Consider the following 57,671-nt stretch of genomic DNA (forward strand, 5'->3'; position numbering starts at 1 on the left):
CAGAGAAAGGAAAAACCTATTATAAACCTAATAATAAGGTAACTCGTGGACAAGTTGCCAAAATGGTTGTAATTGCATCAGGCAATAAACCACTAACTGTAAAAAAATCGAGCTTTTCTGATGTAACTGTTGGTACGGAGCTTTCGGGTTATGTGGAACGTGCTATACAGCTAGGTTACTTCGCAACAAATACGAAGGATCGATTCTCACCAAATAAACCCCTAACTCGTGATGAAATGAGTTATGTATTATCAAAGGCATTTAAGCTTGATACAAGTCAATATGAAAAAATTGATTCTCCTTTTGTTGATGTAAAAACAACTCACCCTTACAATCAATATATTAATACTATTTATTATAATGGTATTACGAAGGGAAGCGGTCAAAAATATAATCCGAATGACCAGGTATCGCGTGCACAGTTTGCGTTATTTGTAGCGCGTGCCAAAAATGATAAGTATCGTTTAGATTTGCCGATAAAAGAAGTAGTTGTTCCTGATAATTCAGCAATTATAGGGACTATCCAAGTTACAACTGATGGCTTAAATATTCGTAAGTCAAAAGATTCTTCAACTATAGATAATATTGTTGGGAAAGTGAATAAAGGTAGTAAATTAGCAGTCTATGCAATAGAAGGGGACTGGTTAAAAGTTTCATCTAATGGTGGCTATGCTTATGTTTATAAAACATATGCTCAGTTTTTAGATATGGATGGCAAAACATTAGGAAATGCTAAAAAACAGGTTACTACGACACAAAATATAAATCTTTACCTAGAACCAACATCTACTTCAAACGTTATTTCAACTATTAATAGTAAAGTGAAATTACCTGTTTATAACACTGTAAGCGGCTACTACTTAACTGTAGTAAACGGTTTACCAGGCTATATCGTAGCAGATAGTACAGAGGATGTTGTAGTAGAAAAGCCTTCTATACCAGATCCAAAGCCAACACCCGATCCTACACCAACACCCGATCCGACCCCACCATCAGTTTCAGGTGATATATTAGGTCGAGTAACGGTGGATAATTTAAATATCCGAAAAGAGGCAAACTCTACTTCTACAATCGTAGATAAGGTGAAAAAGGGTGAATATGTTCAAGTAAATAGTGTAAATGGTTATTGGGCACAGGTAACCTATAAAGGTCAAAATGGGTATGTCCATAAATCCTATATAAAGCTATTAAATCAAAATGGTAATCCATTAAAAGATCGAATTATCATAATTGATCCAGGTCATGGTGGCAATGACCCTGGAACTGTAGTTGGTACTATTGCAGAAAAAAATGTTGTATTAAAGGTCAGCACTCTTGTTACGCAAAAGCTTGAGGCAGCAGGTGCGAATGTTCTAATGACTCGTACAGGGGATACATATCCTACAAGAGAAGGTCGAGTTGACTTTACGCATACTAATTATGGTGAGATCTTCGTAAGTATCCATGCTAATTACGCAGATAATACTGCTGCACAAGGTACTGAAACCTACTACGCTAAGACTCCAGGTGATGTGTATGAGGAAGACATTGATCTTGCGACATTTGTAAACAATCAAATTGTTAAAAATGTAAATATGAAAGATCGTAGGGTCAGAGAAATGAAATATATTGTAATTGCTAAAACGAATATTCCAGCTATTCTTGTCGAGTTAGGCTTCCTATCAAATAGTGAAGATCGCGCTAAATTGACAGATGATCAATATGTTGAGCTATTTGCTGAATCTATCTACAAGGGTATTGTGGAATATTACTCAAAACAATAATTATAGAGGGCTACATTGTTTACGGACGATGTAGCTCTTTTGATTTCAGAGATTTTGAGAATTCCGATAAGAAAATTTTCCTATAATAATAAAAAAACTTCTAGCTATTATAAATGTAGTGATGTTAATAAAGCAGATTATTTGATATGAACTTTGCATTATACGAGTTAATTTCATAACTTAATCCTTTAAGTATTAAGGGTTCTAAAAAGGCACCTCCTCAAATTTAGTTGATATTGAAGGGTTCCCACGATTAAAGATAGTTTGGTGCATAGTTCTGTATGGATTACAGTTTTCTTGTTTTGGATATGTCCTCTGAAGTGTTTTAACGTATGACTGTATCTCGTTATTTTAAGGATTTTACAACTCTATTACATAGAAATGCTAAGCTAATGATGAGGTGATTCGGGTGGCAACTATTTTAATTGTTGAAGATGAAATTCCAATCAATGAGCTAATCAAAAGAAATCTTCAATCAGTTGGACATAGATGTATTTCTGCTTTTGATGGAATGGAGGCGATGGATGAGTTTGCACAGCAAGAAATAGATCTTGTATTGTTGGATATTATGCTTCCAGAGATTGATGGATTTGAAGTATTTCAACAGATTCAGGGAACGCCTACTATTTTTTTGACAGCTCGAAGTAGTTTGTCAGATAAGGTAAAGGGGCTGACTCTCGGAGCAGACGATTATCTTGTGAAGCCATTTGAGATGCTGGAGCTGTTGGCGCGAGTCGAAGCATTATTAAGACGCACGAACAAAGAAAAAAGAAATTTTGAATTAGATGGTGTGGAAATCGATTTTAAAAGCAGACAAGTATTCCTTCATAAAAATCTAGTTGAATGTACGCCGAGGGAGTTCGATTTGCTGGAGGTATTGGTAAATAATCGTAATATTGCATTATCACGAGACAAGTTGCTTGAGCTTGCTTGGGGCTATGATTATATGGGAGATACAAGAACAGTAGATGTTCATATTCAAAAGCTAAGAAAGAAACTAAAACTAGAATCTAGAATTAAAACTGTCTATAAAATGGGATACCGTTTGGAAGTGTAAAATATGAAAATAAAGACTTTTTTATTCACACTTATGCTATTTCTCTTATTTTTTTACAGTGGAATTATACTCATTTCAGCAATGACGCTTATAAGCAATCTGGAAAGTTCTAAAGATCGCAGTTTAAGAGAGCATTATTTTATCGCATCGTCATATGCAAAGGATTTAAATGCATTAGAAAATAGAGGTCTTTCTATCGATAATGGAGTGGAATCTCTGTATCACTCTTATTTTAATTTTTATAGCAAACAAAAAGTGATATTGACTATTTCAAAGGAGAACAAGCAACTTTATGCAGACTTAATAGAAGAGTTATATGAACTACCTGAAATCCCTAAAAATATTCAAACAAGTGAAAGGCTTGTTTCGATTGAAAAGCTTGCAGATAAGGAGTACATCAGAGTGGTAGGCACTTTGCCAGCACCATATAATTCCTATACACTTGCCTATTATTATAATGTATCTGATGTTATTTCTTCATGGAACAAAATGACAGTTACGCTGTTTTTAATTGGGATGCTAATCTGTGGATTCCTAGCAGTTTCTTTATTATTTGTACTAAATCGTGTGTTTAAGCCATTGCAGCTTATTTCGTCTACTTCTAAAAGTATTGCAAACGGGCAATATGGAAAACGGATTGAGGTTAACGGAGATGATGAACTCGCGGAAATGGCACAAAGTTTCAATCATATGGCTGAAGAAATACAAAGTCAGATGCAACAGCTTGCTATTGCAGCGGAACAGAAGCAACAGTTTGTAGATAACTTAGCTCACGAACTTAGGACACCCTTAACATCGATTTATGGCTATGCGGAATATATTCAGAAGATCGTTCGTACTGAAGAGGATAGAATTTTTGCAACAAATTATATAATGTCTGAATGCCGTAGACTGCAAAATATTGCTAATCGATTACTGGAGATGGCAACTCTTCGCACAAGCGTAAGTGAACGGAAAAAAGTTGAAATGAGTGAGCTAATTCATGATGTTGAGCAATCTTTATCTATGAAAGCAAAGAAAAAACAAATCGAGATTTCCTATGAGTATTATTTTAATACACTGTTTTGTGACGCAGATCTCATGCATATTCTGCTAGTTAATTTAATCGATAATGCGCTTAAAGCTTGTAGTTCAGGTGGATTGATTACACTAAATGCCTATATAGAGAATGAACATAAGGTAATTGTTGTTCAAGATAATGGAAAAGGAATGTCCAAGGAACATCTTAATCATATAACAGAGGCATTTTACCGGGTAGATTCTTCTCGAAGTCGCTCTGCTGGAGGTGCAGGATTAGGTTTAACCCTCTGCAAGCAAATTGCGGTTAATCATGAAGCAGAGCTAAACTTTTCATCGGAAATTGGTAAAGGAACAACAGCTAAATTAATTTTTACAAGTTAATAATAAGTTCATGATAGTTTGATAACCCTCTGTTTATATACTCATAACTGTGATCACACCATACAAATGAGAAGGAGAATGAATGACATGAAAATGGCAAAAAAAAATGAAATGAAGAAGCTTGTACTTGGATCTGTAGGAGCAATAGCTGTGACTACAATGGTGTTTAGTGGCATTAATCAAACAATTAAGGCGGCGGAAATTGGTAAAACGCAGATGGTTCCTACTAGCTACAATGTTTCTTATGCGGAAATCGGAAGTAAAAGCGTACCACAGGATTATGTAAAAAAAGATTATAAAGTAAAGTTCGTTGGAGAAGACAAACCGACTGTAAACGACATGAAGATGGAAGAGGCAGCAGAGCTTGCGAGCCAAAATCTGTGGAAGGTTTTCAAACTTGATTTGAATGGTAAAACGGTAGAAATGACGTATAATCCAGTAAACAATGAGACACTGCAACGTGCTACATGGGAAGCAAATGTAAAAATTAATGATATGCTGTCATATGCTTTTCAATTAGATGCAGTAACAGGAGAAAATCATTTAATAGCAAAGTGGGTTTACCATAAGGCAAAAATTCATGCAGGCATGGATATGAGTCTATTGAAGAATAATGAGGAATTTCAAATTTTAGCGAAAGAGGCAGTAGAAAAATATCAATTATTATCTGGTAAAATAACATCTGTTGAGTATAGCGGACAAGGGTATTCAGAAGATAAGCAAGGGGGTAAAAATGCGGATATTTTCTTCCGTGTAAGGTCTGATAAAGGTGAGGCTGTGCAAATCATTTTCTCTAGACATAATAAAGAACTTCTTCAGGTGGGCTATGACAGCTGGATGAAGGAAACTGAGCGACATGAAAAGAAAATAGAGCAAGAATTAAAAGAACTGAATAATCGAGAAGTCATTTTTACAGAAGAGCAGCGAAAGAAATTTGAAGAAGAAGGGCCGATGCTGTTGGAAATAAAAGACTAAACAAGTTTAAATAAAGGAAAACGTTTTAAAGAAAAATAACAATAGTCGTGCTATCGTACTTTTTTATAAATACGATAGCACAACAAGATTTATGATTTTTACTAGAATGAACAGTAAAACAGAAGGGAAGAATTAAGAAATTGTATCTCAAAAGGATTAGTTTTATACTATGCATCTTATTTATTTCTATGTTTACTGTACATAGTGCACAAGCAAGTGGTGTTTTTGTAGATATTCCGAAACAAGATGAAGCATTTGAAGAGATTAATTATTTAGTGAATTTAGGTGTCATTAAAGGATATACGGAAAAAGGTAAAATGTATTATAAACCTAATAATAACGTAACGCGTGGACAAGCGGCAAAAATGGTTGTTGTAGCTTCAGGCAACAAACCGCTAGTTGTTCATACATCAAGCTTCTCAGATGTAAAAGCTGGCTCGGAGCTTTCAGGCTATGTAGAGCGTGCTGTACAGCTCGGCTTTTTTAAAACAAATACAAAAGGACAATTTTTACCGAATAAACCTTTAACTCGTGATGAAATGAGTTATGTATTAACGAAGGCGTTTAAGCTTGATACAAGTGAGTATGAAAATAGCGATTCTCCTTTTATGGACGTTAGTATTAACCATCCATACGTTACATATGTGAATACGATTTATTATAACGGAGTCACAAAGGGGAATAATAAAAAATATAATCCAGACGAACAGGTGACACGTAAACAATTTGCGCTATTTGTAGCGCGAGCGAAAAATGAAAAGTATCGCTTAGATGTACCTGTAAAAGGTGTGGCTGCTCCTGATACATCACAGGTTATTGGATTAGTTGCTGCAACAACCGATGGATTAAATATTCGTAAATCTAAAGACACTTCATCTGCTGCTAATATTATAGGTATAGTCCATAAAGGTAGTATACTAGCAGTCCATGCAGTTGAAGGAGACTGGTTAAAGGTTTCAAATAAAGGGTCCTTTGCTTATATTTATAAAACATATGCACAATTTTTAGATGCAGATGGTAATGCATTAGGAAATGTTCAAAAGCAGGTTACTACAACACAAAATATAAATCTTTATGTAAAACCAACAACTTCTTCGAAGGTAATTTCGACTGTAAATAGTAAAGTGACATTGCCAGTTTATAAGACGGTAGATGGCTACTATTTAACTGTAGTAAATGATTTACCTGGCTATATTGTGGTGAATAGTACAGAGGATGCTGTAGTAGAAAACCCTTCTAATCCAAATCCAACACCACCATCCGTTTCAGGTGACCTATTAGGCCGCGTAACAGTGGATAATTTAAATATCCGTAAAGAAGCAAACGCTACTTCTACGGTTGTAAGTAAGCTGAGAAAGGGCGAATATGTTCAAGTAAATAGGATTAATGGTTATTGGGCACAGGTTACTTATAAAGGGCAAGAAGGATATATTCATAAATCCTATATAAAGCTATTAAATCAAAGCGATCATCCCTTAAAAGATCGAGTCATCATTATTGATCCAGGACATGGTGGTACGGATTCAGGGAATACTTTTGGTACCATTTATGAAAAAGATGTTGTGTTAAAGGTTAGTAAATTGGTGGAGCGAAAATTAGCTGCAACAGGGGCCAATGTTTTAATGACACGTACTGATGATGTGTATCCTACATTACCAGACCGAGTAGATTTTACAAATGTGAACTATGGTGAAATTTTTATCAGCATCCATGCGAACTCTGTTTTAAATAATACTACTGCAAATGGCACTGAAACATTTTATGCGATGACATCAGGGGATAAGCAAGAGAGTATTGATCTTGCGACATTTGTGAACAATCAAATTGTTAATGATTTAAAGATGAGGAACCGAGGCGTCAAAAATGAACAATTCTATGTAATTCGCAACACAATTATTCCAGCTATTCTAGTTGAACTAGGCTTCCTAACAAATAGTGAAGATCGCGCTAAATTGACAGATGATCATTATGTTGAGCTATTTGCTGAATCTATCTACAAGGGTATTGTGGAATATTACTCAAAACAATGAGAAAAAGAGCTACAACGTGCTAGATAAACGTTGTAGCTTTTATTCGTTTTATTAAAAAGACTTACTTATCCTATTTTATTTCGAATTTGCATGAAGTGTTCTATTGATGAATTGAGCAAAGTTTTGACGTGTCACAGTACCATTTGGTTTAAATGTGTGATCCGCATAGCCCGTTGTGATGCCGAGTGCATAAAGTGCTTGTATCTCTTTAAAATAGGCGTGAGCATTAGGTACATCTGAAAAGGTGATTTCTACAATTCCCTGCAACTTGAAGCCGTTAACAAGTGCTCTTGCCATAGCAGCTCGAGTCATTGGCTGATGAGCATTTATTTTGCCATCCTCTAAAGTAATAATGCCATAGCGTGCGCCTGTTGCTAATACGGCATAGCCATAATCACCTGCTTTACTATCTTGGGCATTTAATGCAGCTGAGCTTGAAGTAGGAATATTTAGTGCTCGTAGTATCATTTCTGTTGCCTGTAAGCGTGTCAAAGTACCCTGTGGATTAAATTTCCCATTACTTCCTTTGACAATTCCTAATGCTTGTAAATTTTTAATATCATAGTAGGCTCCATTCGATTTGGCTACATCTTGGAAGAATGGTGCAGCCGCAATTGTTGCTTTATTGGAACCTTTTGCGCGTGTGAGCGTTTTAATTTCTGCAATCGTAGCATATTTTTCATCAGCATTTTTACGATCATCACGCCCTTCTATAAAGGATGTACGTATTGTATATGTTCCAGCAGCTAAATTACCAGGCATAAAAATTTGATATTTTTCTGTGTGAGAACTGATGTCTTTTTGATCAGCATTATTTGTTGTAGCATCTGCAGCTAGCCCGGGTATGTAGCGTTCATGCCCTTTGCCTACGACTTTATCGTTTGCATCTAAAATCTCTACTTGCAAGGTACCGCGTGCTGGCACATTGCCATTATTTTTAATCGTGACAGTAGAGTAGAAAACAAACTTTCCGGACGGAGCTACATAACCTTGAACACTATCAGAGTATAGTGACAGATTATAACGACGTGGAACAAAACCATTGTGATTTTCGGATACCCAATTTAAAGCATGCTTCATAAATACTTGGGCATCTTTGTCGCCATGTGTTGTTGAATAGGCAGCCCCATTTTCATTATCCTGCCAATCTGCTTTAGTATCTATATCAATATAATCATAGATTTTAAAGCCAATTTGAACGACTCGGCCTTTACCATATTCGATAGCATGTGCTGCACCAAATTCATTTTTTTTCATAGTCTTTGGTTTATCTGTACTATTATAATCTGAGAAATATAATATAGGTGTTGCTGACCCACCTTGCCAAGGTTTTATGATTTCCACCCAATCTTGATCTGTTTTTGTAAGACTAATCTTACTTTTGCCAAGCTCTTTTGTTGTATGTTGAATAATGGGATGAACGGTATTAACATTACTTATTGTTGAATTTCCAAGCATAATATCGTCAATAAAACGTGAATGGAAGACCTCCGTTAAATTATCCCACTCCATAACCCATGAATTTACATCATAAATTAAAGGAGAAAGATCCATTTGACCTGGCTTAGGAAATTTAGTAGATTCGTTCCGTGCTGTTTGGAATGCAAAGATGGCACCGCCACCATTTCTTATGTACATTTTTACATTTTCACGTTGCTGATGATTCATCATAACTGTATAAGCGAAGACGATTGCGTCATATTGACTTAAATTTTCTAGATTATTTAGGTCCTTCTCATAAATTTTTTCTACTTGAAAGCCCTGTTGCTGATAGAGGAGAAAAGCCTTTAATTCTTTATTATAAGTAGAGCTATAATCTACCTTGGGTGAAACAGCTTGTCCTTTATATGTACCACCTGGGTGTGTTGTATTCGCATATTTTTCACTGCTTTCTGAAAAAACAACACCGATTTTTTGTGCTGCTTTTGCTTCCGTAGGTGATAAGGAAGCAATCACTATAAAAGTACAAAGTAAGAAAAATGAAACGCATAATTTCTTCATTAAATCCACATCCTTTATTTGTATATTACATCAACGTGCATGACTATTACTCATCATACATCTAAATAATGGATGAATCATTAATATTTGGCTCTTTTCTAAAATTTTCATCTGCTATTTTTAAATTAAAGAAAGTATGGATATATTATAAAATGGTTTCTAATTCCCATTTGGACAAATAGAGAAATGATCGAATAATTTCATATAAAATACATTCATTCCTTTCTATAAGTCTACCTGTATTTATGATATAATAACCTTTGTTTTGTATAGAAAATGAAAGAATTACACAACGATGATTCACGATAGAGGAGGGCAATCACATCTACTGAGATGTATGACATTTATGAATAAACTGAAACAAACTTTTGAAAAGGTCAACAAGATTGATACGTTTTCACCGTACTTCTTTTTACCTTTTATATTAGTACTCTATTTCTTTACAAGTCTTTTTGATTTCCATCGATTTGAACTATTTAATGTACGTGTGTCAATTTGGCCAGCGGTACTTTTAGCGATTGCTTGCTATTATATTGGAGTCTTTATTATTGATAAATTGCAGTGGACAATCCCATCATTTGGTTTATCCTTCTTTGGGAAGTATGTTGTTCATTTCATTGTATTTTTAACATTACTTGGTCTAGCGTCATACTTTTTAATGATTTTTGGTGGAGGATTAGGGATTGCTGATGAATCCAACCGACGTAACCTCAATCCAAAGTTAAACTTCTTTGCCCAATTATTATGGTTTGGTGTGTTATTGCTATTATCCTATAAAATGATATTAGAAAAGCACATGTCATGGAAGAAAGTCTTGATATATGGTTCCATTTACGCTGGTGTTATGTTCTTATTCTTATTAATGGGATATCGTACACCACTTATTATCATGTTATTTACAGGTATTATTATTTTCCACTATGTTGTAAAGCGTGTGAAACTGACATGGTTCCTGACTGCATTGTTAGTGATTGGTGTAGCATTTTCAATGTTCGGCTTCCTGCGTGTTTTAACTGAGGATACAACGAAGGAATTTAATAGTCGTGAACAGCCAGATGTAGAATTAACCGAATCAGAAAAAGAAAAGCTGTTAACTGTAGAGCAAAAAGTTAATTTAACACCTAAATGGATTCGTTCATTAAATGGTGAGAGTGTGACTGGTCATATTGTTTTAAGTAAAATTATGGAGTATACACAGGAGGAAGGTTACCTAAATGGAGAAATTCATGGGGGTATCTTCAGTACGATTTTACCGGGTGAGCAAGTGTCACCACGTATGCGAGTAACCGAGGTTGTCAACTCCTTAAGTGTTGAGGAAGGTAAATATATCACACGTCCAACAAGAACAACTACACCGACATTTATCGGCCAATTATTCTTAGATGGTGGTTATTTGCTTGTGGCAATTGGCTTCTTCTTCTATGGGGTACTAATTTCACTTATTTATAATAAAGTGAAGCAAGGTGGTATCCGTAGCTTCCACTCAGTAGCCTATGCTTTTGTTATTACTTTATTTACAGTATCAATGCACACAGGCTTACTAGATTTAATCTTTATTTTAATGCTTGGCTTTGTGATATTAGCCTCAGCGATTATAAAAACGGAAAACAAAAAACTTCGCTATTAACATCTAAAGGTGTCTCAAATTTTTTGAGGCATCTTTTTTTATAGAAATTATTACCCAAGCAATATTTTTGAGGTTTATGGAAAATTATACCATTTAATCTTTATGAATAAAGGGGTTTTATTCAAAAGTTTTGGGTCGAATACATTTGGAAATCTTTGTTTTTGAGGGAGGGTTGCTGAATTGATGAGGAAAAGTGCATGATTGACTCGTAATTGTGCTAGATAGAAGGCTACTTGTGCTAAATAGACTAACAATCTTCAGAGCCCAATAGTTATTATATTCATAAGCTTATCTGTGGTGTGCTTCGTTTTGCCACAGAGTACTATATGTCATCGATATAATAGTTTTTCAACAAAACAAAAGTCGCCCTTGCATGAAGGACGACTTTTCTTTTATTTTACAGTGTTAATCACTTGTACGTAGTCTTTACTTATAAAAGCTGTTCCTGAATGAAGCTTATCAGAAAGGACTTCATACCAGCCATTTGTAGCAGAGCTTGTAATGATAACAGGCATACCACTTCTTGCATAAGTGAATAGTGGGCTATTGCTTGTCGATGCATCTGTACGAACATTTAAACCAGTAGTCGTTGTGATACCAACTATATATGGATTTTTGGCATCCTTAAAGCCTAAAGCCTTTTCAGCACGGTAATAATGACCTGCAATTTTCGCTCCCCAGAATGGATCAGAAGCATATTTTACATTAAAGCCAACAGCCTTTGAACCAACGACTGCACCATTAGCATAGTTTCTTCCAGGAGACCCCCCTGGAGTAATGTAGTTTGGCTGAAGGAATTTTTCAACAAGCTCACTGATATTTGCAGCAACACTATCAAATTTTTTGTTTAGTGGGTTTGTATCATATTCATATAAACCAAATAAATTATTTAAGTTTTGGGCGTTCTTACTCATACCATAAGCACTTTCATGCTGAGCAAGTGATAAAATAAGCAGCGCATTAATTTGTGAAATCTCTTCTACCTCTTTTAATGTTTGCCCTAAGCCAATAAGCTTACTTTTCGTTGTAGCATCTTTATAGAGAGTAATCCCTGTGCTTTCCACTTCCGCTAGTTTGTTCATAATATACGCATCAAGTTCCTCTGCTGTATATTGTGTTTTAGCGCGAGCCGGTAAAAATTGATAGTAATTATAGGCCTCACCCTTAGAGGAGCCATTTCCATTTGTGAAAAAGATACCATCCCAGCTATAGTATTTTTCGCCTGACTTCATAAAAGAAGGCGCTTTTCCGAAGACATAGCTAGATGAATACTTATTAGTTTTGTAATCGTAAAGCGTGTGCTTAATTTCACCATTTTCATTTGAATAGTAAGAACGACCTTTACTCATTGAAAATGGGATTAATGTCACATCTGCGTGCTTTAAATAGCCTACTTGTCCTGCTAGTCGAACCTTCACCTGTGTAGCATCACTGCTAAGGTATTCCATTTCAGTATCCCCAGCAACCCCAATTTGATCCTTAATTGTTTCTGAGTTTAAGACAACATAATTATTTGTCACAACATAGCCAGAGGACATTTTCATAATTTTATTATTTTGAACAATTACCTGCGTATTGTTTGTTATAGCCTTCTCGGCAGCATTAAAGGTAGTAAATTCTTGATTACCAACCAATGTGCCATTGGAGATTTCCTTCACAGCAAATTTAGAGGTATTTGATTCGCCTGGGCTTGGAGTACCACCGTTTGGATCACCATTGTTAGGGTCACCAGGGTTTGAATTTCCACCATCTTCTTTACCAGTATTTGCATCAGCAAGTGTCATTAATCGATGGATAAATGTAGCCGCTTGACCGATTGTTGCATTTTTTTCTGGCATAAAGTAACCATCTGATCCTCTAATGATTTCTAATTGAGCACCAATAGCTACTGCCTGGCGATATTCTTTAATGATTGCTGCGTTATCCTTAAAGGTAATAGAAGAAGTACCTTTTGGAATTTCTAAAAAGTTTATTGCTCTTTCCAGCATTATCGCCATATGCTGTCTTGAAATAGCTGCATTCGGTTTAAATGAGCCATCTTTGTAGCCTGTAATAATTCCAGCCGTGGCAGCGAGCTGAATATCTGTCGCATACAAATATGTACTTGGGACATCAGTAAATACGATGTTGTTTGCTTCTTTAAGCTCCATAGACTTTGCTAAATAAGAAGCGAATTCGCCACGTGTTACATTGGCATTTGGACGGTAGCTTCCTTTGGCATCTAATACTAATGCATTTTTGGAAATTAAATAACGAAGACCCGGTTCATGGGAATGCCCTGAAAGTTCATCGGCTGATGCTAGCTGTGGCTGCATAAAAAGCAAGCCAACTACAGTCATGAGCAATGCTATGATTGATAGTTTTTTCATATTTTTACCCTCCTAAACTTCTACATCATTTTAACAAAGTTCTAGTGTCGCGATAAGGGTCAAATGTTAGAAAAATCGTAAAATGAGACTATATAAACAGTTTTCTTTACAATTAAATGAAACTGGAAAATAGCATAAATGTTCCATAGCTATTTTGGCATATTTTTGATAATGTTATAGAAGTAAAATATGTGAGGGGAGAGTGAGGGCTCTAAATTATTTGGGAGCGCAAAAAATGAAAAGAATAGCAAAAAATTTACTAGTTTTAGTTGTGTTATTGTCAATGGTGATGACCCCGTTAAATGCTTATGCATCTCAAACGGTCAAAAAGGATTATCCGCTCTCGAAAGGTGTGCAGTATAAACAATATACATACAGCAATACCTATACAAATTCCATTAATCATATTGCAATTAATGTAGGTGATCCAACAACAGAAGTACAATTAGGTATGCCTGCAGCAGTCAATGGAAAAGAATCGACAACAGCAAATGCTAATCGTCTTTCACGTGAAGGCAATCGTGTAGTGGGGGCTATTAATGCAAGCTTTTTTAATATGTCTGAAGGCTACCCATTATTTTTATTAGCAAAAAATAATGTGATTTTAAATGGCGGGGCTGTGTCAAATGGCTCTGATCAATATATGAATGTACCTACTGCATTTGGGATGGCAGCAGATGGGCGCGGTGTTATTGATTATTTTGACTTTGATGTCACGCTTTCTCATAACGGTACAAATTATGAAATGTCAGGTATGAATCGTGAACGAAATATCTATGAATCAATTATTTATACGCCACAATTTTATAGTAAAACAACAGATACAAATGAATATGGTTTTGAAATCGTCGTAGATACGGGTGAACCAATTACTGAAAATAAATTTGGACAAACGTTAACTGGAAAGGTGACTAAAATTACACCTTACGGATCAAAGGAAAAGGTATCCATTCCTTCAACAGGATTCGTTGTATCTTTACAAGGTGGAGATTGGCACAAGAAGCTAAGCCAAATAGCAATTGGAGATGAGCTGAGTGTTAACTTCTCTATTGATAAGCTTTGGCAGGATGCACAGTTTATCTTGGCAAGTGGCCCATATTTAGTAAAGGATAATAAGCCTTACATTATGATGAGCACATCTAGTAGTCGTGCAAAAGCAGTTGTACCTCGCACTGTAGTAGCAACAAGTAATAATGGAAAAACAGTACACTTTATTACAGTTGATGGAGGTCAAAAGCATAGTAAAGGTATGAATTTGGTTCAACTTGCGAACTATTTAGTATCTCTTGGTGTAGATCAAGCGATCAACTTAGATGGTGGCGGCTCAACAACAATGGGTATTCGCAACTACGGTAGCAATAATGTAGTATTAGCAAACTTACCTTCTAATTCGGGTAATACACAGCGTCTTGTGTCCGCAACATTACAAGCTGTAAGTACGGCACCAACTGGCGAAGGAAAATATATAAAATATACGAATAGTACAAGCTATGCAACTCTTTTAGCGGGTGCTTCGTCTAGTATAGCAGTGCAATATATTTTAGATGAAAACTATAATACACTACCATTAGACGGTCATGTATCGCTAACATCTGAGAATAATACTTTAAAAGTTAACGGCTTGAACTATACTTCAACGACAGCTGGCAATGATCGTATTTTCATCAACCACGATGGCTCGCCTGTTGAATCATTCCAAGTGAAGGTAGTAGATGCTGCAGCAACAATGAACGTTGCACCGAAATCAAAAACAGTGAGCGCTGGCGAAACTGTCAAATTTACTATGGATGCAAAGGATGACGAGGGTAAACCTCTAGTTTACAATGCATCACAGGTAAAATGGTCTGTAGAAGGAGATATCGGTACCATTACTAGTGATGGTAAGTTTACAGCTAAAAATCCAGGTGCTACTGGTAAGATAGTGGCTACGTTAGGAGCAAAAAGTGAAGCGGCTACGGTAACTGTAGCAAAAGCTGCTTTGTTTAAAGATATTCCAAATAATTATGTGTACTATAAGGAAATCGAATATTTAACGAAGAATAAAATTATTACAGGGCAAGCAGATGGCACATTTAGACCGAATGATAAACTGACAAGAGCACATGCGGCAGTCATTATTAGCCGAGCACTTGGTTTAAATACGTCAAATATAAAAAATCCAGGATTGAAAGATATCCCTGCGAATCACGTATACTATAAACAGATTGCAGCAGTTGTAGAGGCAGGTATTATGAGTGGAAAAGGTGACAATACCTTTGATCCAAATGGTACCTTGACTCGTGCACAAATGGCAAAAGTAGTAGCATTAGCTTATAAATTAAATGGGACAAGCAGCATTAACTTTAAAGATGTACCGAAGAATCATTGGGCTTACTCATATGTTCAACAATTAGCGGCAAATAAAATTACAACTGGCTATAACGATAATACGTACAAGCCAAATGAATCTATTAGTCGCGCTCACTTCGGTTTATTCCTATATAGAGCCATTCAGCCAGGGAAATAGTCTTTAAAGAAGAGCATTGTATGTAAAAAATAGCAAACTAGTCACTATATCTAGTTTGCTATTTTTGTTTATAAAGACTAGTAGATTCTTCACCTGCATATTAACCTCACATTAAAGGGATGAATCAACTAGTATAAAGCTCCTCTTTTTTTTACTATTTTTAAAAAGAACGATGATGAACAATTGTGGTATAATCTCAGTATTAAAAAGTAAAAGGATGTTTTTTAATGAAAATAGGCATTGTGGGGAATTACGGCAATGATAATAATGGTGATGAATCAATATTATACGGCATTCTTCAACAAGTAAAACAAACATTTTCGGTAACTAGTGATGACATTACCGTTTTTAGTAATAACACACAACAAACATCCGAGCGTTATGGGGTACATAGCTATCCATTGTATTACAGAAAGAGTAACTTATTTAAAACGTTTATCCATACTTATAAAAATAATAAACCATACGTATCAAAATTTGACCTCCTCATCATTGGTGGAGGTGGTATTTTAATGGATTTCTATAAACGTGAGGCTCACCTGTATGGAGCATATGCAATGATGGCCAAACAAAGTAATATTCCCTACATTATTTACGGATGTGGTGCTGGACCGCTGGATACATTTTCTGGAAAGATTAGCATACGGGCTATGTGTCGTTATGCAGCAAGTATTTCTGTAAGGGATCCTCAGTCTAAAAAGCTATTGCATAGTATTGGCGTAAAAAAGCCGATAGAAATTATTGGTGATCCTGCCTTTACATTGAAAGGGGATCGCCATAATTACGCTGAAAAACCGGTTAAAATAGGGGTGTCAGCGGTTCCTTACTATAATGCAAATTATTGGCCAGAAGGAAATGTTGAAAAATACGATGCATACGTGACAAGCATGGCAAAAAATTTAGATCATGTAATTTCTGAGCACAATATCCAAATTACTTTTTTTGCTACGAAGTTTCCGCAGGACGTTACTGTGACTAAGGATATTCAGAAAAAAATGCAGCAACGTGCATATACAGAAATTATTGAGGAAAATTTGGTGCCAGAGCGATTACTTGAAGTAACTGAGGAGCAGGATATTGTTATTGGTACACGTTTGCATTCCCTAATTTTGGCAACGAATTCGGAAACACCAATTATCGCAATATCCTACCATACAAAAGTTCAGGATTTTATGTCCTTTGTGGGCGCATCAGATCGTTGCTTACAAATGCAGGATTTAGAGGATGATGAGAAGGCCCTATCCACATTGGTTGGCAAACTAAGTAGCGATTGGAAGCAGTCAATTGCAGAGACGAAACAAATTGCTACACAAATTCATAAAGAGGCCATGCATGGTCAGGAATTAATGAAAAAGGCAGTGACACGTCTATGAAAAAAATACTCGTCATTAGTAATATGTATCCAACATCTGATCATTTATCATTCGGTATTTTTGTGAAAAACCAAGTCACAGCACTTGAAAAAGCAGGGCTAGATGTAGAAATATCTGTGAATACTAACCCAGCAACAGGCAAGAAAAACACTATTATGAAATATGCAAAATGGGGTTTTTCAACATTGATGAAGGGCTTTAAATATAGAAAATCCATTGATGTTACACACGCCCATTATGTGTTCCCTTCTGGTATGCTGTCTTTACTTTTGAAGAAAATGTTTGGTATACCGTTTATTGTCACAGCCCATGGTGGCGATATAGAACGTATGGCTAAAAAGAATGCAAGAATTCGCAATTGGACAGCAAGTATTTTGCGTGAAAGTGAGCACGTTATCGCAGTGGGTCCTGTCCTAGCACAACAAATAGAACAAGATTTTGGCATTGAACAGAATAAAATTTCTGTTGTTAGCATGGGGGTTAATCGAGAGGTATTCACCAAAGAAAGCCAAGCTGCTATGCGTACAGAATTACAATTAGCTGCTGAGCCCTTCCGATTTTTATTTGTTGGAAATGTAATTAAACAAAAAGGTGTGGAAGAGCTATTACAGGCTTTCCAAATGCTTAAAACAAAGGTATCACGTCCTGTAGAGTTAACGATTGTAGGCTCTAGAAGAGACCAGACATTTTACCAATCCCTGCAACCATTAATTAGTGAGGACGTCAAATTTGTAGATCCACTAAAACAACAAGAACTAGTGAAGTGGTTCCAAGCAAGTGATGTCTTTGTATTACCATCCCATTTAGAAGGATTTGGTTTAGTGGCTTTAGAGGCATTAGCAACAGATACACCTGTTATTGCATCAAATGTAGGTGGCCTTGTCTCTTTGCTTGGGGAAGGCGCAGGGCATTTAGTGGAGCCCGAAAATGCTATGGTTTTATCTGAGGAGATGCTGCGTGCCGTGAACACGCCAAAAGAACAATATATGAATCGTGAAGCAGTCGAGAAAGTTTTAGACATTCACGATGAAAAAAATATAACAGCTCGCTGTATAGCGATTTATAAGTCGGCCATTGAAGGTGGGGATGACTTATGAATAATTTCTTAAAAATAATCGGGGCAGTTACGATTATTAATATTGTATCTCGTGTTTTTGGATTCTTACGCGAAGTAATTATTGGTTATCAATATGGCAGTAGCCATATTGCTGATAGTATTTTTACAGCTTATACAATTCCAAATTTTTTATATCTAGTCGTAGGTGGTGCATTTACTACTGCTGTTATCACTATTTATAATCGGGAAACAACGGACCGTGCCCTATTTGTTAAACAGTCCTTTACAATTGTATTGTTAACTGTCTCCATAATGACCATTGTAATGTTAGCATTTACTAATCCGATTATGGACATGTTTAATCAAGCTAAAGACGAAGATGGGAAATTAAGTCAAAGTGATTTAGAGTTAGCTAAAAATCTGTATTATTGGATGATGCCTTCGTCAATCTTACTCGTATTATCCTCATGGTATAGTGGGTTGCTAAACGCAAATCACAAATTCCATTTGTCTAGTTTTGCCATTTTAATTTATAATGCAGTTTTTTTATTAATTGCTGTAGTTTTATCTAATATTGAAGCTATCGATGCAGTGGGATATGGGATTAGTGCATTAGTAAGTGCGATAATAATGATATACTTCTTAATTGTCGGTTATCGTAAAATGGGTTCATATAAGGTTGGTTTTTCATTTGAACGTAATATGGCATCAAAGCAATTGTGGGTAATAATTTTACCGATGATGCTCGGTGGCGCTACAATTCAACTTTATGCATTATTACAGCGTGTTTTTGCAGGGATGTTATCTGAAGGGGCAGTAGCTGCTGTAAACTATGCTTCAAGACTTATGCAATTCCCGCAAGCAATTTTAATTACAGCTGTAACGACTGTTATCTTTCCAATTTTGAGTAAAAAAGAGGCAGAGAATGACCATGCTTCTATTAAAAGCTTATACTCCAAAGGTTTACATTATCTATTGTTGTTGCTTTATCCTGTAACAATCTACTCATATTTTTACGCAGAGAATCTTATACAGGTTGTTTATCAGCGTGGTAATTTTGATGAAGTTTCAACTGCAATTACTACACCAGTAATGGCAATCTTCTGTTTATCGATGTATTTTTTAGCTGCAAACATGTATATAACGCGCTTTTATTATGCAAAGGGTGACTCAATAGCACCGGTTATCTTCAGCTTAATAAATGTATTCGTTGTTAACATTGCCGTTATTATGCTGCTTGTCGATAAATATGGAGCAGAGGCAATTGCATGGGGTACTTTAGTGAGTTCAGTAACAAACTTTATTATGCTGATTGTTTATGCAGCCTATAAGTATGATTTGAAAATGGGTATTTTTAGCAAAGAGCTTCAATTTTTCAGAGCAGTTCCGCCAATGATCATTATCACAATTGTTTTGTATTTTTCAAGTAAGTTTTTAATATTTGACAACAGATATATAACGTTCATTGCAAGCCTAGTTATTTTTAGCGCAGTTGTTGTAGGCTCTTATTTATTATTTGGAGTGAAGGAAGTCAAAGAATTTAGTGATAAATTAAAAAGAAAATTTTTAAAGCAATAAAGTAATGGGTATCCGAGAATTCATTTAGGATACCCATTTTTGTTTCGATCTTTATTAAAAACCTTATCCTCTATATTTGTTAATCAGTGTTCTAAAAAATTGTCATATTCATAATGTTTTATAGTAAAAAAATAGGGTCTGTATTATAATTAATTTTATCTCCATTCAGCAGAAGACACCCACCTCTTCAGGTGGTGAGATGAATGCGGTTTTGTTTCCTTTTCAGTGGATGACCAAACACCTACTGAATGAAGATAAAGCCTCCGGCGGATGTCACGGATTTTCAAAGGAATGAATTGTGCGCGCACAATTCAAAATCCGGACGCAATTACGCCAAGGCGAAATTGATCCAGTGTCACGGATATTTTGCGAACATTCAAAGAAGTTTGTATTTAAAATAGGGCATATATGTAATATTGCTCAAAGAATATATCTATACAAATAAAGATAAGGTGGAAAGCATGGCAAGAGGTAGAAAGATTAATTCGAATGGTGAACGGAGTAAACAATTATTGCTTGAAAAAGCGATGGAGCTATTTTCTATGAAAGGTTATCATGAGACAAAAATAAGTGATATTGTAAAAGCAGCGAATGTCACACAGCCTACTTTTTATTTATATTTTGAAAGTAAGGATTCTCTCTATAACGATCTGAATAGAAGATTTTTGTATGAATTTGATCAAATCATGAATAAATCATCAGAGCAAGTTGAAAAGGGATTCGCAGGCTTTATAAGAGCATTAGAACAAAAAATAACGCTGCTCTTCATCTACATAATCGAAAATCCAACTTTAACGAAAATAGGCTTTTTAGAATCGACCCAGTCACATTTAGTTAAATCTCAACTTTCAGAGCATTTTCTTCATCTTATAAATCTACATGATTGTATGCATATATTACAATCTTATAGAGTTGATAGTCTAATAATGGTAGATAGTTTTGTGGGGTCTTTAGAGCGGTTAATAGTCACCCATTTGTTTGAACAAAAAAAACAGCCAGTTGATTTAGCAAAAGATGTGATTCATTTATATTTTTTGAGAGATTATTCTGGAAATACATAAAAAAATTCGCCTCATCTATAAAAAGAGATGAGGCGGATTTTTTAGTTTTTCACTGAAATATGCAAGTATATACCTTTTTGAAGCTTACTGCCTGTTTGTTGCTGAACAGATGGATGTACAAGAAGCATATATTCTTGTCCGCTGTTTAGTGGTTGGGATGGCGTCACAAGTAATGAATGGCCATCAACCTTAGTGTTGGTCGGTACCTCATCACCACCTAAAGCAACAAGTTGTACACTGCCATCAGCGATTTTAGATGTGAGCGCTTGTGAAAATTTCACCGTAAATGTTTTAGTATTTGCTACATTTTTTAAGCCTGTAAGCTCTTTGTAATCCTTATATTGTTCCTTTAGTGCGTCATAATGAGCCTGGAAAATAGGTGCTGTCTTTGTCGTGATGTTTGGCTTGACCCCTACTTCATTTATTGTTTGACCTAAGGGACCTGTAAATTTCCCTACAGTTAGCTTTAAATAGCTACCATCGTGAAGTTCAAAAAAGCCTTGCATAGCTCCTTTTCCATAGGTTGTTTCCCCATACAAAATAACAGCTTGTTGATCTTGTAAAGAAGCGGCTAACATCTCAGAAGCACTTGCACTATAACGATTAACTAAAATACGTGTATTAGCAGGAAACTTTTCGTTTTGGCGGACTGCTCGAACTTCATAAGAGGCATGTGCTTCCTCAAGTAAATAGGCGATTTTTGCATTTGAGAAAAGGCCCGTAATTTCCTCGGCCGTTTCTACATAGCCACCACCATTGTTTTGTAAATCTAAAATAAAGGAAGTTGCACCACGCTGCTTTAATTGAATAAGTGCATCTTTTACAAGTTTAGCCCCGTCCTCTGAGAAAGAAGACATGGCAATATAACCAACATCTCCGAATAATAATTCCGATTCCACATTCGGTAGGGTGAATTTTTTTCTTGTAATAGATTTTGTGGAAGTCTTGCCATCTGCATTTTGTAATGTGATATCGACCTTAGTACCTTCATCGCCAACTAATAGGGATGAGGCTTCTTGGGTAGAGCGTCCTACGATAGATTGACCGTTAATTTCAGTAATGATGTCACCAGCGATAACGCCAGCATCAGAAGCACCACTATTGTCAATTACCTGTAAAATATGAATACCATCCTCATGTTCCTCAATGATAACGCCAATACCAATTGTTGCTAGGTTAATGCTATTCATAAATTCTTCAAATTCCTGTTTCGTAAAATACGTGGAATAAGGGTCTAACATATCAATCATTTCGGGAATTGTTTTTGCGTTTTGCAAATCACCTTTAATCGTACCAACATAATTTTCTTTAATAATTTCTTTGATTTCCTTGACAAGCGGTTGTTCATTGCTAGCGGCTTGCGTGTTGGCAAATGGAATGATGAAAAAACTTAGCATAAATATGAAAGACCACACTATTTTTTTCATTGGACACCTCTTTTCTAATACTATTAGTATACATGAATTTCCATATAACCGCGAATAGGAAAGAGGCATTTTAGTAGTACGGGAGAGAGATTCTATTTTTTAAGAATTTTATGAATTATTAAACCAATAAAAGCACCTATTAATGCGGGTACAAGCCATCCAAGATTTTGCTCATACAAAGGTAGAATTTTTAAGATTCTCTCGTATAGTGATATTTTTATATCCATTTCCTTGAAACCATCATACAAGCTAACAAAAAATGTTGGAATTAATGCTAGAATGTAAACAATTTGTCCACCTTTAAAGAAGTTATCGAAAAGTGATAATACCATTAACACCATTGCCAATGGATAGATCATTAATAAAACTGGCAGAGATGCACTAATAATTGTGGAAAGACCAACGTTTGTAATTGCTGTACTAAAAATAGTGAAAACAATTAGGAATGTTTTATATGAGATTCTTGGGAATAACTTGTTAAAATATTGAGCATTTGCAGTAAGTAAACCTACCGCTGTCGATATACAGGCTAGTAAAATAGTAATAGATAGAATTACGTTTCCTAATCTGCCAAATAGTGCTTCTGCTGATTTTGCAATAATATTTCCGCCATTATCTAAGGCGCCGATTGCATCAATACTGGTGTTTCCAATATGGCCAAGTGAGATGTAAACAAATGATAAACCAAGAGCAGCTACAACGCCTGCAAATACTGTTGTATTGACCTGCTTTCTTCTATCGTACATACCCATGCCCTGCAATGCTTGTAAGATAACGATACCGAAAACAAGCGCACTTAGTACATCCATTGTTAAATAACCTTGTACAAAGCCTTCAGCAAAAGGGGTTACTGTGTATTTTCCAACAGCATTGCCTGCTTCACCCATTGGCGAAATAAAGCTTTTAACTGCTAATAATAAAATAACAGCCAAGAGTGCTGGTGTTAGTATTTTACCTACTCGATCTACAAGCTTTGAAGGATTGATGGCTAAATAGAGTATTAAAGCAAAAAATAAGACAGAGGTAATGAATAGCGGTGCCCAATGATCTGTTGCTCCTTCTGAAAGAAAAGGGACAATCCCTATTTCATACGATACGGATCCTGTCCGTGGAACAGCGAAAAATGGTCCAATCGCTAAATAAACAATGGACGTAAAAATAATGCCAAATGTAGGGCTCACACGGTTAGCGAGCAATTGCAAGTCGCCACCCGCTTTTGCTACAGCTACTATTGCAAGTAAAGGTAAACCAACACCTGTTATTAAAAATCCAATCATTGCTGTTAGGATATGCTCTCCAGCCTGTTGACCTAATAACGGTGGAAAAATTATATTCCCAGCTCCTAAGAACAAGGCAAATAGAAGTAATCCTACTGCTAAATTTTCTTTGATGAAAAGCATGATGTTTTTCATAAAATTTAAAACTCCTTTAAAATTAATAAAACTTTCTAAAAATTTTAAATACAGAAGTGTATGTTACCATATGAAGTCTAATCTTGCAATTATAATACTATTGTAATATAGTCGGAATCTGTCATTTCCTATAAGTTTGATAGATTGTTTGAAAAATAGTCAGTATTTCCGATTTCTGAACAATTAAATATCTAGTATGATAGACACACAAGGAATTATTTTAGCATGAACGGAGGCAATTGGGTATGCAAAAATCAAAAAAGTGGAGAATCCTTGCTTTAAGTACTATCGCTACTTCATTTTTCGCATTACAGACTGCAGAAGCAGCAACTTATACTGTACAAAAAGGGGATACCCTATCTAAAATCGCCCAAAACCATCAAGTAACGATACAAGATATCAAAACATGGAATAATCTAACGAAGGATACGATTTATGTAGCCCAAAAACTAGAGGTTACAAAGCAACCTTCGAATCAAGAAGTGAAACCATCAAATCCATCGACATCGACAACAAAACCAGTAACACCATCAAAGCCTATTAGTACTTCCTACACGGTCGTTAAAGGTGACACATTATCCAAAATTGCTAAGCAATATAATGTGACATTAAAAGAGCTAAAGGATTGGAACGAATTAACAACAGATGCTATTTACATTGGACAAGTATTAAAGGTGTCTCCTGTTGCATCCATCCCTGAGGGTGAAACAATACATAATAATGTGACTTCAAATACGGGAACGCCTTCAAAGGTAACGACAAAGGATCCAACATTAGGTGGACAAGCTATCTATAAGAAAACAATTGAGGTAGCTAATTTGTTGGTAGGGACACCCTATCTTTACGGTGGTAATACTCCTGAGGGGCTTGACTGTAGTGGCTTTATTTTCTATGCCTTTAATCAAAGTGGGTTGAAAATTGGAAGAGATAGTAGTGAAGGGTATTTTTATGGAAATACATCACATGTAAAGACCCCAGTAGCTGGAGATTTAGTATTTTTTGAGAACACATATAAAGAAGGAATATCCCATATGGGTATTTATCTTGGGAATAATAAATTTGTCCATGCAGGAACAGATGGAGTTGAAATTTCTGATGTGACATACTCTTACTGGTCAAGCAGATTGGTCGCTTATAAACGATTTGATCTATTGAAGTAAAAAAATCCTCTTATTCTTTGCTGAAAGAATAAGAGGTTTCATGTTGTTGAAATACTATTATGTCAATGAAATCAAGGTGACAAATTAAAAAATATGCCCTTTTTCAAAACGAGGGGTTGATCTCCGTTCCGACTGAGTGCTTTGTAGCTGTCGCTTTGCTTTCGCTACAGAAAACATTTGCCGCTGACGCTTCGCTTTCGCGCAGAGCAGAGCTTCCTGGGGGCGTCCGATGAGCCGCTTCACTCGCATGCTCGCTCCAGGGTCTCCTCTGTGACGCTGAATCCCCAAGGAGTCACTCAGTCCATATGCGTCAAGTTAAGCAAGATTACTTTTCTACTCTCCATCTATCAACCGCCATTAGTGGTACCTCTTTTCTTAAAAGGGTTTCATTTTTGAGAAACAGGGAAAATAAAAAGTATCCTGAACGAAAGAGCATCACGAAATACACATTTCCCCTTTCGGAAAAATGCGTATTTGTTGAAATCTCATCTTTCCAACCGCTTAGGGTTTGTGGGTGGTGCGCTTTCGTCCAATCGCAAACAGGATGCGTTCAATTTCTTGTAGGGTACTTTGCCAGCTCGGTTGATCACGAGCGCGCCAAAGTATCCCTATTTTTGGTTGGATTGCTCGCATGGTTAGTCGTTCACTCAGAATAATTTGTTTCTCCTGCCAAAAGTAAAAACGAAATTGATAGGAAAATAAAGTACTAATTAAGAGAATAATTAGTTCTGCATAGAGGTGGCATTCCCATCTTGCCTGTTTCATTTTTCGAAAGTAGGACGCCTTGAAATCACTTTTCCATGTTTTGAATAATAATTCAATTTGCCAACGATACCGATACAGTTGTACAACTTCTTTAGCCGTAATTTCTTGAGGTAGATTCGTAATTAAGGTAGAAATGCCTGATAATGCTTTGGATTTTTGCTTAATTTGACCAGGCTTAGTTTGAGCACGTCGTTTAATTCGATATTCTTGTCGTTGTTGTTCTTTTTTAGTGAAGCGATAGAGAATCAAGCGCGTTGGTAATTTTTCCTCTTTCCCCAAATATACACGTGGAAATTCGCGCATTTCCCCACGTTTCAATGTTGGCCACTCATTTTCTAAATCTAGCCGTTCATAAGCATACATCTTTCGAATACGTCCATCGGGATGTCGAGGAGGATGGGGATGATCTTCAAAATAAGTAGTATCCACACGTGCACGCGAAATATAAAATGCTTCTTTTTCATCGATTTTTTGAAACAGTTTATATTGAAAGTAACCAAGATCTTGTAACAGTAAATCGCCTTTCTCAACTGTCTCTAAACGCTTCATACCAGAGGGGCAATCGCCTGCCTTACCAGCTTGTAGTTCGATATATGTGAAACTTCCTGTGAGGTAATCAAACTCCATTTGAAATTTTATGCCTGCTCCAACTGTACTAGGATAGGTAGAGATACAAGTAGCTGGTAATTTAATCGACGTGCCATCAAGAATGCGTATCCGTGTCAAAGGATAGTGGGTCTTAATTGGCATCTTGGCCAATGACAGCGTCGATTGTTGAGCAAACAAGCATTGAAAAATGGTTCGAAGAAAGTACACAGTCTTTTCATTGAATCGTTGATTTAGCCCTTCTTTCGTCATGTAGACCTGTTGCTTAGTCAAATGCGTGCAAAGGGTCGTGAGAGAAGGTTGTGATAAGCCTTTTGTTTGTTCAAAGAGAAGCTTCATGAAGGCAGAAAGAGTTAATTTTCTTGTTCTTTGTATAAAGTTAGTTGTTTTAGCAATCTGATGAAGTTCTTTTGGGCGACAATACCGAGAACAGCTGCTTTAAAGAATAGGGTGCATGTGTCGGTTTCATCCTACATTCCTCCTCATGTTAGTGGTTGTACTTTTCTTTACCACCAAACGAAGTCATGTAATCTTATTATCCTTAACTTGACGCATATGGTCACTCAGTCTACACTCCAATCAACCATTGCTCATAGTATTTTCATTGGCATTTCACATAAATGTATAATGATAAATTGAAGTCTTAGCCATCACTATTTTATGCAAAAATGAAGCTGATAACATTTTTCTATGCGAAAGCAATATGTCAGCAATAAGTGGCTTTATGTTTATTTATAAAGTAGTTTTATGCACAAAATGTAGGTTGACAGCTATAGAATTGTACTACTACTCTATCCATTTAATGTTGGTGAGTAATATGCTTTTACTTTACTTTTGAAGGAAGAAAATATTTAAAGTTCTACACTATTGCAGATTGGAGTGCAAGGCTACTCGACTCCCGTGGGATAGCGGGACAGACGAGACCCTGCACGGAGCGTCAGCGCAGGAAGCGGCTCGTCGCTCGCCCACAGGAAAGCGAGTAGCCTGGAACGGAAATCACCTCCATTTTGACTAAATATTCACAAAGAGTCCCTTGACCATTTAGTTTTTCAACACTATGAAACCTCTTATTCTTTGCTGAAAGAATAAGAGGTTTTTTGCTTTTTATTGCGTTACGCGTGCTGTCCAGCGAGAAAGATCTGCACCTTTTGGATTGACTAGTTGTGGTGGGAAAATGAATGTCCATGGCTTTGTAGAGTTAGGCTGAACAGTTAAAACAGGGTCCATATTAAAGGAGCCTTTAGCGATTTGTTTACCTCTGGCATCAATTATTTCTAAAGGAAGCTGTTCAAGATTAATAGCTTTACTATGGCCATTACGAATAAAGATAGAGACGTTTAAACTTCCGTTGTTAGCAAACTTGGCTTGGAGTCCAGTAAAATTGACTTCTGTTTCGCCTAGCTTTGGCAATGTTTTGACGATTTTAGCAAGCTCTTCTTTTTGTGCATCTGGCAATTGTTTTTCCCATGTTGGGTCTAATTCTAGCTGATGTTCACGTAATGATACTAGATTAAAAGCTAATTTCCAGCCTTCTTCAGGTATTTCATCGACTTTAATTGTTGATTTTTCAAATTCAAATACCCATGGGCGAGCACTTTCAGCAGGGATTGTACCCAGTGCCTTAAAGTCGAATCTTTTCGTTGCTACTAGCTCATCATTTTTATCCATGATGAATAGCTCAATTTCACCTAGCTCAATTTCTTCAGCTAATGAAGAGCGGAAAAATGCACGTACTAACCATTTCCCAGTACGTGGGTCTGGATCAATACTAATAGAAGAAAGAGATAATTGGTTAGGCTTTAGCGGCTCCAGCTCATTTGCTAGGAAGTTAAAGATATATTTCTGCTCTTGCGGAACATCCCAATCTGGATGAAATGACAATTTCGTTTCAACATCTCGATCATCGTCCGTATTTTCTACCTTAATATTTTCTAGTAAATCTTTAGAATCAATTGTATTTTCTTGTCCAAGCTTATCGGACTTTTTAAAGAATGAGAATAGACCCATTATTGTTGTACCTCCTGTTCAGCTTCAATCATTTTCATAAAGCCTGTGATTTCAATAATTATAGAACGACGCAATTCTTGGAAGTTTTTAGCGAATAGCTCTAAACCTTCACGCTGGTAGATACGCATAGGATCTTCTTGTTGGTAATGGCGTAAACCAATACCTTCTTTTAAGTGTGCCATTGCCTCTAAATGTTTTACCCAGCCACTATCTAAATAACTCAGCATTACTTGAGGAATGATTGCAATAACTCGGTCGTTTTCTGCGAATTTTTCCATTTTTGCTGTTAGCTCATCTACAGGTTTTTGTAGTGAATCTAAAATTGGGATCACCTTTCCAACCTCTCTATCGATTGTGATAGGTGTAAGGAATAGACTGTTTAATGTTTTTTCCATACTATCATAATCCCATTCAGTTGAAGGTAATTCCTCTGGTGAAGCATCACGTACTGCAAAATCTACTGTTTCGTAGAACATTTGCTTCAATTGCTCTAATAAATCCTCGCCAGCTAAAATTTTGTCACGTAGACCGTAAATAACTGTGCGCTGATCATTAATAACATCATCCAATTTTAAATTGTATTCTCGCATTCCGTATTGGGAGCCTTCAACAATTCGTTGTGTGCGGTTAATAAGCTCTTGTACATCTTTGTTTTGGATAATCCCTTTTTCATCAACAACCATTTTTGCAGAGAATTTTTCAACCTCTTCTTTTGCGTAACGTCGGAACATATCATCTTCAATAGAGAGAATGAAGCGGCTTTCACCAACATCACCTTGACGACCTGAGCGACCACGAAGCTGATTATCTACACGACGGCTTTCATGCTTTTCAGTACCGATAACATATAAGCCGCCAAGCTCATGTACTTCTTCACCTAGCACAATATCTGTACCACGTCCGGCCATATTTGTCGCTACTGTAATACGTCCTTTTTGACCTGCTTGAGAAATAAGTTCAACCTCTTGCTCAACTGTTTTTGCGTTCAGCAATTGGAATGATAAGCCTTCTTTTTTCAAGTAATCAGCAACTGTTTCAGACTGTAAAATAGATGTTGTACCAATTAAGACAGGTTGTCCCTTCTCATGGCGTTGTTTTGCTTCAGCTGCCACGTACTTATATTTCGCTTCTTGTGTGCTAAATATAATATCAGGCTTATCGACACGTTGGCGTGGACGGTTTGTAGGAATTTGAATAACTTCCATGCCGTACACTTCTCGTATTTCTTTTTCTTGTGTTTTCGCCGTACCCGTCATCCCAGAAAGCTTCGGATACATGCGGAAATAGTTTTGAATCGTTATTTGTGCTTGTGCTTTGTTTTCTTCAGTAATCGTCACACCTTCTTTCGCTTCAATGGCCTGATGTAAGCCATCCGAAAGCGAGCGACCTTCTAAAATACGACCAGTGAACATATCTACAAGCTCGATTTTGTCATCTTTAACAATGTAATCAACATCACGCTTGAACATGACATGAGCACGCACAGCTTGGATAACATAATGATAAAGTGTTTGGTGTTCAAGATCATATAAATTCTCAACATTGAAGGCTGCCTCAACCTTCTCAATGCCCTTGTCTGTTAATGAAGTAGCCTTTGTTTCATCATCAAAGTCATAATCTACTTCAGCTTTGAAACGTTTCGCAAGCATAGAGGCAATACGATGTAGTTCATCATTCGCAGCCATTTTTCCAGCAATAATGAGTGGCGTTTTTGCCTCATCAATTAGTACACTATCTACTTCATCAATAATGGCAAAGTGATAAGGACGTTGAACTTTCTCTGCTAAGCTATGAGCCATGTTGTCACGTAAGTAGTCAAAACCAAATTCAGTCCCGACTCCATAAGTGATATCTGCATTATATGCTTCTTTTTTTGCATCTGGCTCCATCATTGGAACGTTTAAACCAACTGATAAGCCAAGGTATCGATGAATTTGGCCAACTAGTTCATAGTCACGCTTCGCCAAATAATCATTCACGGTGATGACATGAACACCTTTTCCTTCTAATGCACGTACATAGGAAGGAAGGGAGGCGACAAGCGTTTTACCTTCACCTGTAGGCATTTCTGCAATATTGCCTTCCGTTAAAACAAGGCCGCCAATAAGTTGTACATCGAAATGACGCATACCTAATACACGTTTTGAAGCTTCGCGTACAACAGCAAATGCGTCTGGGATGATTGATGTAATCGGTTCGCCTTGTTCTAAACGATTCTTGAAAACAACAGTCATTTCTTTTAATTCTGCATCTGACTTGTTGACATATTTTTCTTCAAGATTATTAATTTGATCTACTATTTTATAGTAGCGTTTTAATTGACGAGCACTAGTTTGCTCATCGTTACGTTTAAAAATTGAGAACATGAAATATACGCTCCTTTTAGGTTGTCTAAATGCTAGACACTTCATTATTCTATCAAATTTTACGAATGGTGACTACATTTGACATACAGTAATCTACCATACTAAAAGTAAGAATAATTTTTGTGAATTGGTGGAAAATAAATAGAAAAAGTATATTTCGTTGCCGGTTCGTGCTATAATCAATTTGGATTCCAATGTAGATTATTTTTTGAGGAGGAGAGACATGATTTACGTGTCTTTAATAGCAGCATTTGTTGCTTCCATATTGTTAACTCCACTAGTTAAACGATTAGCGTTCAGAATAGGTGCGGTTGATGCACCAAACTATCGAAAAGTCCATGCACGAATTATGCCAAGACTTGGCGGATTGGCAATTTTCCTTGCTTTTTTAATAGGTGTTGCCATACTATATCCTTATTTAACTTCAAACGGTGTGCTACCATGGAATGTTAGTAAATATAGTTTATTGGCAATCATAATTGGTGCCTGTATTATTGTAGCAACAGGCGTTATAGATGATATGCGTGAGATTTCTGCAAAGGCCAAAATGCTAGGTCAGCTTGCAGCAGCACTTATCATTATTTTTGTGGGTGGTATTCAAATTGACACAATTAACCTACCATTCGTCGGAGTTTTAGATTTTGGATTACTAAGTATTCCTTTAACAATTTTATGGATTGTCGGCATTACAAATGCTATTAATTTAATCGATGGCTTAGACGGTCTAGCTGCAGGTGTTTCAACGATTGCCCTTATAACATTAGCAATCATGGCCTTTATTATGAGCAATATGTTTGTTTTGGTTCTTGCGGCTATATTAGCGGTAGCATCATTCGGCTTTTTATTTTATAATTTCCACCCTGCCAAAATCTTTATGGGTGACACAGGAGCGCTGTTCCTTGGATTTATGATTTCTGTCCTTGCATTACTTGGATTTAAAAATGTCGCATTCGTGGCTTTAATTATTCCAGTAATCATTTTGGGAGTACCAATTTCTGATACATTCTTTGCAATTGTTCGCCGTGTACGGATGAAGAAGAAATGGTCTGATCCAGATAAATCACACTTACATCACCGTTTACTGGATATGGGCTTCACACATCGCCAAACAGTGCTTATAATTTATGGAATTGCAATGATGTTTGGTTTAGCAGCCATCATTTTCTCCATGGCAAAAGTATGGGGCGCTATTTTACTAATCGCTGTCATCTTAACGGCTCTTGAAATCTTTGTCGAAGTCATTGGACTAGCAGGGAAAAACTACAAACCATTACTGAACTTTGTTCGGATATTTAATAAATAAAATATTAAGCAATCATACATGTTTATGTATGGTTGTTTTTTTGTTTGAAAACAGCGAAGGTCTAACGTTGAAATTGATTAGGGGTAGTTTTGGGAGTGTGTAAGGTTACTGCTGAAAGGGCTATATGCTTAAGTTGTGAGGAAAAACGGCTCAGGTGTGGTAGGGAATTGCTCAGGTAGCGAGGAAAACAGCTCAGGTGTGGTAGGGAATTGATCAGGTAGCGAGGGAAACGGCTCAGGTTGGTAGGGAATTGCTCAGGCAGAGGGGAAAACAGCTCAGGTGTGGTAGGGAATTGCTCAGGTAGCGAGGAAAACGGCTCAGGTGTGGTAGGGAATTGCTCAGGTAGTAGGGAAAATCGCTCAGATTGCCAAAATCAAAGCCCCTATAACCCAAGATAGCGAAATACAATTAATAGACACAAAACAAAAGTATCCCATATAAAAAGCCTTTCCACAAACAAAATCATCGTGGAAAGGCTTCTATTTTAGTTATTGGGCGTTTCTATTAACTGCTTCCTCATCTCCAGCTGCGTTTACTTTATCATGATCATTATTCGTCAAACTAGAGGACGTTTTATTGGCATCAAGATGGTTGTTAAGTATTTCAGATACTTCATCAACCGATTGCTGATTTAATTGATAGTAATAAACACCAGTAGACATATCATCAACACCATCTAATGTTAAAGTATCAATACGCGGTTTTCCTTGTGTTAAATAGGATAGGAATGATTTCATTTCAGTAAATGTCATATTGGTCTTCATGTTATCACCAAGTGCTCTTATAACATCATCGTATTTTGTAATGGAGCTAACAGAAGCAACTTTATTGATAATGGCTGTTAATATTTCTTGCTGACGTTTGCCACGTTCAATATCACTATCCTGCTTACGTGTTCTAGCTAGAGCTAGAGCTTGGCTACCATTTAAATGCTGTAGACCAGGCTGTAAATTAATAGAATTTCGGTCGAATTCATCCTTTTCATGTAGCTTATATGGTACTTCCGCTTCGATGCCACCTAATGCATCCACCACATCGATAAAGGCATTAAAATTCATACGAACATAATAATCGATAGGAACATTTAATAGCTTTTCTACTGTATCGATTGTTGCCAGTGTGCCACCGTATGCATGAGCATGAGTAATTTTATCCTCATAGCCTACTTTTGGGATAAAAACGTATGAATCGCGAGGAATGCTTAACATTTTAATCGTTTTAGTTTTATTGTTTAGTGTTGCTAAAATAAGAGCATCGGAACGAGAGTTATCAGAACCTTGACCTCGATTTTCACTATCATCCACGCCAACAAACAAGATGGATACATTATCATGTACAGGCTCTACTTTTTCTTCTCGTAGTGTAGAAACATCTCGACCCTCTAATTCTTCATGTGCTGAATTTGCTGCATGCTCCGCTTGCTTTGTGATATAGACACCATAAGCTGATGCGCAAATTAGTAAACTAGCCACAAGAAGAAGGGCAACTTTTATAATTAAAGAAGTTTTAGAGCGCTTCTTGTTTTTATTATTTATTCTATTTTTCATATTTAGTATATTCTCCTCTGAATTTTGGGAATAATAGAGCGATGAAACTAGGTTTTTATCAAAGAACCTAAAAGAATGTATGATTGATAAAATAGCTCAATATTAAAATTATACTATGGATATTAAGCTTTCGACAATTAAAACTATTTATTTCACAACAAATTCGATAAATCGAGCTTCTTCAAAAGAAATATTCGCCTGCCCATTTGTCATTTCTGTTACCCAGTTTCGGAACTGTTCTTCCTCTTCTTTTAGCACAGATACAACAATTTCTACGCCTTCCAAATATCGAATTTCTTCTAACGTATACGAAGAACCTCGAATTTCGTTTTCTACTTTACCTAGCCAAGTGTAGTCTATGGCAATTTTCATAAAATGATGAAGTTTGCGCTCAACGACCTGTGCAGCAAGTAATCCTTCTGTTGTTGCTTTACCGTATGCACGGATAAGACCGCCACCGCCAAGTTTTATGCCTCCAAAGTAACGTGTAACCACAACGACTGTATCCTTTAGGCCCTGTTTCTTTAGGACCTCTAACATAGGGACGCCAGCTGTACCACTAGGTTCCCCGTCATCATTAGCTTTTTGAATATGATCATGCTCACCAATTAGATAAGCAGAGCAATTATGTGTCGCATTATGGTGCAATTTTTTTATGCGATCAATAAAAGAAATTGCATCCTCTTCCGTTTCTGCACGTTCTATATAAGTAAGGAAGCGTGATTTAGAAATTACAATTTCGCTTTCTCCATATCCTTTTACAGTTAAATAATTTTCTCTCATATGTGACATTCTCCTTTAATCTAGGGTTTTATTCTATAATTTTCATGAAGAAAAAGCATTAATTTTTATCATTGTGATGCTATAATAGGTGTAGACTGTAGAATATATGAAATTGGTCTATTAGAATAGTAAGTAATCATAAGACATTAGACTGGGGAGTACACTATGTTTTCAAATGATACCTTCGATTTAAAGTCGCTTGATGACGTATTTAATCGAATGTTAGAAACAATCATGAGCTCTAAAGATGATATCTTTATTATAAGTGAACAAAGCCGAAGAAGCTTTGAAGATATGCAAAAAGAGCTAGAAATTGTTAGAAAACAAATTTCAATTATCATTGATGAAGGCGATGCTTTAGAAAAAAGTACACAGCTTGCAAAGCAAAGACTTGTGTTAGTGAGTAAAGCTTTTGATAATTATACCGAAGAACAAGTTAGAGATGCATATGAAACTGCGCATGATTTTCAAGTAAAGCTCTCCGTTATTAAAACACAAGAAAAGCAGCTACGTGATAAAAGAGATGATCTCGAGAGAAGATTGAGAGGTTTACTCGATACGATAGAACGTGCAGATCATATTGTCAATCAAGTAAATGTCGTTTTGAATTACTTAACGTCAGATTTAAAGAATGTTGGACTAGCGCTTGAGCAAGCAAAGATGAAGCAAGACTTTGGTATACGTATTATCGCTGCGCAGGAAGAAGAGCGTAAACGTTTATCAAGGGAAATTCATGATGGACCTGCTCAAATGTTGGCAAATGTATTAATGCGTACGGATTTAATTGAAAGAACATACCGTGAAAAGGGTATTGAATATGCTTTGGCTGAAATTGCCGATTTAAAGAAAACCGTGCGTGATGCATTATCCGAGGTACGACGTATCATCTATGATTTAAGACCAATGGCACTTGATGATCTGGGAATTGTTCCGACATTAAAAAAGTATTTATCGACAGTGACAGAATACAATCCTGGTGTTGAAATTCATTTCCAATCGAGAAGCACTGAAAAGCGTATACCTTCTAATTATGAAGTCTCTATTTTCCGATTAGTGCAGGAATGTGTCACTAATGCCATGAAACACGGAAAATGTAAGGATATTTGGGTAAAACTTGAGTGGTTGAAACATGCCGTAAATATTGTCGTCAAGGATGATGGCATAGGATTTGACCCACAAGTAGTGAAAGACCATTCATTTGGGATTTTAGGAATGCGAGAGCGTATCGAAATATTGGATGGTACATTCTCAATTGAAAGTGAAATAAACCGCGGCACTACGGTACTATTTAAAATTCCGTTAGAAGTCGAATAAAAGTAATTGTTGTAGAAATCTAGGGGGTAAAGACAAATGACGAAGATTATTATTGTAGACGATCACCAGCTATTCCGTGAAGGAGTAAAACGTATTTTAGATTTTGAAGATACGTTTGATGTAGTAGCAGAAGGTGATGATGGCACGGATGTGGTGTCTTTATACGCTGATAACCAACCAGATGTTGTACTAATGGATATTAATATGCCAGGCAAAAATGGAGTAGAGGCTACTGCGGAGTTAATCAATGAATTCCCTGATGCAAAGGTAATTATGCTATCTATCCATGATGATGAAACTTATGTAACACATGCACTTAAATCAGGTGCTCTAGGCTATATGCTAAAAGAGATGGATGCAGATGAAATCGTTGAGGCAATTAAGGTAGTAGCAAACGGTGGTTCTTATTTACATCCGAAAGTTACTAAAAATTTAGTAGCAGAATTCCGACGCCTTTCTGAGCATGAAAATAAAGGAAACTTCCATCAAGCAGAAATTCGCCGTCCATTCCATTTATTAACAAAGCGTGAGTGTGAAGTATTACAGTTATTAACGGATGGTCAATCAAACCGTACAATTGGTGAAACACTGTTTATCTCTGAAAAAACTGTTAAAAACCATGTTTCTAGCATATTACAAAAAATGAATGTCAACGACCGTACACAAGCAGTTGTTACTGCCATTAAAAACGGCTGGGTAGAAGTACGATAATTGCATAGCATTACGATAAAAGCTGTTTTAAAAAATTACTTAATGATTTAGTAATTTTTAAAGCAGTTTTTATTTATGATATGGATTCCTTGATGAAAAGCGGGAAAATTTGATTGAAGAGAACATTTAAATGATGCAACATTTTGAAATTATGAGCGTCATATGAAAGATGTAGCACCTAAATGTTGAAAATACACAACAAAATTCCTACGACAGCATTTATATGCTACAATATGCGCGGGAGGTTTTTGGATGTTAAAGAAAAGTATTCTAGCAGTTTTTACCTTATTGATACTAACTGCCTGTGGTAATAAAAAAGAAGATATGAGTGCGGAAGAAAGACAGAAAATCATTGATGAAGGTACTGCTGGGTTTGAAATGAATGATGGGAAAATCACAAAGGCAGAAAATGTTCCTTCTGATGAAGAAAAAGCAATATTAGCAGCGTTTGATGAATATATTGCAGCTTTCAATGCAGAAGACCTTGATCGTTATATGCAAACGATCTCAAAGAATCCAAAAGGTTTCGATTATGAAGAAGACAAAAAACGCACAAAAGAAGTTTTTGAACAGTCTGAAGTTAAAAGAGATGTTAAAGATACAACAATTATAAAATATAGTGAAGAAGAAGCACAGATCCATACAAATATGACAGTGCATTTAGTTGAATTGAAAACAAAAGTAAAGCATGAGAGTGTAGGTCAACAAGTAACAGTATTCGTCAAAGAAGATGGAGGCTGGAAGGTAACGAGTATCTTTTATATCGGAGATGACACGAAATCAACTACTGGAAAATAGCGAGGAGGAATATCTTCATTTTTATTCTACAAAGAAAGAACCAAATGAAGATATCCTCTAAAGTAAGAATCTGACTATACATAGAAAATGAATGTGAAATGGATGCTAGTCCTCTAGCAAAAATTTAGAATAACGGAAAGTAAATCTTGCTTCCTATTCGAAATCGGACGGGTTTACATTGACCGTAATTCATTTCACATTCATTTCTTTTTATTGTAAACTATGAAGAATAGGAGAGTGGACAGGGATGAGGACGGCAATCGTAACAGATAGTACGGCATATATTACACCTGAAGAACGAGCACGCTTAAACATTCATATGATTCCGTTAAGTGTAAATATCTCAGGACAATTATTTGCTGAGGAAGTAGATATCACAGCATCTGAGTTTTATGATAAGGTGCGTGGGGCGAAAGAATTCCCTAAAACAACACAGCCTCCAATTGGAGAGTTTGCCACTCTCTTTGAAGAGCTTGCAAAAGATTATGATGCGGTTATATCTATTCATTTATCGAGTGGCATTAGCGGGACCTATCAAGGTGCAGTTCAAGCTGGAGAGATGGTCGAGGGCATTGATGTTTATACTTTTGATAGTGAAATATCCTGTGCCGTACAAGGCTTTTATGTATTACGAGCAGCTGAAATGGCAGCACAGGGTTTTTCAGCAAAAGAAATACTTGCTACATTGGCGGACATGAAGCAGTATACTCGTGCTTACTTCATTGTAGATGACTTAGCTCACTTACAGCGTGGGGGACGTCTATCTTCAGCGGCAGCATTAATTGGGGGCTTATTGCAAGTAAAGCCTGTTCTGCATTTTGTGGACAAGGTTATTGTCCCTTTTGAAAAAATTCGCACACGTAAAAAGGCATTAAAACGTGCAGAGGATTTGTTAGCCGAAGATGCGAGAAAATATCAAGCAATGGATGCGGTTGTGATTCATGGTAATTGCCAACGCGAGGCAGAAGAATGGCTAGCACAATTAGCGTCAACCTACCCAAACGTGAACTTTACATTAAGCTATTTCGGTCCTGTTATTGGTACGCACTTAGGTGAGGGCTCTATGGGGCTAGGCTGGACAAAAAAATAACTTAGATAAGACAGTCTCTACATAATATTTGTAGGGGCTGTTTTTATTTCGTATCGAAAGGAGCAAAAAAATGAAATATAGAGGTTGGATATTACCACCTGCATTGAGGGATTTTTATGAAGGACGTATTTGGCTTAAGGAGCATTCACCGTTTCCAAAAGATCATATCGAAAGGGTCATTGAATGCAATTACTTCCATATAATAGAAGGAATCCAAAAAGAGCCACATTTAAAATGCAATCGTTGTCATAATCAAGACCCCTGGCAATTTACTATGTTTGATTGCTCAAAATGTGAACAATCGTGTATTTATTGTAGACATTGTCTTCAAATGGGAAGAGTAAGCAGCTGTACAGAGTTACTTATCTGGATAGGCCCTCGTGCAATTAGATCAAGAAAGCACCCATTGAAATGGGCTGGACAATTTACAGTGCTTCAACAGCGAGCGGCAAAAGAAATACTAGAAAGCATAAAAGCAAAGCGCTCTCATCTTTTAGCAGCGGTATGTGGTGCAGGAAAAACAGAGCTACTTTTCCCATCAGTTCATTATGCATTAGAGCAAGGCCTGCGTGTATGCATTGCAACACCTCGGACTGATGTAGTACTAGAATTATTTCCTCGCTTTCAAACGGCTTTCCCTAGCACAATTATTCATGCTTTATATGGTGAAGCGCCAAAGCAGCAAGGCTATGCACAGCTTGTACTAGCAACTACTCATCAGCTTTATCGCTTTGAGCAAGCGTTTGATGTGATGATTGTAGATGAGGCAGATGCTTTTCCATATATAATTGATGAAACCTTACAAAGAGCTGTAAAAAAAGCAAAAAAGAAAGATTCCCCAATAGTATTTGTCACTGCAACACCTTCTCAAAAGCTACTTCATCAGTATCGAAATAACAGTTACTCCTTCATCCCAAAACGTTATCATAATTATCCATTGCCTGTTCCAAGATTTTGTTCTTTATGGAGCTATGAAAAGTGCTTTAAACGAGGGAAAATTCCAGGCAAACTAAAACAATGGACTGAAGAGCGTCTTGTACTAAATGAGCCATTTCTCATATTCTTTCCAAAGGTAGAGTTAATGAAAATAGCTGCACCATTTTTTCAGGTGCTAGATGCTAGCATTACTACAGTACATGCTGAAGATCCTGATCGTAAGGAAAAGGTTCTTAAGCTGCGTAATGAAGAAGTTAGAGGATTGCTGACAACCACTATTCTAGAGCGGGGAATTACGATAAAGAATGTGCAGGTGGCGGTCGTTGGGGCTGAATCCACCATTTTTAATTCTAGCGCACTTATACAAATAGCTGGACGAGTTGGACGTCACGCTGAATTTGCAGAGGGTGATATTGTATTTTTTCATCATGGTATTACGGTTGAAATGGATGATGCACGAACGAAAATTCTGGCTTATAATAAGGAAGGCTTTCCTCAATGAATAAAATAGATACACACTGCTTATTATGTGCACAGCTATTAAAGGATCCCATCTCATGGACAACTCTATTAACCAAACGATTTCAACCAACTATATGTGAAAAATGCTCAGCACGCTTTGAAAATTCCCAATCAGCAACGGCTCTTTATCAATATAATAATGCTATGAAGGAATATTTACATCAGTATAAATTCCTTCAGGATGTCGCACTGGCAAAAGTATTTCGACAAGAGCTTTATGATCGCTTCAAACATGAAAAAGCTACTATTATTCCAATTCCTATGCACCCTCTCAAACAAAAAGAGCGTAGCTTTTCGCATATGGAAGAGCTATTAAAAGCTGCAAATATCCCGTATAGTCAACTATTAGAAAAAACGACAACTGAAACGCAAAGTGCCAAAAATAGAGAGGAACGCATGCAAGTGGCTCCGCTATTTTGTCTAAAAGAAGGGGCTTACGTAGAGAATAAAGAATATCTCCTTTTTGACGATATAAAAACTACTGGAACTACTTTACAACATGCAACTGAGATTTTAGTAAATGCTGGTGCCAAAAGTGTTCAATGCTTCACATTAATTAATGGATGAAAATGCTAATGCATCATGTATAATAGATAACGAGTATAGAAGAATCGCAGATAACTGTTATTTATACAGAGGAGGAAGAGTAGATGGCAGAGGTTCGTAATTGTCCAAAGTGTAATGAATTTTTTAATTATATAGGTGTCAGAGAAGTATGTCATAAATGTGCTCAATCTGAAGAAGAGCTCTATCAAATCGTTTATCGCTTTTTACGTAAACGTGAGAACCGTGCTGCAACAGTGGAACGTATAGTAGAGGCAACTGGAGCCGAGGAAGAGCTATTATATAAATGGGTGCGCAAAGGTCGTTTACAGCCTGCAATGTTTCCTAACCTAGGCTACCCATGTGATAATTGTGGTCACCTCACAACAAAAGGTAAGCTTTGTTCGAAATGTCAGGATGAACTGAAGTCAGAGCTTCGAACGTTTGAGGCCGCTAAGGAGTTCCGTGATAGTGTAGAAAAGCGTGATCGTGTCACATATCATTCTGAACGAAAACGATAAAGATGGAAAGTGTGTTAATTTTAAACAAAATTAGCACACTTTTTTTATGTTTGAAAACTTAACATTATGCAAGACAATCCGAAATAATAGGAAGATAAGCTTTTTAGATAGGAGGGGAAAAAATGAAAATTACATCTTATGGCATCAATGCAGTAAACGCCTATAAAAATCAAGTCCGCAATGTAAAATCAGGCGATAATAAGGCATCCTTTGCGGATAAAATCGAAATTTCAAAGGCTGCACAGAATATGCAAGGGATTTCAACATACAGTACTGAGCGTGCTGAACGCGTTCAGCAATTAAAGGAAGATATTGCTTCAGGCGAATATAAAGTCAATGCTCGTCAAGTTGCAGAAGATATGTTGAAATACTATCGTTTCTAGGGAATAACGGAAAGGGTGTTTAGCAATATGTCGATAGAAGCGATTTGCTCTACATTAACAAAGCTAGAAAGAATGCATAAAAGCTTGCTAGAACTAGCTAATAAAAAAACGGAAATCATTACAGTTGGCGATATCGAAGCACTGGATCAAATGCTCAAGGACGAGCAAGCCCATGTAGCGGCAATCGATAAGCTCGAGCAACAGCGTCAGAAACAGGTAACGGACTACCTTGGAGCAAAAGGACTTGCTACCACTGACAAAACAACTGTCGCAGATGTCATCGATGCAGCTGAGCAACAGACTGAAAAAGACACACTAACAGCAGTTCGCAATCGTTTATTGCACATCATCAATGACTTAAAAAAGCAAAATGATCTCAATCAAAAATTAGTATTTCAATCATTACAAATTGTGAATCTTACATTAGATGGTGTCCGCCCCCCTCGTCCAGAGCAATTTAACTACTCAGGTAATGAAGTACGAGGCACAAATACAATGGGCAAAAAATCATACTTTGATTCGCAAGCATAAATCTTCTAGATAATAAAGGTTACTAAAAGGAGGAAAAGAAATGCGCTCAACATTTATGGGCTTAGAGGCAAGTAAACGTGGTTTATTTACACAGCAAACAGCTTTATATACGACTGGACATAATATTTCTAACGCCAACACATTAGGATACTCTCGTCAGCGAGTAAATATGCAAGCTACTCCAGGTTTTCCAACTGCGGGCTTAAATCAGCCAATCTATCCAGGACATCTTGGAACTGGTGTAGAAGCGGGTTCGATTCAACGTATTCGTAGTGAATTTATTGATCGCCAATATCGTCAAGAAACAAATAAATTTGGCTATTGGGAATCAAGAACAAAGGCCATTTCTCAAATGGAGGATATTATTAACGAACCTTCTGAATTTGGATTAGACAAGGCCTTTGAGCAGTTTTGGAAAGGGCTTCAGGATGTTGGTAACAAGCCGGCAGATGCAGCAGCACGTCAAGTAGCTATCGGTCGTGCACAGCATTTAGCAGAGTCCTTCAACACCATTGATACACAATTAAAAACAATTCAGGGTAACCTTGGGAAAGAACTAGATGTCTCTACAACACAAATTAATACTATTCTAAAGCAAATTGCAGCCGTTAACAAACAAATTCAAGAAGTAGAGCCGAATGGGCATGTACCAAATGATTTATATGATGTCCGTGATGTATTAGTAGATAAATTAAATGAGTACATACCTGTCTCAATTGAACGAGTTCCTTCGGGTGGTCTCGCTTCTGAGGTTGCTGAGGGTAGCTTGAAAATAACGTTTAAAGGTACTGATGGTGTTGTTAGAAATTTAGTAGATGGAAAAGATTTTGCACAGTTTACGGCGATGGGAACTAAAGGAAGTAAAGTTACTGGCGACGACATTACCAATGTATTTTCTGAATTACAATTAACTGATATTGAATCGTTAGAGGATCATGAAGCGGGAACTGTCACTAGCTCCCAAGCAGCAATTGGACAACAGGATTTTGAAGCTTCAAAAGGAAAATTACTATCCCTTATAAATTCCTATGGTTACCAAAGTACTAGTGGTATAAAGGGGTACTACCCTGAAACATTAGAAAAACTGGATCAGTTAGCGAATGCCTTTATTGAAGAATTTAATAAACTGCATGCAAATGGCTATACATTAGAGCAAAAAGATTCTAATGGGGTTGTAACTACTCCTTCCACTAATGGGGGACTTTTCTTTTTGGGTGCAGGTACAGGTGCGGGTGGAATTAAATTTAATGAAGCCATTGAAAAAGATCCAAACCTTTTAGCTGCCTCCTCTGGGGTTACTCAAGAAGGTGATGGTAAGCATGCCTATGAGCTTGCGAATATGCAACATAAATTGTATGCCTCAATTGGAAATGCAACAATGCAATCATTTTATAAAGGGATTGTTGGGAAAATTGGTGTAGACGGTGAGGAAGCTCTACGTTTAGCAGCTACTTCAGAATCCCAACGTTTAACTGTATCAAATAGTCGAGATGCTGTTAGCTCTGTTTCGTTAGATGAAGAAATGACCAATATGATTACCTTCCAGCAAGCGTATAATGCCAATGCACGTATGATTACTGTTGTTGATGAAACATTAGATAAAATTATTAATGGTATGGGTCGAGTAGGACTATAAGAATAAATAATTTATGGAGAATGACTCTCCGGCTAACAAGAAGGGAGTTTTTATAAAAATGCGCGTAACGCAATCAATGCTTTCAAATAATATGTTACTTAATTTAAATAGAAGCTATGGCAAAATGTCAAAGCTTCAGGATCAAATTAATTCAGGCTCTAAAATTACCCGTCCATCAGATGACCCAGTGGTAGCCGTAAATGGAATGGGGTATCGTCGAGATTTAGCAAAGGTTGAGCAGTACACACGAAACATGATAACAGCAAGTAATTGGTTAGACTCATCTGACGAATCTCTCAATCAGGTTGGCGAGCAAATGAAGCGTGTTCGAGAGTTAGTTATTCAAGCGGCAAATGATACAAACACACCAGAAGAACGAGAAAAAATCAAAATGGAAATTGATCAAATTCGCCAGCAGATTCAGGATGTAGGAAATACAAATATTGGCGGAAGCTACCTATTTAGTGGGACAAATACAAATCAGCCATTGTTTACGCCTGTGGCTGGTGGGAACGGAAAAGAAATTAACCCGGCCCTTAATGCACCGAATGAAGCTGTTAATATAGAAATTTATGATGGCATTCAAATTCAAGTGAATACTCCTGGTAAAGATTTATTTAAAAGCATAGATGATATGATGGGGAAAATTTCTAGTTTATTAGGGGATCCAAGTAAAACGGGTCAAGAGATTGGAGATATGCTTGGTGGTATATCATCATCAAGTACTAATGATGATATTACAGCTTTGCATAATAAAGTTTTGGAAGCACAGGCTGATGTAGGCGCCCGACAAAATCGTATTGAGATGATGGAGAACCGCCTAGGTATCCGTGAGGTCAGTGTGACAAAGCAACTTAGAGATACTGAGTCTGTTGATTACTCTAAAGCCATAACAGAAATGGTGACTAATGAATCTATTCACCAGGCTGCCTTATCCGTAGGTGCAAAAATTATTCAGCAAACTCTAGTAGATTTTATAAGATAGAATCTACTAGGGTTCTGCCCGAAAGCGAAGCGACAGGGGCAACTTTATTATGAACAACAAGGGCGTTTGGACAATTTTGTTCAGACGCTTTTCTTGAAAGGAGAGATGCAGATGAGACTCCCTCAAATTCAAATTCATACAACAGATGCAAAATTAAATCTTCATATAGCAAAACCTCAACAATATATTAAGCAACCTAAAGCAACTCAACATATTGAACAGCCTGCCGCTATTTTAGAAATCAATACAACAAGAGGAGTTTTAAGGATTGACTCTTCTCAGGCAAGACGTGATTTAGGGATGATAGGTCCAATTGAAGCAACCAAAAATGCTGCTGAGGAGGGAAGTCAGGCAGCCTTAAGTGGTGCAGCAAGACGTGCACGGGAAGGCCGACAAATGATGCTGTCAGCAGGAAAAGGGCAAGGTCGCTCTACGATACAAAATATAGCCAAGCAAAATCATGGTCCACATCGAGTACAGTTTAATATTAAATTTGTTCCATCGGTAGGTTCAGTGAAAATCGACTATACACCAGGTACAACGGATGTCAATATTCAACGTAGAGAGCCTATAATTGACGCTAAGGTGAACAAACCAATACATGAATACACACCAGGAAAAGTAACTGGTACAATGGTACAAAGACCAGATGTTGACATTGACGTCATCATTTAAAGGAGCGTATAAATAATGAAAATTACCACAAAGTTTTTAGGTGAAATTGAAATTTCAGAACAAGATATTTTAAAGTTTGAACATGGTCTACTTGGATTAGAGGATGAAAAAAAATTTGTATTGCTACCGCTTGATGCAGATCTCCCTTTAGCAATGCTACAATCCATTAATAATGCAGAAATTGGTTTCGTGGTGGCCTTCCCATTTGCTTTTAAAAAAGATTATAGCTTTGATATTAGCGAAGAGGATCGTGAGCAGCTGCAAATTGAAAAACAAGAGGATGTCCTTACATACGCAATTGTTACAATGAAGGAATCATTACAGGATTCTACCATTAATTTATTAGCTCCTGTCATCATCAATATTGGAGCAAAGTGTGGAAAGCAAATTGTCCTTCAAGATAATAAATCCTATCCTCTACGCTATCCGTTGCAAGCATTGGAAGGAAGTGCGAAATAATGCTAGTCCTTTCACGTAAAAAAGATGAGTCCATCATGATTGGCGACCAAATTGAAATAAAAATATTAGCTATCGAGGGTGAACAAATTAAAATTGGAATTGTCGCACCTAAAACAGTTAAAGTACACCGTTCAGAGGTTTTTGAGGCTATACAAGCCCAGAACAAGGAAGCACTCTCCATGTCTTCAGGTTTCCTAGAGCAATTAAAGAAAAAATAATATATGCAATTTCAGTAGTTTAAATATTTTACATAAAAAAATAAAAAATCTTTCTAAAAAACTATTAAACATTTCCAATTCAATACGATATATAGATTGTAAGGTGCAGGGAGTACATAACTGCCTAATCCGAATTCCACACGGATGTGGAATAACAAAAACAATTATTCAAGGAGGAATTCCAAATGAGAATTCAACACAACATTTCAGCTTTAAACACACACCGTAACCTTACTTTCAACAATGCTCAAGCTTCTAAAAACCTTGAGAAATTATCTTCAGGTTACAAAATCAACCGCGCTGGTGACGATGCTGCTGGTTTAGCAATCTCTGAAAAAATGCGTGGACAAATCCGTGGTCTTGACATGGCGACTAAAAACGCTCAAGACTCAGTTTCATTAATTCAAACTGCTGAGGGTGCACTTAACGAAACACACGCAATTCTACAACGTATGCGTGAATTAGCTGTACAATCTTCAAACGATACAAACGTATCTGGGGACCGTGCTGCATTACAATTAGAAATTGAATCTTTATCAAAAGAAATTACACGTATTTCTACTGATACAGAATTCAATACACAAAAATTATTAAATGGTAAATTTGGTGCTGCAATTACTTCTGCATCACAAGCTGCTACTGATCCGAAAGGTAAAGTTTTCCATATTGGTGCTAACGAAGGACAAAACATTAAGCTTTCAATCATGAATATGGCTGCTTCTTCACTTGGTGTATCTGTAGGTACGGCAACTGATGCTACATCAGTTACTTCTGGAAATTTAGGAACAAATGCTGCAAAAATTAACATTACAACTCAATCAGCAGCTAACCGTTCTATCACTACAATTGATGCTGCATTGAAAAAAGTATCAGAAACACGTGCTTCACTAGGTGCGGTTCAAAACCGTTTAGAGCACACTATCAACAACTTAGGCGCAACTTCTGAAAACTTATCAGCAGCAGAATCACGTATCCGTGATACTGATATGGCTAAAGAGATGATGGGCTTCACGAAGAACAACATCTTAATGCAAGCTGCACAATCTATGCTAGCGCAAGCTAACCAACAACCACAAGGCGTACTTCAATTATTAGGTTAATATTGAGACGTTAGGTAACATATGAAGTCTAGAGTTCTATAGGAACTCTAGACTTTTATTTTTTTCAAAACTTCATTTTGAAAAAAAAATGTCGATATATAAATTTGAGGTGACTATAATGCCTAATATACAAATGGAACAAACTAAATCAGGGCTAACAACACTTAAGATTAACAATTATTATATACATAGTAAGTACGACCCAGTACAAGAAGCTAAACGATTTGTTGATAATAACTTTAAAGAAAAATATGTAACTATTTTATTTGGTTATGGTCTGGGCTATATAGAAAAAGCTTATAGAGAAAAACTAAGCTCTGATAAGCAAAATTATATTTTAGTGTTTGATCCCATAAAAGAAAAATTAATTGATAATGTTGATTTTGGAGATAGTAAAGTTTTTAATGATACTACGAATCTTGAGGATTATATTTGGAAGAATTTTAAAAATGAAATATCTAAATTTGTTGTAGTTTCTACTCCTAATTATGATAAATTATTCCCGAATGAATATATTAAATTAATGAAAAAGATAAAAGATTATCAAAATAATCAAATTGTTGATTTCGCAACGATAATTAAACTTTCTTTACCTTGGGAGGAGAATTACTCCAAAAATCGATTTTATATGGCGACTGATCCAAGTTTAGAACATTTAGAAAATCGATTTTCCTGTCCAATTGTTATAGCATCTGGGGGACCTTCATTAAATAAACAATTGCCTTTATTAAAAAAATTTAGACAAAAAATCATTTTAATAGCATCAGGATCAACTGCAAGAGCATTAGTATTAAATGATATAGTACCAGATTTTGTTGTCTCTATTGATCCAAAAATAGAGAATTTAAGGCATTACAATGATGTAGATTTTCAAAATGCTACTTTAATTTATACACCTCAAAATCTATATACTGTACGAGGAATGTTTAAAAATGCTTTTGTTTTTTTACCTTCATATGATGAATCACTTTATTATTATTATATAAACTTATTAAATAAATCATATCCCCTTTTAGGATATGGGGGCTCTTGTGCTAATTATGCTTTTGTGGTGGCGCATTATATATCCAATGGACCCATTGCCTTTATTGGGCAAGACTTAGCTTATACTGATGGTCAAACTCATGCAGATGGGAATAAAGCAAAATGGAATTTAACTGAGGATATTATCAAACAGCGAGGCCTATTTTATGTTGATGGTTATATGGGAGAGCAAGTTCTTACTTCAAAAGTATTTTATAGTATGAAAAATAGTTTTGAATCTATGAATAAACAATTAGCAATTAATGCACCTGTGTTTAACTGTACAGAAGGTGGTCTGAAAATAGAGGGATTTAATCAAATTTCTTTTAAACAATTTTGTGAAAATTATTGTGAAGATAATATAACTCATACCAACATTGAGACGAATGGTGAAAATAATAAAAAGCAACATCATCTGTTACTAGAGAAAATGCAAAAAGAAAGAAAAATTTGTAAAGAAATTATTATTCTTTGTAATGATGGAATAAGACTATTAGAACTTTCTGAAGGTCAAATAGCCCTTAGTCAAAATACTTTACAAAAACTTAATCATATTGATGAAAAATTACAAAAAGCTTTGAAAAAGGTTAATTTGAATAAAATATTAGAACCTATAGCATTACGTGTTCAAAATCTATTTGATTCAGATACAGAAGAAACAGATCAGCAAACTTTTAAAAGAATTGTGGATCAGAATCGAGCTTTTTATAAACAGATAGTAGTTGCTGTTGAAAAATCATTAGAATTCAATACAGAATTAATAGAAATGATAGAATTATCACTTAAGGAGGAATAGGTAGATGGATAGTAAGATTATCGAAGTTATTGAAAGTTATAATAAATATTTAGAGGGTCTACCTAAAGGATGTATAGCGATTGCAGAACAAATCCGAAAAAATGACATTCCTCAAGCTTTACAGAGTATTTTACACTTTAGTGAGGGCGCTTCATGGCTTACAACTGCTTCAGATTTATTAAGCAAAAATAATATTTTAGTTAGGTTTGAAGTTGAAAGGGTACATGAATTTTTAGAAGAAGTAAATAATGGTTTATCTATTCAAGATTATGTATTAGTAGCTGATATGTTTGAATATGAAATTGCTCCATTTTTTGAGGAAACCCCTTATATTGTTGGTGTTCAATCGTAATGAAATGGGAGGTTGAAAAAGCAAAAAACCAGCAATTAACCCTTAAAATAAATGATTATTATGTTTACAGTAAATATCGTCCATATGAAGATGCTGAGAAGTTTATTAATAGCAATACTAATCCAGAATCTGATTATTTTGTATTACTAGGGTTAGGATTAGGTTATCATTTGGCTGCGCTAAAGAAATTAGTACCATCAAATAAAATATCTGTTCTATTACTAGATAAAAATGAACAGGAATTTTATTTAAAATATTGCGATAGAAGTTTAATTAATGATATAAAACTAATTAATGTAACAGAGATTTCAAATATCAATAAGCATGAAAATATACAGTTTTTAGTTCCAATAAGTATAATTAATAGTTTAGACTCTACCCATGAACTAAAGGAAATATTTGATGAAGTAAAGTTAAAAGAAATGAGTTATCGTTTAGTTGCAGATCGAATGAGTGACAATTTTATTCATAATATTTCTTTGAATAATCTATTTATCAAGAATTTAAAGGGATTATTTACAGGACAAACAGCATGTCTTGTTTCCTCTGGTCCGTCAATAGATGAAATGATGCCATATTTAAAACAGAATCAAAATAAAGTTTTTATTTTATCTGTAAGTTCGGCAGTTCGTATTTTAGAGAAGTATAATATTCAGCCACATGCTACTGTTTTATCTGATGCCAAGGAACGGGTTCAATTACAATTTAAAGAATTATCCTATCAAGGTCCTCTTTTCTATTTGGCCACAGCTTGTAAAGAGGTATTAGCAAACTATATAGGAAAAAAATATATACTATTTCAAAAAGGATATGATCGTTCAGAGCAATATGCAGCTCAGTTGGAAGAACCTACGTTTGATGTAGGAGGCTCGGTAGCAATATTAGGTTTTCTACTATTAGAGTATTTAGGTTTTGAAAGAATTGTTTTATGTGGGCAGGATTTAGGATTCAGAGAAGGGAAAACTCACTCAATTCATACTACATCTGGGATGCATATAAGCGATTATTATAAATATGGAGAAGTAGAAGCAAACAATGGTGAGAAAATTAATATCTCAAAAAGCTTAAAAATATACCATAATTGGTTTGAAAATAAAATTAAAAAATCGAATATAGAAGTTTATAACACTGCATATTTGGGAGCAAAAATAAAAGGCGCTCCCTATATTGATTTAAAGAAATTTAATCAGCTAATTTTAGAGAATGATTCAAAAATACTACAAAAGAAATTAGGGGTGTTTGAAACATGAAGCCTTTTATAAAAATAGGTAATCGTCTGATTGGAGATAATTATCCTCCATTGGTCATTGCTGAAATAGGTATAAATCATGAAGGTTCACTTGAAGTTGCAAAACAAATGGTTGATGCAGCATATGGTGCAGGAGCTGAAATAATCAAACATCAAACACATGTTGTAGAAGATGAAATGAGTGAAGTGGCAAGAGGGGTAATACCCGGAAATACGGATGTTTCGATTTATCAAGTAATGGAACGATGTGCATTATCAGAAGAAGAAGAAATAGAGTTGAAAGTTTATGTAGAAACAAAAGGGATGATTTTTATCAGTACCCCATTCTCACGGGCTGCTGCAGATCGGCTACAACGTATGGGTGTTGAGGCTTATAAAATAGGGTCAGGAGAATGCAATAACTATCCATTAATAGAGCACATTGCGAAATTTGGAAAACCGATGATTGTATCTACTGGAATGAATGATATTGAAAGTGTTCGAAAAACAGTAAGTATATTAGAAAATTATAATATTCAATATGCATTGCTTCATTGTACAAATGTTTACCCTACTCCATCTCGGTTAGTGCGTCTAGGTGGTATGCAAGAACTTCAAAAAGAATTCCCGAATGCAATAATCGGTTTGTCTGACCATACAATCAATAACAATGCATGCTTGGCAGCTACGGCTTTAGGGGCTTCAATTTTAGAAAGACATTTCACCGATTCCATGGATCGTCCAGGTCCTGATATTGTTTGTTCAATGAATCCTCAAGCATTATCAGAGCTTATCCAAGGTACAAATGAAATTGCACAAATGCGTGGTGGAAAAAAGGAAGCCGCTAAAGAGGAACAAGTGACAATTGATTTTGCGTTCGCCACTGTTGTAGCAATAAAAGATATAAGAGAAGGCGAGAAATTATCAATGGAGAACATTTGGGTAAAACGGCCTGGTACAGGGGAAATCCATGCAGAGCACTTTAACTCATTATTAGGTAAGATGGTTAAAAAATCAATTAAGAAAGATACTCAACTGAAATTTAGTGACATTATTCAGTAAGGATAGATATAAATGGAAAAAAGGAAAATTGTTTTTTTAACAGGAACTCGAGCGGATTATGGAAAAATTAAATCATTAATGAAACGGATTATACAAGACAAGGAATTTGAGCTTTATTTGTTTGTAACTGGTATGCACATGCTTTCCCGTTATGGCTCAACTTGGCGGGAAATCGAAAAAGATGGCTTTAAAAACGTTTATCACTTTATTAATCAGAGCAAAAACACTCCAATGGATTTAGCATTAAGCAATACAATTGGTGGTTTAAGTAATTATATATCTGAAATAGAGCCTGATTTAATAGTAGTACACGGAGATCGTTTAGAAGCTTTGGCGGGGGCAATTGTTGGCGCATTTAATAATATTCGAGTAGCACATATTGAAGGTGGAGAAATTTCTGGAACAATTGATGAATCAATTCGTCACGCAGTAACGAAGTTTGCTCACCTGCACTTAGTAAGTAATGAAGAATCAAAAAAAAGGATAATTCAATTAGGTGAAAAAACAGATCATATTTTTATTATAGGTTCTCCAGATATTGACATTATGCATTCCAAGAGTTTACCGACAATTAAGGAAGCTAGAAAAAGATATGATATCCCTTTTGAACACTATGGTATTGTGATGTATCATCCTGTAACGACTGAGATTGATAAATTGTCTAAGAATATTGAAGCCTTTACAAATGCATTAATTGAATCAAACCGAAATTATATTGTTATTTACCCAAATAATGATTTAGGTAGCGATACCATTATTAACCAATATGAATTATTAGCGAATAATGATAAATTTGTCATTTATCCTTCTATTCGATTTGAATATTTTTTAACATTGATGAAATATGCTGATTTTATGATAGGAAATTCCAGTGCAGGCATCCGAGAATCAATTGTTTACGGTACACCTGCGATAGATGTTGGAAATAGACAAAGTGGTAGATATATAAAGGATGAAAATCCATTAATTATTCATGCTGATGAATGTACGGACAAGTTATTACATGCAATTAACAAAATTCCACAACATAAAGTCTATGTAAATTCACAATTTGGTAATGGCGACAGTGCTAAAAAATTTATGGAAATTATAAAGCAGTCAACAATTTGGAATGTAGATATTCAAAAGAAATTTTCTGATCTATAAAGGGGCTAGATATATGATTCAGGAGAAGAAAGTATTAGCAATTATACCAGCTCGTGGTGGAAGTAAAGGGATCCCTAAAAAAAACATTATAAAAGTTGGAGGTAAACCACTTATACAATTTACGATTGAAGCAGCAAAAGCTTCTAAATATATTGATGAGATACATATTTCTACTGATGATGTCGAGATAGCTTCAATTGTGAACGGATTGGGTTTACATATTAATCGATTACGCCCAAAACACTTGGCACAAGATAACAGTAAAACGATAGACGTTATGATTGATGTTCTAGACTATTACAATAAACAAAATGTAAGGTTTGATATTGTTGTTTTATTACAACCAACTCAGCCTTTAAGAAAGTCATTCCATATTGATGAAGCAATAGAGAAATATTTAGAATTCAATGAGGAAAGTGTTGTAAGTGTAAGTTTAGTAAATGAACATCCAATTTTAATGCGCAAAATAAATGAGTTTGGAACATTACTTCCTTTACTGAATGAAACAAGTACCATTCGTAGACAGGATTTTACGCCATTTTATATTGTAAATGGAGCAGTTTATATCAATAAAGTAAATGAATTAACTTCAAACACTAGTTTAAATGATAATTTACGACCTTATATTATGGATAGACGTTATCATGTCGATATAGATACATATAATGATTTAAAAATGTTTGAATTACTTTTAGATGAAGAAGGCGAACAATAAATGAAACTGTTAGTTATAGGTATTGATGCTTTAATGCCTGAGCTTGTTTATAACAATTTAGATTTATGTCCAAATATAGCCCGATTGATTGAGACAGGGACAAGTGGTGCATACAGTGGGTATATTTATGGTCATGGCTCAAGGGATAACTGGATTTCAATGTATACAGGTCTAGAGCCGGAAGTACATGGAACAGTACTTAATCGTTTTAAAGAGACAAATAGAATGCCGCGTTCAACAGATTACAATGATGAAAATACCATTTGGAATATATTAAGCAAGCATCATTATAAAGTAGGTTTTTGGAAAGGACTTTCTACTACACCACCTCAATCAGTAAATGGTTATATTGTGGCGGGGGAACCTCATTATGAAAATGAAGGATATGATGCGGAGATAGTAAGCAGAAAGCCAATCCTTATTGATGATAAGCAGTATCTTTTACAGTTTATAAAAGGAGAAGAACCGATACATCCAGAGCCTAAAACTTTAAAGGATTTCGGTTATACATTTGAGGAATTAAAAGGAAATCCACAACTAATTGATAATTTGCTAGAACCAAGCTATTTCGAAGAAGCGTTGGATTTCTTCGAGAAGAATTTGGATTTTAGACTCCAAAATATGATTAGCGTTCAAAAAAAGGAACCTGTAGATTTAATGTGGATGTATGATGCTGTGTTTGACTATATTGCTCATTTTCAAATGTTTGATACTGGTCACCAAGTTCTAAAAAAAGCACTATCTATTCTTGATAAATTTATAGGAAAGTTAATAGGCGAATTGAATCCTAAAAATATCCTTCTTTTATCAGATCATGGACAAAAATCATACCGAGAAATATTTCCTAATCTATCAAATGAAATAGTCGAAGAGGCATTTGGCTTAGCGAAGCAATGTATTATTACTGAAAAAAATATTGTATTGATAGGTCGGATGGAAGGACTTTTATCTGGTCTACATTCACTTAATGGAATAGTCTGTTTTTCTGGTGAAGCATTTGCTCATGCCAAACTCCAAAATTTTAGAACAATAGACATTTATTCAATGATTCTTGAGCTGTTCAATATTGAATTACCAAGTAATAGAAAAGGGTACATTCAAAATATATTCTCAAAAGAGCATTCAATAAAGAATAAAGCGAAAATAATTCCAAATTGCCCAAAACAACCAGTTTTATTGATTCAAAGTGAGGAAGTTTCTGAGTTCAATCGTGCAATAAACGAGTTTTATAAGCAAAATCGTTTTAAATCAATTTATGTATATGGTGAAAAAAAATATAAAGAAGTCTTTTTAGCAAATGATCAGGTAGATGGTTTTTATCTAAATGAAGTAAATTTAAGCGATATAGACTGTCATGAGATTTATGCTGTTTACCATAATCGTGTAACAAAAAATATACAATTTATTAGAGTTCGTTAACAAAAGGAGTACCATATGAAAAAAGTCATTACGTATGGAACGTTTGATTTATTGCATAAAGGCCATATTCGATTATTAGAAAGAGCAAAATCATTAGGGGATTATTTAATTGTAGGATTATCAACTGATGAATTTAATCGTTTAAAGGATAAGGAAGCTTATTATGATTATGAGCATCGTAAGTATATTTTAGAAGCAATAAAATACGTAGATGAAGTTATTCCTGAAATGAATTGGGATCAAAAAGCGGATGATATTTTTAAATATAATGTAGATATTTTTGTGATGGGTGATGATTGGGAAGGGAAGTTCGATGACCTAAATAAGCTATGTGAAGTGATTTATTTAGAGAGAACACAAAATATTTCAACTACCCAAATTAAAGTCGAACTTAAGAACTTATAGAGGAATGAATGAAAATGCAGCCTAAAGTAAGTGTGTTTATGATTACTTATAATCATCAGAAATTTATTGGTGAAGCAATTGAAAGTGTAATGAATCAAGATTACGGGAATATAGAGTTGGTAATTGGTGAAGATTGTTCTACAGATAATACGCTTGAAATTGTAAAAAAGTATAAAGAGAAATATTCTGAAAAAATAAAATTAATTTTACATAAACAGAATGTTGGAATGCATAGAAATACTGAGAGTGTAATTAAAGCCTGTGACGGGGATTATGTTGCTTTAATTGAAGGTGATGATTATTGGACGGATAATCAAAAAATATCTAAACAGGTTAAATTTTTAGAGGAAAATAAGGAATATGCGATTTGTTTCCATAGGGCGAAAATAGTAAATGATACAAATGTTCCTTTTGCAGAATACTTACCTAGCCTTCAAAACCGCCGTGAAGAATTTAGTATTTATGATTTTATTGACGGGCTATATATGCCAACCGCCTCTACTGTATTTAGAAATAATAAAATACATCAGTTCCCAGAGTGGTATTTTAATCTTTCTTTATATATTGATAGAATGTTTCACTTAATGAATGGACAGTATGGGAAAATAAAATTCCTTAATGAAACAATGTCTGTTTATCGAGTACATTCTGGAGGTTTTTGGTCTATACATCAAGATGAAAATAAGGTTAAAACCTTAAAGGAACGAATTTACTTGTTAGAAAATTTTAATAGTTACTCGAATAACAAGTATGAGCAGGTGATTAGATTTGCTGTACAAAAATGTAAGATGGAAATCTTAGTAGAAGAAACAGCAAAAAATATTCAATTAACTCTAAAGGTGAAAAAGCAATTAAGAGGAATTTTGGATATTACAATTAATGGTCGAGATATTTATCTTTTTGGAAGTGGAAGAGCTGGACAAAAGGCTTTAGACTTCCTTAAATGTTTAGGTTATTCAATCAAAGGATATCTAGACAATGATCAAAAGAAATGGAATACAGAGGTCAATGCTATTAAAGTAGAGTGTCCCAAAACGTTCGATTATAGAAATAAAGTTATTTTTATTGCTAGTGAGTTCCATAAAGAAATTGGACAACAATTGGAATCTTTTGGTTTAGTGGCAGACAAAGACTTTTATGTATTTTTAAATCTATTATCTGAAAAACAGGAGTTGATGATGTAGTGAAGGGTATTATTTTAGCAGGTGGAAGTGGTACACGTTTATATCCGTTAACAAAGTCAATTTCTAAGCAATTATTACCAGTTTATGATAAGCCGATGGTTTATTATCCATTGTCAGTACTAATGTTAGCAGGAATTCGTGAGATATTAATTATTTCAACTCCAACAGATATTGGTCGATATGAAGAGTTACTAGGAGATGGCAGTCAGTGGGGAATTCACTTGTCTTATGCCATTCAACCCTCTCCGGATGGATTGGCCCAAGCATTTATTATTGGTGAAGAGTTTATTGGAAATGATTCTGTTGCACTTGTCTTAGGGGACAATCTATTCTATGGACATGGGTTAACACAATTACTACAAAAAGCGGCTACACGTGAATCGGGTGCTACGGTATTTGGATATCATGTACATGACCCGGAACGCTTTGGGGTAGTAGAGTTTGGTGTAAATGGTAGAGCGATTTCTATAGAAGAAAAACCTGAAAAACCAAAGTCGAACTATGCTGTAACAGGGCTATATTTCTATGATAATCGAGTAATTGAGATAGCGAAATCTATTAAGCCGTCAGCTCGTGGGGAGTTAGAAATTACTGATGTAAATAAATTCTATCTTGAACAAGGGGAATTAAACCGTAGAGTTATTAGGTCGCGGTTATTCATGGTTTGATTCCGGTACGCATGAATCATTACTTGAGGCATCTCAATTTATTGAGACAATAGAAAAACGTCAGAGCAGATGAGGTATACGGTAGCTTAGGTGACACTGGATTTTTCATAGAAGAGACTCCTTTAGCACCAAACAGTCCATATTCAGCTAGTAAGGCTGGTGCAGATATGTTAGTTCTTTCGTATTTTGAAACGTTTGGAATGAATGTGAATATTACGCGTTGTTCAAATAACTATGGTCCTTATCATTTCCCAGAAAAGCTAATTCCTCTGATGGTAACGAATGCTCTAGAAGGTAAGATGTTGCCGATTTATGGAGATGGAAGAAATATTCGAGATTGGCTTCATGTAAACGGATCATTGTGAAGCAATTGATTTAGTACTACATAAAGGTGTACCTGGTGAAGTTTACAATGTCGGTGGACATAATGAAAAAACTAATAATGAAATTGTTCATTTAATTGTAGAGTATTTAGGGGTTTCAAAGGATTTAATACATTATGTATCTGATCGTTTAGGGCATGATCGTCGCTATGCAATCGATCCAACGAAGCTAGAAAAACAACTAGGCTGGAAGCCACAATATACATTTGAGAAAGGCATTATAGAAACGATTGATTGGTATTTAAATAATCGTGAATGGTGGCAAAACATTAAATTAGGAACCTATCAAGACTATTATAAGAAACAATACGGTGATCCATCATGAAGGTACTTGTAACGGGAGCAAATGGACAACTAGGAATGGATGTTGTCCTTCTTTTTAGAAAAAGAGGTTTAGATGTTTATGGTTACGGACGTGAAGAGCTTGATATTACAAATCAGCAACAAGTGAATACTGTTATTACATCTATTCAACCTGATGTAGTTATTCATACCGCTGCATATACACAAGTGGATTTAGCTGAATCAGAACCAGATAAAGCATACTTAGTAAATGCAATCGGTACAAGAAATATAGCAGTGGCGGCGCATAAAGTAGATGCCAAACTGGTTTATATTAGCACGGACTATGTATTTGATGGCACTGCAACAAAACCAATCGATGAATTCCAACCAACTAACCCTCAAACTATTT

The 57,671-nt window shown here is 35.7% G+C and carries 46 protein-coding genes and 3 pseudogenes (2 of these 49 running past the window's edge); 40 read left to right on the forward strand and 9 right to left on the reverse strand.

Annotation, left to right across the window (positions count from 1 at the left end):
* The 5 genes from QNH24_RS03590 to QNH24_RS03610 form a co-directional block, all read left to right on the forward strand.
* A protein-coding gene (locus tag QNH24_RS03590) for an N-acetylmuramoyl-L-alanine amidase (protein ID WP_283870788.1) crosses the window boundary here: on the forward strand, positions 1-1,763 show its 3' portion. Its footprint begins 166 nt before the window's first position; the window shows 1,763 of its 1,929 coding nt (coding positions 167-1,929); its start codon lies beyond the left edge, outside the window; its stop codon occupies positions 1,761-1,763.
* Between the two features lie 409 nt (positions 1,764-2,172).
* Complete coding sequence (locus QNH24_RS03595) at positions 2,173-2,820, forward strand: response regulator transcription factor (protein ID WP_283870789.1); 648 nt, start codon at positions 2,173-2,175, stop codon at positions 2,818-2,820.
* Between the two features lie 3 nt (positions 2,821-2,823).
* Positions 2,824-4,221 carry a sensor histidine kinase gene (locus QNH24_RS03600; RefSeq protein WP_283870790.1) on the forward strand — a complete coding sequence of 466 codons (1,398 nt, stop codon included), beginning with the start codon at positions 2,824-2,826 and terminating at the stop codon, positions 4,219-4,221.
* 87 nt (positions 4,222-4,308) lie between these two features.
* Positions 4,309-5,196, forward strand: a complete 888-nt coding sequence (locus QNH24_RS03605; RefSeq protein WP_283870791.1) for a hypothetical protein — start codon at positions 4,309-4,311, stop codon at positions 5,194-5,196.
* A 140-nt stretch (positions 5,197-5,336) separates the two neighbouring features.
* Positions 5,337-7,226, forward strand: coding sequence for an N-acetylmuramoyl-L-alanine amidase (locus QNH24_RS03610; protein WP_283870792.1), 1,890 nt, complete (start codon positions 5,337-5,339; stop codon positions 7,224-7,226).
* Positions 7,227-7,301: 75 nt separating this feature from the next.
* On the opposite strand, the gene QNH24_RS03615 is transcribed toward QNH24_RS03610, so the two are convergent.
* Entirely contained in the window at positions 7,302-9,227 is a 1,926-nt protein-coding gene (locus QNH24_RS03615) for an S-layer homology domain-containing protein (RefSeq protein WP_283870793.1), read from the reverse strand.
* A 346-nt stretch (positions 9,228-9,573) separates the two neighbouring features.
* On the opposite strand from QNH24_RS03615, the gene QNH24_RS03620 reads away from it, so the two are divergent.
* Positions 9,574-10,854: an oligosaccharide repeat unit polymerase gene (locus QNH24_RS03620; RefSeq protein ID WP_283870794.1), complete on the forward strand. Its 1,281-nt coding sequence runs from the start codon at positions 9,574-9,576 to the stop codon at positions 10,852-10,854.
* Positions 10,855-11,246: 392 nt separating this feature from the next.
* On the opposite strand, the gene QNH24_RS03625 is transcribed toward QNH24_RS03620, so the two are convergent.
* Complete coding sequence (locus QNH24_RS03625; protein WP_283870795.1) at positions 11,247-13,223, reverse strand: S-layer homology domain-containing protein; 1,977 nt, start codon at positions 13,221-13,223, stop codon at positions 11,247-11,249.
* 235 nt (positions 13,224-13,458) lie between these two features.
* On the opposite strand from QNH24_RS03625, the gene QNH24_RS03630 reads away from it, so the two are divergent.
* From QNH24_RS03630 to QNH24_RS03650, 5 genes are all read left to right on the forward strand, one after another.
* Entirely contained in the window at positions 13,459-15,729 is a 2,271-nt protein-coding gene (locus QNH24_RS03630) for an S-layer homology domain-containing protein (RefSeq protein ID WP_283870796.1), read from the forward strand.
* A gap of 227 nt (positions 15,730-15,956) precedes the next feature.
* Positions 15,957-17,102 carry a polysaccharide pyruvyl transferase family protein gene (locus QNH24_RS03635; protein ID WP_283870797.1) on the forward strand — a complete coding sequence of 382 codons (1,146 nt, stop codon included), beginning with the start codon at positions 15,957-15,959 and terminating at the stop codon, positions 17,100-17,102.
* Positions 17,099-18,199 carry a glycosyltransferase gene (locus QNH24_RS03640; RefSeq protein WP_283870798.1) on the forward strand — a complete coding sequence of 367 codons (1,101 nt, stop codon included), beginning with the start codon at positions 17,099-17,101 and terminating at the stop codon, positions 18,197-18,199. Before QNH24_RS03635 ends, QNH24_RS03640 begins: the two co-directional genes overlap by 4 nt.
* The gene (gene murJ / locus QNH24_RS03645) at positions 18,196-19,737 is read left to right on the forward strand and encodes a murein biosynthesis integral membrane protein MurJ (RefSeq protein ID WP_283870799.1); all 1,542 of its coding nucleotides are present in this window, start codon (positions 18,196-18,198) and stop codon (positions 19,735-19,737) included. The genes QNH24_RS03640 and murJ overlap by 4 nt, the downstream gene beginning before the upstream one ends.
* A gap of 461 nt (positions 19,738-20,198) precedes the next feature.
* Entirely contained in the window at positions 20,199-20,798 is a 600-nt protein-coding gene (locus tag QNH24_RS03650; RefSeq protein ID WP_283870800.1) for a TetR/AcrR family transcriptional regulator, read from the forward strand.
* A 41-nt stretch (positions 20,799-20,839) separates the two neighbouring features.
* On the opposite strand, the gene QNH24_RS03655 is transcribed toward QNH24_RS03650, so the two are convergent.
* On the reverse strand, positions 20,840-22,225 hold the full coding sequence (locus tag QNH24_RS03655) for a S41 family peptidase (protein ID WP_283870801.1): 1,386 nt from the start codon (positions 22,223-22,225) through the stop codon (positions 20,840-20,842).
* Between the two features lie 92 nt (positions 22,226-22,317).
* Entirely contained in the window at positions 22,318-23,637 is a 1,320-nt protein-coding gene (brnQ, locus tag QNH24_RS03660) for a branched-chain amino acid transport system II carrier protein (RefSeq protein ID WP_283870802.1), read from the reverse strand.
* A gap of 245 nt (positions 23,638-23,882) precedes the next feature.
* Here brnQ and QNH24_RS03665 point away from each other — a divergent pair, with 245 nt between their 5' ends.
* On the forward strand, positions 23,883-24,797 hold the full coding sequence (locus tag QNH24_RS03665; RefSeq protein ID WP_283870803.1) for a C40 family peptidase: 915 nt from the start codon (positions 23,883-23,885) through the stop codon (positions 24,795-24,797).
* Between the two features lie 501 nt (positions 24,798-25,298).
* Here the strand turns inward: QNH24_RS03665 and QNH24_RS03670 are convergent.
* From QNH24_RS03670 to secA2, 3 genes and pseudogenes are all read right to left on the reverse strand, one after another.
* Positions 25,299-26,582 (reverse strand): annotated as a pseudogene (locus tag QNH24_RS03670) (IS4 family transposase); the annotation flags it as partial.
* A 690-nt stretch (positions 26,583-27,272) separates the two neighbouring features.
* Positions 27,273-28,175 (reverse strand): accessory Sec system S-layer assembly protein, encoded by a 903-nt coding sequence (locus QNH24_RS03675; RefSeq protein ID WP_054770184.1) that lies wholly within the window; start codon positions 28,173-28,175, stop codon positions 27,273-27,275.
* Positions 28,175-30,541 carry an accessory Sec system translocase SecA2 gene (gene secA2 / locus QNH24_RS03680; protein WP_283870804.1) on the reverse strand — a complete coding sequence of 789 codons (2,367 nt, stop codon included), beginning with the start codon at positions 30,539-30,541 and terminating at the stop codon, positions 28,175-28,177. Before secA2 ends, QNH24_RS03675 begins: the two co-directional genes overlap by 1 nt.
* A 223-nt stretch (positions 30,542-30,764) precedes the next feature.
* Here secA2 and QNH24_RS03685 point away from each other — a divergent pair, with 223 nt between their 5' ends.
* Complete coding sequence (locus QNH24_RS03685; RefSeq protein ID WP_283870805.1) at positions 30,765-31,844, forward strand: glycosyltransferase family 4 protein; 1,080 nt, start codon at positions 30,765-30,767, stop codon at positions 31,842-31,844.
* Between the two features lie 488 nt (positions 31,845-32,332).
* On the opposite strand, the gene QNH24_RS03690 is transcribed toward QNH24_RS03685, so the two are convergent.
* Together QNH24_RS03690 and QNH24_RS03695 are read right to left on the reverse strand one after the other, a co-directional pair.
* Complete coding sequence (locus QNH24_RS03690) at positions 32,333-33,391, reverse strand: LCP family protein (RefSeq protein ID WP_283870806.1); 1,059 nt, start codon at positions 33,389-33,391, stop codon at positions 32,333-32,335.
* Between the two features lie 147 nt (positions 33,392-33,538).
* Positions 33,539-34,174: a YigZ family protein gene (locus QNH24_RS03695; protein ID WP_283870807.1), complete on the reverse strand. Its 636-nt coding sequence runs from the start codon at positions 34,172-34,174 to the stop codon at positions 33,539-33,541.
* Between the two features lie 165 nt (positions 34,175-34,339).
* Here QNH24_RS03695 and QNH24_RS03700 point away from each other — a divergent pair, with 165 nt between their 5' ends.
* The 27 genes and pseudogenes from QNH24_RS03700 to rfbD form a co-directional block, all read left to right on the forward strand.
* The gene (locus QNH24_RS03700; RefSeq protein ID WP_283870808.1) at positions 34,340-35,488 is read left to right on the forward strand and encodes a sensor histidine kinase; all 1,149 of its coding nucleotides are present in this window, start codon (positions 34,340-34,342) and stop codon (positions 35,486-35,488) included.
* 36 nt (positions 35,489-35,524) lie between these two features.
* Complete coding sequence (locus QNH24_RS03705; RefSeq protein WP_054770182.1) at positions 35,525-36,199, forward strand: response regulator transcription factor; 675 nt, start codon at positions 35,525-35,527, stop codon at positions 36,197-36,199.
* 252 nt (positions 36,200-36,451) lie between these two features.
* A complete protein-coding gene (locus QNH24_RS03710; RefSeq protein ID WP_283870809.1) occupies positions 36,452-36,997 on the forward strand; it encodes a nuclear transport factor 2 family protein in 546 nt (181 codons plus the stop codon).
* 247 nt (positions 36,998-37,244) lie between these two features.
* Positions 37,245-38,087, forward strand: coding sequence for a DegV family protein (locus QNH24_RS03715; RefSeq protein WP_283870810.1), 843 nt, complete (start codon positions 37,245-37,247; stop codon positions 38,085-38,087).
* Positions 38,088-38,157: 70 nt separating this feature from the next.
* The gene (locus QNH24_RS03720; protein ID WP_283870811.1) at positions 38,158-39,525 is read left to right on the forward strand and encodes an ATP-dependent helicase ComFA; all 1,368 of its coding nucleotides are present in this window, start codon (positions 38,158-38,160) and stop codon (positions 39,523-39,525) included.
* Positions 39,522-40,112, forward strand: a complete 591-nt coding sequence (locus tag QNH24_RS03725; protein ID WP_283870812.1) for a ComF family protein — start codon at positions 39,522-39,524, stop codon at positions 40,110-40,112. Before QNH24_RS03720 ends, QNH24_RS03725 begins: the two co-directional genes overlap by 4 nt.
* Before the next feature lie 83 nt (positions 40,113-40,195).
* Entirely contained in the window at positions 40,196-40,609 is a 414-nt protein-coding gene (locus QNH24_RS03730) for a TIGR03826 family flagellar region protein (RefSeq protein ID WP_283870813.1), read from the forward strand.
* A gap of 122 nt (positions 40,610-40,731) precedes the next feature.
* Positions 40,732-40,992 carry a flagellar biosynthesis anti-sigma factor FlgM gene (gene flgM, locus QNH24_RS03735; RefSeq protein WP_283870814.1) on the forward strand — a complete coding sequence of 87 codons (261 nt, stop codon included), beginning with the start codon at positions 40,732-40,734 and terminating at the stop codon, positions 40,990-40,992.
* Between the two features lie 27 nt (positions 40,993-41,019).
* Positions 41,020-41,523, forward strand: coding sequence for a flagellar protein FlgN (locus QNH24_RS03740; protein ID WP_283870815.1), 504 nt, complete (start codon positions 41,020-41,022; stop codon positions 41,521-41,523).
* Between the two features lie 40 nt (positions 41,524-41,563).
* Entirely contained in the window at positions 41,564-43,159 is a 1,596-nt protein-coding gene (gene flgK, locus QNH24_RS03745; protein ID WP_283870816.1) for a flagellar hook-associated protein FlgK, read from the forward strand.
* 58 nt (positions 43,160-43,217) lie between these two features.
* On the forward strand, positions 43,218-44,144 hold the full coding sequence (gene flgL / locus QNH24_RS03750) for a flagellar hook-associated protein FlgL (protein ID WP_283870817.1): 927 nt from the start codon (positions 43,218-43,220) through the stop codon (positions 44,142-44,144).
* A gap of 111 nt (positions 44,145-44,255) precedes the next feature.
* Complete coding sequence (locus QNH24_RS03755) at positions 44,256-44,819, forward strand: DUF6470 family protein (protein ID WP_054770178.1); 564 nt, start codon at positions 44,256-44,258, stop codon at positions 44,817-44,819.
* A 15-nt stretch (positions 44,820-44,834) separates the two neighbouring features.
* Positions 44,835-45,278 carry a flagellar assembly protein FliW gene (gene fliW, locus QNH24_RS03760; RefSeq protein ID WP_283870818.1) on the forward strand — a complete coding sequence of 148 codons (444 nt, stop codon included), beginning with the start codon at positions 44,835-44,837 and terminating at the stop codon, positions 45,276-45,278.
* Positions 45,278-45,496, forward strand: coding sequence for a carbon storage regulator CsrA (csrA, locus tag QNH24_RS03765; RefSeq protein WP_283870819.1), 219 nt, complete (start codon positions 45,278-45,280; stop codon positions 45,494-45,496). The genes fliW and csrA overlap by 1 nt, the downstream gene beginning before the upstream one ends.
* A 185-nt stretch (positions 45,497-45,681) precedes the next feature.
* The gene (gene hag / locus QNH24_RS03770) at positions 45,682-46,596 is read left to right on the forward strand and encodes a flagellin Hag (RefSeq protein ID WP_283870820.1); all 915 of its coding nucleotides are present in this window, start codon (positions 45,682-45,684) and stop codon (positions 46,594-46,596) included.
* Between the two features lie 118 nt (positions 46,597-46,714).
* The gene (locus tag QNH24_RS03775) at positions 46,715-48,415 is read left to right on the forward strand and encodes a motility associated factor glycosyltransferase family protein (RefSeq protein WP_283870821.1); all 1,701 of its coding nucleotides are present in this window, start codon (positions 46,715-46,717) and stop codon (positions 48,413-48,415) included.
* Positions 48,416-48,419: 4 nt separating this feature from the next.
* Entirely contained in the window at positions 48,420-48,767 is a 348-nt protein-coding gene (locus tag QNH24_RS03780; protein WP_283870822.1) for a DUF8042 domain-containing protein, read from the forward strand.
* Complete coding sequence (locus QNH24_RS03785) at positions 48,767-50,017, forward strand: motility associated factor glycosyltransferase family protein (RefSeq protein WP_283870823.1); 1,251 nt, start codon at positions 48,767-48,769, stop codon at positions 50,015-50,017. Before QNH24_RS03780 ends, QNH24_RS03785 begins: the two co-directional genes overlap by 1 nt.
* The gene (locus tag QNH24_RS03790) at positions 50,014-51,057 is read left to right on the forward strand and encodes an N-acetylneuraminate synthase family protein (protein WP_283870824.1); all 1,044 of its coding nucleotides are present in this window, start codon (positions 50,014-50,016) and stop codon (positions 51,055-51,057) included. Before QNH24_RS03785 ends, QNH24_RS03790 begins: the two co-directional genes overlap by 4 nt.
* A 12-nt stretch (positions 51,058-51,069) precedes the next feature.
* Positions 51,070-52,203, forward strand: a complete 1,134-nt coding sequence (neuC, locus tag QNH24_RS03795; RefSeq protein WP_283870825.1) for a UDP-N-acetylglucosamine 2-epimerase — start codon at positions 51,070-51,072, stop codon at positions 52,201-52,203.
* A gap of 13 nt (positions 52,204-52,216) precedes the next feature.
* Positions 52,217-52,918: an acylneuraminate cytidylyltransferase family protein gene (locus tag QNH24_RS03800; protein WP_283870826.1), complete on the forward strand. Its 702-nt coding sequence runs from the start codon at positions 52,217-52,219 to the stop codon at positions 52,916-52,918.
* Entirely contained in the window at positions 52,919-54,337 is a 1,419-nt protein-coding gene (locus tag QNH24_RS03805; RefSeq protein WP_283870827.1) for an alkaline phosphatase family protein, read from the forward strand.
* A gap of 15 nt (positions 54,338-54,352) precedes the next feature.
* Positions 54,353-54,742 (forward strand): glycerol-3-phosphate cytidylyltransferase, encoded by a 390-nt coding sequence (gene tagD / locus QNH24_RS03810; RefSeq protein ID WP_283870828.1) that lies wholly within the window; start codon positions 54,353-54,355, stop codon positions 54,740-54,742.
* Between the two features lie 14 nt (positions 54,743-54,756).
* Complete coding sequence (locus QNH24_RS03815; RefSeq protein ID WP_283870829.1) at positions 54,757-55,926, forward strand: glycosyltransferase; 1,170 nt, start codon at positions 54,757-54,759, stop codon at positions 55,924-55,926.
* Positions 55,926-56,661 (forward strand): annotated as a pseudogene (gene rfbA / locus QNH24_RS03820) (glucose-1-phosphate thymidylyltransferase RfbA); the annotation flags it as partial. The gene QNH24_RS03815 and the pseudogene rfbA, both read left to right, overlap by 1 nt.
* A pseudogene (locus QNH24_RS03825) lies at positions 56,654-57,302 on the forward strand (dTDP-glucose 4,6-dehydratase); the annotation flags it as partial. The pseudogenes rfbA and QNH24_RS03825, both read left to right, overlap by 8 nt.
* Positions 57,299-57,671, forward strand: the 5' end (the start) of a protein-coding gene (gene rfbD, locus QNH24_RS03830; protein ID WP_283870830.1) for a dTDP-4-dehydrorhamnose reductase. The gene runs 467 nt beyond the window's last position; the window shows 373 of its 840 coding nt (coding positions 1-373); it begins with the start codon at positions 57,299-57,301; the stop codon falls past the right edge of the window. The pseudogene QNH24_RS03825 and the gene rfbD, both read left to right, overlap by 4 nt.

This window comes from Lysinibacillus pakistanensis, assembly GCF_030123245.1.
GTDB lineage: Bacteria > Bacillota > Bacilli > Bacillales_A > Planococcaceae > Lysinibacillus > Lysinibacillus pakistanensis.

Excerpts from the sequence above, each read along its gene's own strand:
- flgL (WP_283870817.1), top strand. The coding sequence starts at position 43,218 with ATGCGCGTAACGCAATCAATGCTTTCAAATAATATGTTACTTAATTTA.
- QNH24_RS03625 (WP_283870795.1), bottom strand. The coding sequence starts at position 13,223 with ATGAAAAAACTATCAATCATAGCATTGCTCATGACTGTAGTTGGCTTG.
- QNH24_RS03740 (WP_283870815.1), top strand. The coding sequence starts at position 41,020 with ATGTCGATAGAAGCGATTTGCTCTACATTAACAAAGCTAGAAAGAATG.
- QNH24_RS03675 (WP_054770184.1), bottom strand. The coding sequence starts at position 28,175 with ATGGGTCTATTCTCATTCTTTAAAAAGTCCGATAAGCTTGGACAAGAA.
- QNH24_RS03630 (WP_283870796.1), top strand. The coding sequence starts at position 13,459 with ATGAAAAGAATAGCAAAAAATTTACTAGTTTTAGTTGTGTTATTGTCA.
- secA2 (WP_283870804.1), bottom strand. The coding sequence starts at position 30,541 with ATGTTCTCAATTTTTAAACGTAACGATGAGCAAACTAGTGCTCGTCAA.
- brnQ (WP_283870802.1), bottom strand. The coding sequence starts at position 23,637 with ATGAAAAACATCATGCTTTTCATCAAAGAAAATTTAGCAGTAGGATTA.
- QNH24_RS03730 (WP_283870813.1), top strand. The coding sequence starts at position 40,196 with ATGGCAGAGGTTCGTAATTGTCCAAAGTGTAATGAATTTTTTAATTAT.
- QNH24_RS03790 (WP_283870824.1), top strand. The coding sequence starts at position 50,014 with ATGAAGCCTTTTATAAAAATAGGTAATCGTCTGATTGGAGATAATTAT.
- fliW (WP_283870818.1), top strand. The coding sequence starts at position 44,835 with ATGAAAATTACCACAAAGTTTTTAGGTGAAATTGAAATTTCAGAACAA.
- murJ (WP_283870799.1), top strand. The coding sequence starts at position 18,196 with ATGAATAATTTCTTAAAAATAATCGGGGCAGTTACGATTATTAATATT.
- QNH24_RS03720 (WP_283870811.1), top strand. The coding sequence starts at position 38,158 with ATGAAATATAGAGGTTGGATATTACCACCTGCATTGAGGGATTTTTAT.
- QNH24_RS03705 (WP_054770182.1), top strand. The coding sequence starts at position 35,525 with ATGACGAAGATTATTATTGTAGACGATCACCAGCTATTCCGTGAAGGA.
- QNH24_RS03805 (WP_283870827.1), top strand. The coding sequence starts at position 52,919 with ATGAAACTGTTAGTTATAGGTATTGATGCTTTAATGCCTGAGCTTGTT.
- QNH24_RS03695 (WP_283870807.1), bottom strand. The coding sequence starts at position 34,174 with ATGAGAGAAAATTATTTAACTGTAAAAGGATATGGAGAAAGCGAAATT.
- QNH24_RS03775 (WP_283870821.1), top strand. The coding sequence starts at position 46,715 with ATGCCTAATATACAAATGGAACAAACTAAATCAGGGCTAACAACACTT.
- QNH24_RS03785 (WP_283870823.1), top strand. The coding sequence starts at position 48,767 with ATGAAATGGGAGGTTGAAAAAGCAAAAAACCAGCAATTAACCCTTAAA.
- tagD (WP_283870828.1), top strand. The coding sequence starts at position 54,353 with ATGAAAAAAGTCATTACGTATGGAACGTTTGATTTATTGCATAAAGGC.
- QNH24_RS03755 (WP_054770178.1), top strand. The coding sequence starts at position 44,256 with ATGAGACTCCCTCAAATTCAAATTCATACAACAGATGCAAAATTAAAT.
- QNH24_RS03655 (WP_283870801.1), bottom strand. The coding sequence starts at position 22,225 with ATGAAAAAAATAGTGTGGTCTTTCATATTTATGCTAAGTTTTTTCATC.
- QNH24_RS03620 (WP_283870794.1), top strand. The coding sequence starts at position 9,574 with ATGAATAAACTGAAACAAACTTTTGAAAAGGTCAACAAGATTGATACG.
- QNH24_RS03715 (WP_283870810.1), top strand. The coding sequence starts at position 37,245 with ATGAGGACGGCAATCGTAACAGATAGTACGGCATATATTACACCTGAA.
- QNH24_RS03665 (WP_283870803.1), top strand. The coding sequence starts at position 23,883 with ATGCAAAAATCAAAAAAGTGGAGAATCCTTGCTTTAAGTACTATCGCT.
- QNH24_RS03800 (WP_283870826.1), top strand. The coding sequence starts at position 52,217 with ATGATTCAGGAGAAGAAAGTATTAGCAATTATACCAGCTCGTGGTGGA.
- neuC (WP_283870825.1), top strand. The coding sequence starts at position 51,070 with ATGGAAAAAAGGAAAATTGTTTTTTTAACAGGAACTCGAGCGGATTAT.
- QNH24_RS03640 (WP_283870798.1), top strand. The coding sequence starts at position 17,099 with ATGAAAAAAATACTCGTCATTAGTAATATGTATCCAACATCTGATCAT.
- QNH24_RS03685 (WP_283870805.1), top strand. The coding sequence starts at position 30,765 with ATGATTTACGTGTCTTTAATAGCAGCATTTGTTGCTTCCATATTGTTA.
- QNH24_RS03605 (WP_283870791.1), top strand. The coding sequence starts at position 4,309 with ATGAAAATGGCAAAAAAAAATGAAATGAAGAAGCTTGTACTTGGATCT.
- QNH24_RS03725 (WP_283870812.1), top strand. The coding sequence starts at position 39,522 with ATGAATAAAATAGATACACACTGCTTATTATGTGCACAGCTATTAAAG.
- flgK (WP_283870816.1), top strand. The coding sequence starts at position 41,564 with ATGCGCTCAACATTTATGGGCTTAGAGGCAAGTAAACGTGGTTTATTT.
- QNH24_RS03710 (WP_283870809.1), top strand. The coding sequence starts at position 36,452 with ATGTTAAAGAAAAGTATTCTAGCAGTTTTTACCTTATTGATACTAACT.
- hag (WP_283870820.1), top strand. The coding sequence starts at position 45,682 with ATGAGAATTCAACACAACATTTCAGCTTTAAACACACACCGTAACCTT.
- QNH24_RS03635 (WP_283870797.1), top strand. The coding sequence starts at position 15,957 with ATGAAAATAGGCATTGTGGGGAATTACGGCAATGATAATAATGGTGAT.
- QNH24_RS03690 (WP_283870806.1), bottom strand. The coding sequence starts at position 33,391 with ATGAAAAATAGAATAAATAATAAAAACAAGAAGCGCTCTAAAACTTCT.
- csrA (WP_283870819.1), top strand. The coding sequence starts at position 45,278 with ATGCTAGTCCTTTCACGTAAAAAAGATGAGTCCATCATGATTGGCGAC.
- QNH24_RS03615 (WP_283870793.1), bottom strand. The coding sequence starts at position 9,227 with ATGAAGAAATTATGCGTTTCATTTTTCTTACTTTGTACTTTTATAGTG.
- QNH24_RS03650 (WP_283870800.1), top strand. The coding sequence starts at position 20,199 with ATGGCAAGAGGTAGAAAGATTAATTCGAATGGTGAACGGAGTAAACAA.
- QNH24_RS03700 (WP_283870808.1), top strand. The coding sequence starts at position 34,340 with ATGTTTTCAAATGATACCTTCGATTTAAAGTCGCTTGATGACGTATTT.
- QNH24_RS03815 (WP_283870829.1), top strand. The coding sequence starts at position 54,757 with ATGCAGCCTAAAGTAAGTGTGTTTATGATTACTTATAATCATCAGAAA.
- QNH24_RS03600 (WP_283870790.1), top strand. The coding sequence starts at position 2,824 with ATGAAAATAAAGACTTTTTTATTCACACTTATGCTATTTCTCTTATTT.
- QNH24_RS03780 (WP_283870822.1), top strand. The coding sequence starts at position 48,420 with ATGGATAGTAAGATTATCGAAGTTATTGAAAGTTATAATAAATATTTA.
- flgM (WP_283870814.1), top strand. The coding sequence starts at position 40,732 with ATGAAAATTACATCTTATGGCATCAATGCAGTAAACGCCTATAAAAAT.